Here is a 57,671-nt window from a genome sequence, read left to right as displayed (position 1 = left end):
ATGGATGGAAAGCTGTAACATGGATGCTATTTTAATAACGTGCACGAATTATATTGCATTGTTAGAGAAAGAACAGCTTGAGCTTTCTATTCCCATTATGAAAATAGATGAGCCCTTCTTTGAAACAGTATGTGAAGAAAAACAGCCTCAAACGATTCTTTTTACAAACTCTGAAACCGTTAAAGGTACGATGAACAGACTACAACAATACGCTTTACTACATGATAAAACCATTACTACTAAAATCATAATTATCGACAATACGTTTGAACTGATTATTCAGGGGAAAAAGGATATATATAATAAAATTATTATACAAACCCTTCATGATGTAGCAGGCGAACAGCAATATATTTCAGTTGCACAGCTTTCAATTGTTGAGGCAGCACGGCAATTCGAAAAAGAGACAGCTTTAACAATCACTCATCCACTAAAGTCGTTAGTTAAATTTGTGATGAGATCTATAGAATAAAAGAATGCATAAAATTATCTGAATACTCTGTAACGATTTGCACGATACATTTGTTTAATGAAATAACTATGACTTGTAGGGAGTGTAATAATGAGGCGATGGATACTTATCGTAACAGTGTTGTTAATGTTGGTAGGCTGTACAAGGAATGAGAAAGCGGTTACTCTGCCAAAGGATTTACCTGACTTTGTGCAAGAAAGTGACTTCAAATTAATTGATTGGGACAAAAAGGCTGTAGAGTTTGGAGAGAGAGGTATTATTGGTAACGAGGATAAATCAGGTGTTATCGGGGCCAATATGCCGAGTTTAAACACTCAAAAATGGATGTGGCATCTTTGGGGAATTGCAGAAGATCGTGATACCAAGTTAACAATTGTCGGCTATCATAAAGATTCAAAAACAGTGCACCCTATTTTAGTAGATGGCTGGACTATAGGGCTTGGTGGTCCTGTTAATGGTGCAGATGCCCATAGACCATCAAGTGTAAAAATCCCAAAACCGGGGGAATGGGCAATTTTACTGTATGTAAATGAAAGTTATTTTGATACGTTAATTTACGATATACATGAATAGAGTGTGAATATTTCACATAATGACCCTCGTTTTGTAAGCTGAAATTCTTATAAAATGAGGGTTTTGCTTAGAACAATTAATGCGAATAGCGACAAAATTATAAAATTGGTAAAATGAAAAGTAAGAAAATAGAAATGGAGGATAGTTATTATGACTGATTTACGATATCCAATTGGACAATTTCAATTTCCAGAAGTAGTTACAGCACAGCAGGTACAGGAATGGGTGGAGGATATTCGTCTATTACCGAAACAACTAGCAGAGGCACTTAGTGGAGCCAGTGAGCAAGCATTAGCGAAATCCTACCGAGAAAATGCTTGGACTGTTACACAGCTTGTCCACCATATTGCAGATAGTCATATGAATAGCTACATCCGTTTTAAGCTAGCTTTGACGGAGGATATTCCGACAATTAAACCTTATAACGAAGTGGATTGGGCACAGCTTCCGGATTCGGAAATGCCCGCCTCAACATCTTATAAAATGATTGAGAGCTTACATGAACGCTGGGTTTATTTACTAACAAACTTAACGGCAGAGCAATTACAACGAGCATTTAATCATCCTGATTTAGGATTAATGACACTTGAAAAAGCTGTAGCCTTATATGCTTGGCACGGGAAACATCATCTTGCTCATATTCAGATAGCTTTGGCTAAATAAAGAATTTTCCAAAGTGAAAATAGGCGATTTCCAGATCTTGAAGAAAATCGCCTATTTTTGAAATTGTTTTCAAGTCAATATTGTATGTTAAAAGGATAATGATACTGTTTAGTAGCTTTATCTACTTACGAACATAATTTTTTATACAATATTAATTCCTGCACTTGCGTTACCAGTAACAGTAGCAACAATCCCTGAGGAAGTAATGGAGAACACCATTAATAAGCGATCACCAGCAGCTACTGGCACTGGTGCAACGTTTGCAGTACCAAATGTAATAGTACCTACTGCTATAGTTGAGAGAGCTGGTGCTAAATCAACAAATGCTGTTGTAGGGCTGAAAACATTACTTCCCGCAACCGCGCGGTAAATTTGTGCTCTGACTGTTGCTGTTCCTGTAAGGGTTACAGCAACTGTTGCAGACAATGATGCAGAAATAGATGTAATAGTACCAGCACGTGGAACTGAAAAGGCTTCTGTTCCTGTAGCGGCAGTTAAATCTATATTTGTACCAGTAAGAGTTACCCCTGGAATAGACGTACCGAACCCTACAAGACTAACTGTACCGATCGCGCCACCAAGAACTGATGTTAAAACAACAGGAACTATTCCTGATGCGAATGGGATGATGGAGCCTGTTGCTGGTGGAGTCGTAATACATGCAGCTTCAATAGCTTCAAAAGGACCAAGTGCAGTACACTGATTATTTTGATTTGCGCAGCCGCCGCACGCTGAATTCATACAATTCGTACACATTTTTACACCCCCTTTCTTCATTATTCTATTCAGCTAAGATTATAGGGTTAGGGCAAATATCCGTATTGTAGTTTTTATATGTGGAAATTATGGAGGCCTTTTTTAGAGGTTATTGTCAATGACAAGTATTCTATAATGAAATTGACCTTCTGCTTATGTGGTTAATTAAACAAAAAAGTCCAATATGTATTTTTCATACGCATTGGACAAATTTATCGTATAAATCTAGATTGATCCTAAGCTGTGTACACAACAACTTTAAACTAACTCCATTTTCGAAAGAAATTGAAAAACAAAGAACCCTTCTCTTTTTTCTGGTTTTCCTCAGGTGGTTCGTTTACCTCTTCAATTTGTGTATGGGTTTCATATACTTCCCCTAATGTAGGTTCAAGACTTTCACATTCATCACCTTTTAAAATAGGTGATTTATTTGCGTCCACTTGCTCGTTCATCACTTTATCTGTTTCCAGAATGACAGGCGCACTAACTATTTCAGCCGCTTCCGGAATAACAGGCTCAATAACATTTTCGGCTACTTCCGGAATAACAGGCTCAATAACATTTTTGGCTACTTCCGGAATAACAGGCTCAATAACATTTTCGGCAACCTCTGGAACGACAGGCTCAATAACATTTTCGGCAACCTCTGGAGCGACAGGCTCAATAACGTTTTCGGCTACTTCTGGAACGACAGGCTCAATAACGTTTTCGGCAACCTCTGGAACGACAGGCTCAATAACAGTTTCAAGTACCTCAAGATTGCTTGGCTCACTCGTTATGGCAGCGTTCATTTCAGCTACAGTGACTGCAGTATTTTTTTTTCTGTAATTCTCGGGAGTTGAGGCATCGTCAGGCGCTAAGGCAGGTCCATTGATACTAATTGGGATTTCCTGTATGTTCGTAGCGTGCTTAAAATGGAAGGTCGATTCAGTGTTCGTATTTCTATATAAGCCATTATATATTTGGCTTGGATGAGTATTTATTGATTGAAAGTATTGTTGATTAAAATGGCGTTCCTCGGGTACATCTTTTTGATTTCCGTTGCGAGTAGAAGGCGTACCATTGTTTCCATCTAATTGCGTATTTGTTGCTTTACCTGCCAGATTTTGCAGCATTTTATAGGAGGGCTGTTTAGATGTATTCGCCGACGGGCTTGTTGTCTGTGTAATGATCGAATCCCTCTGAGCACCGTTAGCAAAGAAATTAGATATTTTTTCAGTTTTAGGTGGAGTGGTTGGCGCTTCGGTATTTTCAATCGTAAGTAATTTGTTTAAAACCTTTAGTATATCTCGGTTCATTTCTTCAATTGTTTGATTCAAAGACTCAATTTGTGCTGATAGAAGTTTTATCTGCTCCTCATAGCCTCTGATTTGGGAATTTTTTTGCTTATCATCTATTGTTTCGTTTAGCTCTTCTAACAGTGCCATTTGCGTTTTAATTTCATCAAAATCCATTTTCATAAATAGGTAATCTTCAATTGAATTTCCCATTTTTAATGAAGTTAATGTATCCTTGTAGGCTTCTATTTTTTGCTTCAATTGTTCAATGCCTTGAGTGGAGTACAATTTTGAATCTTCCATTGCATTTCACCCCTTTCAGTCCATTTATATTTTATTAAAAATGTTTACTTTATGTTACAAATATACCGGTCCTTTCAAACATTTTAGTTTCTTCTTAAGAAAGGGCGGTATAAGCAAAAACGATACATACTGATACTTTAGTATTTTAACTTGCAATTATTTTTCGTAACGAAAGTAAAGCACCAGTTACAGAAGACTCCCGCCTTTATAGGTGATACATTGCTGAATTAAGTTACTTTTCGGCAGGTTCAAACACCTGCTAAAAATAGAGGAACTCAGCCACGTCCTGTGGCAATTTATCTGTGCGACAGCGGCAATTTTGCTGAAGCATAATTGATTCATAAAAATCAGAACGAATTACTTTTTAGCCCATGCACTTTTAGTTAGAAAACATAAGATACAAACGAAAGGTAAAAAAAATTATGGAGGTGTCAAAAGGATGCTAGAGAATATGCCATCCCAGGCGCAAGAACTTATTTGTATAAACGTCGATAAGGTATTTGACTGGATTGTAAAGGAAATGTCGTTTGATTTTTCCCCTACTGGACCAATTACTTTTCCAGGAGTAACGCCAACGACGGATTTAACAGGTGCAGTAGTTACATGTAAGGTAGTTCCATCAACAACAAACCCTATTGTTATCTTGAACCGTGAGAATCGCCAATTCTCAATTGATGGTGCAACTGTATGTCTTCAAAATTTAACTATTCAAAAGAACTTTATTCTTACGATAGTTGTTTGTCTACCGAACGGCACTATGTTCACAAGCAATACTATTCCACTTTCTCGTTGCGAACAAGTTACATTATGTGCGCCAACAGGGACAGATGTAGAAATTTTATTCACGGATTTAGATTGTTTCGTGTGTACAACTGGAACATTAACTGCTGGAGCAGGGACAATTACGTTTTCTGCATTAACGATTACTGTATCTGTTTGCCAAAGTATTCAATCTACATTCCCAGTAACTGTGGAATTCTTAGCGACTTTCTGCGAACCAAGAGCAGAATTACCGTTCGCATGTCCGGGTGTAGTACGCCCACAGCAGTGCCCTGCTATCTTCCCAACAGTTGGTTAATGGTACTAACACATAGAAGAAAATCATATTATAAAGAGAGGTTAATCCTCTCTTTTTTTTTATGAAAGATTTAAGACAGTTAAAGTAGGTTGGTTAATTAAATACTATTGGCAAGGGGGTACTAATTATGACTACTCGTATCGATCATGTGGAAGAAAAGATAAATGAACTAAAAAAACAAACAGATTTTTATGTTCATGAAATTAAAAAAACGGTTGAGAAGCTTATTATTCCGGATAGTGTCAACATCATTAGTTATTTCACGTCCTCGTTCAATATTTCTTATAATCCTGATGAGGAAAGCTTATGCTTGGGCTCCTATCATATTCGCAATATAGGGAGTCAGCCTATAACGAATCCGTATCTATGTATAAAACTGCCTGAAGACTCTCCATTCTCTTTCTCAGGAAGGTATGTCTATGAACATTTCGCACCAAATTTAAAAGGCAACAGTAGCTGGGAACGAATCAATGATCAATCGAGCAAGGAGGAATTCTGGCTTAGACCTATAGGCAAAACAACGTTAGAGCCAAACGAAACATTATCATTTCCTAACTTTCAAATTAAGTGGGGTCATAATTTTTCTTATTCAGGAAGTATCATGGGTTTTACATATTGTGATGAGTTCAAAGATGGTGTCGTTGTCTTAAATCCTATTAATCTCAATGGAATTAGTCATAGACAGGAGGATGAAAATGAGTGAGTCTGAAAATATAAATCAAAAAATAGATAGTGTTGTCCATCAACTAATAAAGGAACAGCTTACGAATCTATCTAACTATAATAATACGAAAAATAATAGCTTTGCTTATCTCGAAAAAGGCACATTGAATCTACTTCTTGCCTATTTAATGTCAGGAGAAAAGAGCAAAGCTGAAGAAATTGGTGATGAGGAAATAGACATTAAGATTATTAAGCAGCTTGATGAGATGTTAGAGGATAGTAAGGAGCAATTTGAAGAAGTGATTAGTTTACTTAAAAAAATGTCGTGATTAGGAGGCGCGAGAGTGGATAATGATATTGTTAAAAACAATGATCCTATTCAGTTGCAGCAAATGATCATTTTTTTAAGAGCAGAATTAGCGAAATATAAAAATGAAGTTAAAAGGCTCAGAGATAGTGATTATTATTCACTAGTACTGAGATTAGAGCGGGAAAATGTTCAATTAACAAAGCAGAAAAGGGAGCTTTCGATGGAGCTTTTAAAGCAGAAGAGAGACCATGAAAAAAAACTTAAAACTTACTATGAAGATATACAAGCAAGAGAAACCCAGAAGAAAAAACAACTTTCTTCGATAGAGGGTTTATTAAAGGAATTAGAAGAGCTGCGTGCAGAAAATAAGCTAATGAAGGACACGTTAAAATCTGCTAAAGATAAATTACTTTCTACAAATTCAGATGTTCATGATAAGACTATAGTCGATTGCCTTGAAAAGAAGCTGAACGTTTTTACAAAGGATATAAGCCAACAAATGAATACTATCATTGAAGCCCTTGAAAGATCCCGTTTAGAACAAGCCAGTTCAGACAATCTTAATAAGCATTTAACCAAAGAATTAGAGGAGAAAAGTAGTGAGATAGCAAGATTAACGGAAGAATTGGCGGATATCAAAAAATATAGCCTTTCTCTGAGTGGAAAAACGATAATGAATCCAGGGTTTATTACACATATAGATGCTCAAGTAAATAAGGTATTTGCTCAATCAATGGATTTTGAGAAGCAATTGAATCATAAATTACGCTTACTTGAGGATCTGGAACATAAATTGAACGAGCTTACTATCGACATCAATACTGATAAAATTGTATAAAGTTTGTGTTGCAAGCTGTTTCAAAAGTACGACAGACACTTTTGAAACAGCCATTTTTATGTTACTAGTGAACTCTAGACATAATACATATTATTTCGTTTCTCTGTGTAATGTAACTCTTTTCAAACGTGGTGAATATTTCTTAAGCTCCAGCCTTTCTGGATTAGTTCGTTTATTTTTTGTAGTGATATAGTTTTTATCACCTGTTTCTGTACAGGCTAATGTCACTTGTACACGCATAAAATAACCCCCTTTTAAATCGTAATAATTACGCTTTATACATTATTATTTTTAGTGAAATATGTCAATACCGTATTTCCGTAAAGTTTTTAGCGTTGCGTTTTTTAGGACTCTATGTTTTAATTACGAAATGTAAATAGTAATAATTACGATTTAAGGAGTTGTAAAGATGACAAAGAAAATCCCCGTTACAGTGTTAAGTGGTTATTTAGGTTCTGGTAAGACAACAATGATGAATCACGTTTTACAAAATGAAAAAGATATGCGTGTTGCTGTAATCGTCAATGATATGAGTGAAATTAATATCGATGCAGAACTAATTGCAAATGGAAGCGGCATTTCACGAACAGAGGAAAAATTTGTGGAGCTATCGAATGGTTGTATTTGTTGCACGCTACGTGAGGATTTATTACAGGAGGTGGAGCGTCTCGCGAAGCTCGGTACTATTGATTATATTTTAATTGAATCGACGGGGATTAGTGAACCAATACCTGTTGCCCAAACATTTAGCTATTTAGATGAGGAGCTTGGTATTGATTTAACAATGTTTTGCCAGCTTGATACGATGGTGACAGTTGTAGATGCGAATCGTTTTTGGCATGATTTTCAGTCGGGTGAAAGCCTTTTAGAGCGTAAGGAGGCAGTCGGCGAGTTAGATGAAAGAGATGTTGCCGACTTACTCATTGACCAAATCGAATTTTGTGATGTCCTTGTATTAAACAAATGTGATTTAGTATCAGATGAAGAGCTTGAAAGATTAGAACGTATTTTACGTGCATTACAACCTGAAGCCAAGCTAATTCGTACAGTAAACGGTGTAATAGAGCCCGCTGAGATTTTAAATACTGGACGCTTTGACTTTGAACGGGTATCAGAATCTGCTGGCTGGTTAAAAGAATTAGAGCTTGGTCATGAAAATCATACACCGGAAACGGAGGAGTATGGCATTTCTTCTTTCATTTATAAGCGTAGAAGACCATTTCATCCAATGCGATTTGTAGAATGGTGTGATCATATGCCAGAATCGATTGTCCGAGCAAAGGGTATTATTTGGAGTGCGAAACATCAGAATGTTGCATTATTACTATCACAGGCAGGTTCATCGGCAAAAATAGAACCAGTTTCTTATTGGGTAGCCGCTCTACCAAAGGAACAACAGCAGGATGTTTTCTTGCAAAGTCCTGAGGTAGTAGAAGATTGGGATGAGGAATTTGGAGATCGCATGACACAGCTCGTTATTATTGGTGTTGATTTAGATAAAGAGGCGATTATAAAAGAACTAGACAAGTGTTTATTAACGGAAGATGAGTTTAATAACTCATGGGATGGTTTACAAGATCCGTTCAATTGGGAATGGCATTAAATCTTTTAGCAAGTGTTTAGATAGCGAAAGCGAAACAAAGAAGATTTCGGCTAGGATTCCGAAATCTTCTTTTGAAATACATGATTATAATTAGTCGCATCTCGCAAGGCTTTTTCCTCAAGTGGAATGCGTACGGAGAGCATTGTCACATTTAAAAGTGTAAAGCAAAATGCTGTAAAATATGCTTGAAACATTAAAGGTAGAAGCATAATTTCTAAGCAAACTACAGCGTAATTTGGATGACGCATAAATGTGTAAGGGCCTTTTCGTACAACTTCTGCATTCGGCAATATGAGTATTTTTGTGTTCCAAAAAGACCCCAATGAACGGATACACCAAATGCGTAATACTTGAACGGCAATAAATAATAAAAATAATAACGGAAATAAAGGAGATAAACTTTTATGATTAGTAACGACTTCAATAATTAAAAATAGGAAAAAACCAGCATGCAAAGCAACCATATATGGATAATGAGAAGAACCAACTTCGTATGCCCCTTGTGAAAGCATCCATCTTTCATTGCGTTTTGCAATGAAAACTTCTGTCAATCTTTGTAGAATGACGAGGAACAAAATAATGTAAATAATCATGCTACTCCCTCCATTTAAGTAATACAGCTTCAGCACAGAAGCCAGGGCCGAGAGCGACGAGCAAGCCAGTATCCTCTACTTGTCCTTCGTTTAACATAAATTGCTCCAATACATATAGCACCGTAGGAGATGACATATTTCCGTGAAATTTCAATATTTCCCGAGAAATATCGGTTTTTTTGGAAGCTAGATATAGAGTATCTTCATAAGCTTTTAACACTTTTTTACCGCCGGGATGTGCGATGAAATGGGTAAGCTGTTCATTGTATAGTTCATGTTCCAATAAAAATTGTTCAATGAATGGCCCGAGCCAATTGGTGATGATGGCAGGAATACTTTTCTGAAAAACGACATGTAGACCATTGTTCTTAATATTCCAACCCATAACATTTTCTGAATCGGGCATCCATTTAGAGCCAGTCCCGATAATAGCAGGTATTGGTTTTTTTACTGCGATATTCACGTCATCTCCACAGACGAGTATACATGCGGCTCCATCTGCAAAAAGAGACGCACCGATTAAATTGCTTTTTGAAAAATCATTTGGCTGAAAGGTTAGACTACAAAGCTCGACACAAACGACAAGAACTTTTGCTTCTGGATGGGCACGACAAAAATCATAGGCTCTACTAACACCCGCCGCACCACCAGCACAGCCAAGTCCCCAAAGTGGAATACGTTTAAGTCTGTCTGAAAAAGGAAGTTTATTCATAACTCGTGCATCAATACTTGGTGTGGAAATACCAGTACTACTTACAAAAATAATAGCATCAATGTCTTTAGGAGAAACCGGTGATTGTAAAAACGCTTCATTTTGTAAACAGGCTTGAATGACATCAACGCTATATTGTGTAGCTAGTTCAATATATAAATTGTTTCGTTCCTCAAAGGAATGATCGGTACGATGCCATTCAGGTGGTACACAAAAATGGCGTGTTGCAATACCACCATTCTCAAAAACTTTTAAGTAACGTTCTAACTTAGGGATTTTCGCATGGAAAAGTTCCTTTGTTAGCTCCTCTGCGTTTATTTGTTGTAATGTGTACGGTGGTTGGTATGTACTAATAGAAATGATTTTTGACAATTCAACATCTCCTTCGCCAATAGTGGTCTTGTTTATTGTATGCAGGGGGGGAGGGGATACATGCTTGTTAGAAGATAATTGACAATTTCGGAATATTTAGCTATATTGGAAATAACTAAATCGGAAGTAGGTGATGTGACATGATGAATAGATCCGTTTTTAACGAGCTGCAATTCGGTTTGTTCAGTTTCGCACGCCTAAAATATATAAATTGACCACACCGTGTATTTAAATGATAATTGTGGTAATTTGTATATTCTCTTAAATGTGCCTGTGAACCTTGTAACTGCCGAATTGCGCAGAGACAAGGTTTTTTTGATTAATTTCAATTGATACAAAGGATATTCACATTTAGGAGGAAAACAACTTGAATTTAACAACTTTAGGATTTTCAACATATTTTGAAGAGCAAATGACTGGATTTAAGCAGGAGGCTAAGCTGGCGAATTGTGTGCCGGCTAGGGTTACTTTAGAGCATAAACATTCCTATCGTGTACTAGCTGAAGAAGGTGAGTGGCTGGCAACGATTGCTGGACATTACGCCTATACATCATTAGCACGGGAAGATTTTCCCGCAGTAGGAGATTGGGTGCTAGTCGAGAAAATGCCTGGTGAGGAAAAGGCGATCATTCATAAATTGTTTACACGTAAATCAGTCTTTTCCCGCAAGGCCGCGGGGCTGGAAATACAAGAGCAGATTGTAGCATCGAATGTTGATATCGTACTTCTTGTTATGAGCTTAAATGCAGACTTTAATATTCGTCGTTTAGAACGCTATTTAGTAGCTGCGTGGGATTCGGGTGCAAAGCCGATCGTTGTATTGACGAAGGCAGATCTTTGTGAAGATGTTGCTAGTAAAATACGTGAGGTTGAGTCTGTAGCGTTTGGTGTAGATGTTTTTGTGACTAGTGCACTGTCAGGTGAGGGCTTAGAAGATATTCGTGCGCTATTTACGGAAGGTGTGACGGGCGCATTACTTGGTTCTTCTGGCGCAGGGAAATCCACATTGACAAATGCTCTTAGTGGTGAGGAGCTTATGAAGGTTTCAGGTATTCGTGAAGATGATGCGAGGGGGCGCCATACAACAACACATCGTGAGTTAGTTTTATTGCCAGAAGGCGGCTGTTTAATTGATACACCAGGAATGCGGGAGCTACAATTATGGGATCAGAGTGATAGCTTATCCGCTAGTTTTCAGGATATTGAGGAACTTTCTGCGGCTTGTCGTTACAGGGATTGTACACATCAGAAGGAGCCACACTGTGCTGTACAGCAAGCAATTACAGATGGTGTACTTGAACGATCACGTCTCCAAAGCTACTTTAAATTGCAAAGAGAACTTGCTTTTATCGAACGCAAAACAAATGCTCAGGCTAGACTAAATGAGCAACGCAAATCGAAGCAAATTGCGAAAGGCTTAAAGAAGGGCAAAAAATCAAATTAGTAAGAGTGAGCAGCAATTTCATAGTTGGGGGTACGAAAATGACAATCCAAAACATAAATCATTTATTATTTTCAGTGTCAAATTTAGAGACATCCATCGCATTTTATGAAAAGGTTTTTGACGCAAAATTATTAGTGAAGGGTAGAAGTACAGCCTATTTAGATGTAAATGGGCTGTGGCTTGCCCTGAATGTAGAACAGGATATCCCACGCAATGACATACATCAATCCTATACACATATAGCGTTTTCTATCCAGGAGGCCGATTTTGACAAAATGTATGAAAAGCTAGTCCATCATAATGTCAACATTCTGGAAGGCAGACAAAGAGATGTACGAGATAAAAAATCGATTTACTTCACGGATCCAGATGGTCATAAATTCGAATTTCATACAGGGACTTTACAGGACCGATTGGATTACTATAAGAAGGAAAAAATGCATATGGAGTTTTTTGACGTCTAATGATTGCAACACTCCTTCTAATGAAAACGTAATAATAGTAGAAGGGGTGATTTTATGAAAAAAGCTATTATTTTTGATATGGATGGTACTTTATTTCAAACAAATCTAATATTAGAGCCAGCATTATCGGCGACGTTTAATGTGCTGCGTGCAAAGGGCTTGTGGCAGGGAGAAACACCAATAGAGAAATACCGTGAAATTATGGGTGTTCCATTACCTGTTGTCTGGGAAACGTTATGTCCTATGCACACGCTAGAGACACGTGAAGAAAGCAACGCATTATTCCATGTTAAGCTTATTGAACAAATACGTAATCGCCAGGGCGCATTATATCCAAATGCAGAGCAAACTCTTGCTATATTGGCAGAAAACTATGATTTATTTATCGCCAGTAATGGGCAAACAGAGTATTTACAAGCAATAGTAGAAACCTATCAATTACGGCGTTTTATCAACGGTACATATAGTATTCAGTCCATTTCGAGCGGTCATAAATCTGATTTAGTGAAAAAGGTCATCGAGGAAAATGCCATTGAATGCGGCGCAGTTGTAGGTGATCGTTCTTCTGATATTCAGGCAGCTCGGGATAATCAGTTGCTTTCAGTTGGTGTACGTTTCGACTTTGCGCAGGACACAGAATTACGAAAAGCGGACATTGTCATTAATAATTTAAAAGAGTTGCTTGAAATAAAGCTTGGATAAAATTTTATCGACTACATTTTCTGATTTATCACCCAACTTTTTCGTTTTATCGAAAAGATTGAATGATTTATCGCCTAAGTTTTTCAGTTTATCGAGAACTAAGAGCAATTTATCGACATGCATTGCAATTCAACGGCATAAAGAGTAAAATGGTGGAAATCTATAGTAAAAGCATTGATAAGGAAAAGTAAATTGGAGAAGCATTATATAGAGAGCCTCTGTTGGTGGAAATGAGGTAAATGCCCCCTTTTGAAAATGACCTTTGAGCTTCGTACCGAAAGCAAGTTTGCGAGTAGATTACGACGAGATGGGCACTCGTTACAACAGCGGCAGTATCTTTCATTAAAAATTTGAATGAGACGCACTGATGGAGGCAAATAGTGTGAGCTATTTGTAAATATAGGTGGTAACACGGGTATACTCGTCCTAATCAATTTTGATTAGGGCGTTTTTTTATACACTTTTTTACAATTTTGTTGAGGGGAGCAACTTAGGATGACAATTGTTATTGGAGGCGCGTGGCCATATGCAAATGGTTCTTTGCATTTAGGGCATGTTGCTGCATTATTACCGGGTGATATTTTGGCTAGATATTACCGACAAAAGGGCGAGAAGGTTTTATATGTTTCGGGAAGTGATTGTAATGGTACACCAATCTCAATTCGAGCTGCGCAAGAAAATACGACAACGGAAGCAATTGCTAATCATTATCATGAAGAGTTTTCAAGATGCTTCAATGATTTAGGATTTACTTACGATATGTATACGCGAACAGATGCGCAGCACCACCATGAATCTGTTCAGGCAATTTTTTCACAGCTGCTAGCGAACAAATTTTTATATAAAAAGAAAATTGAACAAGCATACTGTGAAACAGATAAGCAGTTTTTACCGGATCGATTTGTAGAGGGGATTTGTCCAATCTGTGGTGCGAAGGCGCGTGGTGATCAATGTGATCATTGCTCAACGATTTTAGACCCGCTCGATTTAATCGATAAACACTGTAAAATTTGTGGGAATGAGCCAATTATCAAAGGGACAGAGCATTTTTATTTTGCTTTTAGCCAGTTTCAGGGGAGGTTGGAGGCTTATTTAGCGAAGGCAAAGGCGGAAAAACGCTGGCGAGTCAATGCCTTAGGTTTAACAGAACGTTACTTGGCAGAAGGGGTACCGGACCGCGCAGTAACAAGGGATTTACCAAATGGTATCGATGTGCCAGTACCAGGTTTTGAAGGCAAAAAAATATATGTGTGGATTGAAGCAGTAGCAGGTTACTTAACAGCGAGCATTGAATGGGCGAAGCAGCATCAACTAGCGATTGAAGATTTGTGGAATGAAGAAACGATTTCGTATTATGTGCATGGTAAGGATAATATTCCGTTCCATACAGTTATATGGCCAGCTATTCTTATGGGGATAGGAGCAGAGGCCTTACCAACACATATTGTTTCAAACGAATATTTGACATTAGAAAAACGAAAATTATCGACGAGCCAAAACTGGGCGGTATGGGTACCTTATATTTTGAGTCGATACGATGCCGATTCTCTTCGTTATTATTTAACTATAAATGCGCCAGAAAATCGTGATACTGATTTCTCGTGGCGAGAATTTATTTATAGTCACAATGGTGAATTACTCGGTGCTTATGGTAATTTTGTCAATCGAACATTGAAGTTTTTAGAGAAATCGTTCGCTAGCCAAGTGCCTCATGCAGAGGTAGATGACACGATTCGAAAACATACGATTCAGCTATTTAATGATGTTGGGATTCAAATAGAAGCGGGTCATTTTAAACAAGCTTTAGAGGCTATTTTTGAATACATTCGTGCGGCTAATCGCTATTTTGATGAGCGGCAGCCGTGGCTACAGGTGAAAGAGAATGTAGAAGCTGGCAATCAAACACTTGCAACATGTGTTTATATAATTGCTAATCTTGGACAGCTGTTACATCCATTTTTACCGTTTTCAGCTGAAAAGGTGAGAAAGATGTTAAGAATCAACGAAGTAAAGTGGCATGAGCAAGTGGACTTACCAACAAGTATTAGCGAAGTGACGCCACTGTTTGAGCGTCTTGATGTTGAATTAATTGAAGAGGAATATCAAAAGCTAGTGGAGGGCAGCCGCTAGGAATAGTGAAAGCAGTATGACTCAACGTGTCATACTGCTTTCACCTGCGGATGTATGTTAGTTCAGAACAGGCGTTAATTTAGCGACAACAATACTATTGATCGCATTAATATAAGCTAGCGCACTCGCTTTTAAAATATCTGTATCTGCCGCTTTGGCGATATATTTTTCACCTTCATGCTCGATTGTAATTTTTACTTTTCCAAGCGCTTCTTTGCCACGGGAAACGCTATTGATATTATATTCTACAAGTTTTACATCAATGTTTGTAATTTCTGCGATGGCAGAATATAGGGCATCAATCGGACCTGAGCCAACTGCACTTGCTTTAAATATCTCCTCGCCTTTACGTACTTTCACACTTGCTGAAGGGAAGCTTGCGTTGCTGACGACTTGTAAATCATCGAAGTCAAAGAATTGATCACTATAATGAGTGGCATTTGCATTGTTTGCGTCATGTTTTTCATAATAGCTTTCCACAATAACATATAAATCGTGATCGTAAACTTCTTTTTTTGCGTCCGCGAGCTTTAAGAAGCCTTCGAAAATTCCTTCAAACTCATCTGCTGAAAGATTGGAGAAGCCAAGTTTTTCAAGGGCATTTTTCACCGCATGACGCCCAGAGCGAGCTGTCAGGACTAGCTCCATATCGTCTAGGCCTACATCTTCTGGATGGACGATTTCATAAGCATCACGAGATTTTAGAAGGCCGTCTTGATGAATACCTGAGGAATGGGCAAAAGCATTATCCCCAGTTATCGCTTTGTTTACTTGTACGTCTAAGCCCATGAAGCTTGAAACAAGACGAGATGTATTCATAATTTCTCTTGTGTTAATACGTGTCTCAGCATTGTATACAGAGCCACGTGTTTTCAATGCCATGACGACTTCTTCTAATGCGGCATTTCCTGCGCGTTCGCCAATGCCGTTAATTGTACATTCTACTTTATCCGCGCCGTTTTTAATCGCAGCAAGCGTGTTAGCAGTGGCCATACCAAGGTCATTATGGCAATGAACACTCAACAAAACACGATCGTTTAGATTTTTCATACGTTCATTTAGTTTATAAATCATCGCTCCGAATTCTTCGGGCTCTGCAAAGCCGACTGTGTCAGGTACATTAATCATTGTTGCACCAGCCTTCATGACGGCTTCGATCGTTTTCCAAAGATACTCGAAATCTGAACGAGATGCGTCTTCTGTTGAATATTGGACTTGTGGTAGAAGCGTTTTCGCATATTTTACTGCATCAACACCAATCTGTAGAATTTGATCCTTGGATTTGCTAAATTTTTTCTCAACATGAATATCGGAAGTGCCAAGCACCATATGAATCATCGGATTTTCAGCGTATTTTACAGCGTTATAAACAGCATCGATATCTGCCTGTACAGCACGTGCTAAAGCAGTAATCATAATGTCATTTGTATGACCAACTTTTTGTGCGACAGCTTTAACTGCATCAAAATCTCCTTGTGATGAAGCCGGGAAACCAGCCTCGATAATATCGACGCCTAATTTTTTGAGTTGCTGTGCAATCTCTACTTTTTCATATAAATTTAGTTTTGCACCAGGCACTTGCTCGCCGTCACGTAAAGTTGTATCAAACACCCAAATTTTTCTTCCCATTTTCAAACACTCCTTTTGTAGTAGTCATTATATTGATAAAGTCTCAGCCTTGCACAATAGAGACGAAATCCACACTTAGGCCAAATTTCAATAAAAATAAAAAAACCCGCCTCTATATAAAAATATAGAGACGAGTTTATGCTCGCGGTACCACTCTAATTGACCTTCTCTTTACAGAAAAAGTCCCCTTATCGACAGCTGTCACTGTCTATCCCGTTAACGGAGGAAACCGACGTCCCTTACTCAAAGTTCAGGGAGTGGCTCATGGACGAGTTCAAAATGTGCGCCTATCGGTTTGCACCAACCACCGACTCTCTACAAGTGCACTTGCATTTCTACTATTTCCAATCATGGCCTACAATAATGTGTTGTTGAAAGCAATGATACTTGGGTATTTTTAATTTGTCAATAAAATTCTAAAAATTATATTTTTTCTGTCTTATGTAAAAGCCTTAATTTGTTATCTTATTACCTAAAAGCGGAGGTTTTATTTGTTAAAATAAATGCCACGTAAATTGGAGGCTGGGTACCTCAAAAATGGCGAATTCTAGATTTCAAAGACATAGTAATCTCCCGAATCGTATTTAATGAATAAATATAATTCGGGAGATTGAATACCTTTAATAACACAAGCTACTTTTTACTCCACTTTAAAACGCGAAACCTGTGTTTGTAATTCCTCGGCCATGTTGGATAGTGTGGCAGCAGAAGCGGCAACTTCTTCAATCGTTGCTAGTTGTTCTTCAGAAGCAGAAGCTACATTTTGTAGATTTGAAGAAGACATCTGTGCGATTGTTGCAATTTCATCGAAGGATGCGTAAATTTGCTCAGCACTCGATGACATTTCCTCTGAAACTGTTGTTGCTTCTTGAATTTGTTGGGATACTTGTTCAATCAGTTTAACGATTGTTGAGAAGCCTTCCTCAGCTACTTTTACCACTTGCATACCGACTTTTACCTCTTGTGTTCCTGTTTCCATAACAGTTACGGCACGGTTTGTATCCTGTTGTATTTCTGAAATAAGACTTGCTATTTGTTTAGCTGATTGCTTGGATTGATCGGCTAATTTCTTCACTTCATCTGCAACTACTGCAAAGCCGCGACCATGATCCCCTGCACGTGCTGCCTCAATTGCAGCATTTAATGCTAGTAAATTTGTTTGCTCTGCAATATCCGTGATGAGACCAATAATATTTCCGATTTCAAAGGAATGATTTCCTAAATTTTTCACAACGCTAGCAGATTCTAAAACCGCAGAATTAATTGTGTCCATCTGTGTAATCACACGGTGTAGCGATTCATTTCCTTTATTAGCTTCAGTATTTGTTTCTATAGCAAGCTCTGAAACGGCAGCCGTTGTCGTAGCCAATTGCTGAATGCCTTTTGTCATAGTTTTCATAGCTGCTGAACTTTCAGTAGCATTTTTCCCTTGGGCCTCTGAGCCACTTGCCACTTCTTGTATAGAGGAAGTAATTTGTTCTGTCGCTTGGATTGTTTGTTCAGCACTTGCGGTTAATTCAGCGGCAGAACCACTTACTTGTACAGTATTATGACGTACATTTGTAATAAGGTCCTTTAAATTTACTGCCATTTGATTAAAGGCAATTGCTAAATCACCTACCTCATCACGATTCTTAATATGAATTTGCTCAGCTGTTAAATAGCCATTAGCAATCTTTTTAGCGGTTTTTGCCATACCTTTAATAGGGCGAGAGATAAGGCTTCCCATGACCATAGCAATGATGAGACTAGTGACAACAGCGAAGATGCCAAGAATGATCATTTGGAATTTAATAGCTTGAATTTCTTTAGCTGTAGCAGCGATTTTTCCTTTTATATAATCATCTTGGTAGTTAGCAAGATTAGTTACACGGTTATCGAATTGTTTAATAAGTAGGCGACCTTGTGTACTATCGAGCTTTTCGTATTGCTCTGTTTCTCCTGCATCCTTTAATGAAAACATACGATCTGCGAACCGTTGGACATCTTGCTCGCTTTTATTGATTGCCTCTAATAAATCACTAGATTTTTGAGAATCGAATGAAGCCTTTAATTCATCATATTTCTTTTTAAACTCTTCACGTGAAGCCGTATTACTTTGCAAATTTTGTTCGTCCCCAAGCAATAGATAACCTCTGATATTTACAATTTCTTGTTTAGCAATTGCGCGTAGCTCTTGAATACTAATAGATTTAGTTGTTTGTTCTTCGAGTAACACACGATATGTTTTGTTTACTGAATTAAGCTGTTTGAAATTTAATCCGATTGTGCCGACTAATACTAAAATAACAATAAAAAAACCGAGTACTAACTTCTTGTAGATAGTAAATCGCATAAGTTGTCGTTTCCTTTCTCAGTAATTTAGTAGAAATGTTACAAAAAAATGAAATATGTTTATACCATTTATATCAGATTATATAAATTTTACAAAGTATTGAGAGTATTCCTACAATATATATTAGGAATAATAAGGTAAATAATTGTAGGTAGAATGATAAAAAAGCTGAATAATTTGCTTTTTTACAGTAAGTGAAGGCGGATAGTTACCTGTATACCTCGAAAATTATGACAATTTGCATAAATTTGAAACTAATTAAACTGTAGTAACGTAAAATAGAAAAAGGAATAAGCAAGGAAGTGGGAAGATGTATAGGCCAATTTTAAAATTGCCGAAAACAAGATATGAAAAGATATTGGACTGTATCGGTGGCGGGTTATTTATACTGTCCATCCTTTATATTGTTGGAATGTGGGGCCAACTACCCGAAAAGATTCCAGGGCATTTTAATGGTGCAGGAGAAGTTAATCGGTGGGGTTCAAAAATAGAGTTACTGATTCTTCCATTTATCGGAATATTGCTGTGGATATTGCTAGGATTACTTGAAAAAATTCCGCATATTCATAATTACCCAGCACGCTTAAACGAAAGTAATGTAAAGGCATTTTATTTAAATAGCCGAAAAATATTGAATGAAATAAAAAACCTTTGTCTACTTATATTTACAGCTATATCATTCCAAATGGTACGTATTGCACTTGGGGAGGCAGAGAGTCTTGGTTGGTGGTTCCTACCATTAGTGCTCATTGTAACGGCCATTCCGATTATTAGAGGAATAGTTGTGGCTGCAAAAATTAAATAAGCTTATCTCATTCTTAAACGCTCGAGAATATTCGAGCGTTTTTTTGTACGAAAATTGCACTAAATCAGCTATACTATCAAAACTAAGAGAAAATTGTAATTAGAAGAGGTGTCAAAACTATGCTAAAGAAATTTAAAATAAAGGATGGACTGTCTATCGCCATTCATAATCAACCAGAGGAGATGCAATTAGAGGGAATAACCCAAATAGGGAATGCACCTTATGATCGAATAATTGCCTTTGTGTTGACGATTGATGAAATGGTAACGTATTTACAAAGTGTACGAAAGTTAAACACGCTTACGGAACAAGGTTATTTATTTTTTGTTTATCCGAAAAAGGGGAATAAGAAGTATGAACAGTTTATCCATCGCGATGACATCTTCCCAGCAATTCAAGTGGACGAGGAAAAATACATTGTTGACAGTGATTATAAATTTGCAAGTCTTATGTCGTTAGATGAGACATTTTCTATAGTAAGTATAAAGAAAGATGGCAAGGGACGCGGCAAGAAGAAGACAGCGAGTAGTCAATGCGTTAGTGACTATGAAGGTATGATTCCTCAATTGCGTGATTCCCTTGCGGAAAATCCGGATGATTTACTATTTTATGATGGATTAACACCGGGTTATCAAAAGGATTGGGCCCGATATATTTATAGTGCGAAAAAGGAAGAGACGCAAGTAGCACGTTTAGAGGAGATGCATGAAATTATTAGATTGGGCTACAAAACAAAGGAACTATACCGAAAAGCAAAGGCAGAGGGTAAAGCATAATTTACAAAGAGGCTTTATGGATTCCTTTAAATGATGCTATATTTATTGTAATTAGCAAAATAAGACAGATGGTTAGCAACTAGAATTTATTATGTAGCGCAGCATTAGATATGAAGTCAGAACGGAGATCAATTTTACGTTATGGACTGAATGAGTCTTCTGATACACACATAGCAATTGAAAAGAGGGAAGGGCATGAAAAGCACATATATTGAGCAAGTGGATGAAAAATGGCGGGAGAGTTTTGGCAAACTTGTAGACGTGGTAGAAAGCAATTTACCAGAGGGTTTTGAAGAAAGCATGTACTATGACATGGTGAGCTATGTGGTCCCACTAACTACCTATCCGAAAGGCTATCATGTTACACCCAATACTCCTTTGCCCTTTATAAGTCTTGCTGCACAGAAACGTCATATTGCAGTTTATCATATGGGCATTTATGCAGATCGAGCGCTACTCTCGTGGTTCCAAGAGGAATATGCGAAACGAGTACCGACGAAACTCAATATGGGGAAAAGTTGTATTCGTTTTACAAGCGCTAAAAATATTCCGTTTGAATTGATAGGAGAGCTTGTTGCGAAAATGACACCAGCACAATGGATTTCAAAATATGAAGGGGCGTTAACTAAATGAAAAGTGCGACTACATTTTTAATGTTTCAGGGACAAGCCAATGAAGCTATCCAGCAATATCAACAGTGGTTTTCAGAATTACAGGTGGAAAGCTTAACCTATATGGAAAACTCCCAACAGATTGCGATGGCTGTCCTACATTTAAAAGGTTTGAAAATGATGGTGAATGATAGTGTGATACAACATAACTTTACATTTACACCATCAACTTCCATTTTTATGGAATGTGAGTCTGAAGAAGAAATCGAAAGTCTAGTTGCTCAAATTTTAGAGGGTGGACAAGCTTTAATGCCACTTAATAATTATGGATTTTCTAAAAAATTTGCCTGGATTCAGGATCGTTTTGGTGTATCATGGCAACTAACGTATAATTGATTTTCAGAAGCAATATATATAAATAAATAGATGAAATAATTTCATTATGTTAGTAGAGGACGATACAAAGTCTGTTGTTAATCATGTTAAAAGGAGAATAGCATATGGTAGTAACTTTAGTGAGACACGATATAAAATATGCTGAAGCGATGCATGCACTATCTTCTATGCCACAGGTTCGAGATGCACTAGGGTTACCTGCTGGTAAAGTGGAAGATACGATTAATTTTATAAAACGTGAATGTGTGGACGAAGAGGCTGGAAAAACAGTCCCTCGTGTTGTACTGGATGAGGAAGGACAACTGATTGGTGTCACGGCATTAATGTTTATTGATCACAATAAAAAGAGCTGTCACATTGGCTCATGGCTGGGCTATGAATTTTGGGGAAAAGGCTATAATCTTCAATCGAAAGTTGCGATTTTAGATATTGCATTTTTTGAGTTAGGGCTAAAGCGTGTTTTTGCAGGAGCTAGAAAGGTTAATATACGCTCACAAAAGGCGCAGGAAAAGTTGCCTTTTATTCGATTAGGAGTTGAGAATGATTTTCCGCAGGAACATTCATGGCTAGAGATTAAAGAGAAGCAGCCGTGTGTTTTAAATGTTTTTGAGCGCGAAGATTTTGTTCGATATCGTACATCTTTAAAGAAAGTGGAAGGTGCTCGGGAAGACTATTTACCTCAACTATTATTAGCTGATGAAAGTGAAGTCGCTGTTCGAGAATATTTAGATGACGGTGAGTTATACGAAATAAAATGTGGTGAGCAGTTAGCGGGTGTAGCGTTACTTCTTGAACAGTCCGATTCGACAGTTGAGTTAAAAAATATTGCGATTGTACCGAACTATCAAGGTAAAGGGCTTGGGAAAGAAGCGCTGCGACAAATAACAAACATTTGTCAATCACAAGGATATCAAACGATAATAGTCGGAACTGCAAATTCTAGTATTGATAATATTGCCTTCTATCAAAAAGCAGGCTTTCGTATGGAAGCCATTGAAAAAGATTTTTTCAGTAATTACCCTGAGCCAATCTATGAAAATGGAATTCGTGCACTCGATATGATTTTCTTTTCAAAGGCATTGTAAAATAAACATAAAAAATACCCGTCCAACTTGAGTTGTGCGGGTATTTTTATTCGCCAAACAACAGTGCCATCAACTTTTCTTTTGAATGTAAAAAGTCATCTAAAGTATAGCGATCTAAGACGGTTAAGTAAGCCTGCAATGCTTCGTATAATACGCCTTTTAGCTGGCATTCTGGAGCGATCTTACAAAGGTTATTTTCTTTGTCAAAGCATTCGACAAGATGAAAATCCTCTTCTGTATGACGTACTATTTCACCAATTGTAATGGTCCTTGGATCAATTGCTAGGCGAATTCCGCCACCACGCCCTCGAATCGTTTCAATATAGCCCAATAATCCAAGCTGGTGTGTCACCTTCATTAAATGGTTTTTCGATATATTATAAGCATCTGAAATTTCTTGGATAGTTGATAGTTGGCCATCTTCCTTCGCACCCAAATATATGAGTGTCCGGAGAGAATAATCTGTGTATAAAGTTAAGCGCATAAGAACACCCTACTTTCTATAGTTCAAAATAATTATAGCATTTTTACCTTGAAGTATAATAAATTCAATACTTTTTTAAAGATGTATTTAAAATACATTAATTATGTCCATTTTGTTAAAGATGTATTTTATATATTGCTTTTAAAAAATGAGAGCGTTATATTGTAACCATGAAAGGGTGGTAAGCGATATGTTAAAACAAGAAACAGTACAAATTATTAAAGCAACAGTTCCTGTATTAGAAGTTCATGGCGTGGAGATTACTAAAACGTTTTACAAAAATATGTTCCAAGCTCATCCCGAATTATTAAATATTTTTAACCATACAAATCAAGAAAAAGGTCGTCAGCAAACAGCATTAGCAAACACAGTCTATGCTGCGGCAGTTCATATTGAAAATTTAGAAGCTATTTTACCAGCGGTGATGTTAATTGCTCATAAGCACCGTAGTCTAGGTATTTTACCTGAGCATTATCCAATAGTAGGAGAATACTTACTAAAAGCGATTAAAGAAGTGCTTGGTGATGCAGCAACAGATGATATTATTAATGCATGGGCTGAAGCATATGGCATGATTGCAGATATCTTCATTCAAGTAGAAGAAGAGCTATATCAAAAAGCTGAGGGTAATGGCGGATGGCGCTTATTTAAACCATTGAAAGTTGCGAAAAAAGTAGTAGAAAGTGATCTTGTTACATCTATCTACTTTGAAAATGAAGATGGTTCTCCTCTACCAGCTTATGAGCCAGGTCAATATATCAGTATCCGCGTGAAAGTACCAGGTGAAGAGTATTTAATGAACCGTCAATATACACTTTCACAAGCAAGTACAGAAAATGGCTATCGTATTTCTGTAAAACGTGAAAGTGATCATACGCCAAATGGTAAAGTATCTAACTTTATTCACGACGTATTAGAAGTCGGAGATTTAGTGGATGTAAGTGTTCCTGCAGGACTATTTGTCTTAGAAGAAAGTGCTGCTCCAATTACATTTATAAGCGGTGGTATCGGTGTAACACCATTAAACAGTATGCTGCAATCATTAAAAGATAATGCGGCAAATAAAGTGAGCTTTATCCAATGTGCGCGCAATGAAAAAGTTGTAGCATTCAGCGATGACATTCAAAAGAAAGTAAATATGCTTCCAAATGCAACATATACAGCGTTATATTCGGATGAAAATAAGAAAATCACAAAAGAATTTTTAGCTGAAAAAGTAGCCAACAATGCAGATGTTTACGTATGTGGACCTGCAGGCTTTATGGAAGCGGTCATTAAAAATTTACATGAGATTGGCGTGAAAGACGAAAAAATTCATTATGAATTCTTTGGTCCTGCCATGCAATTAGTAAAATAAAATTCAAAATTGTGAATGGCGTGCTCTTATTTAAAAAGCACGTCATTTTTTTAGTTTCATAATAATCTGGGCTATTTTAGATGCAATAAATTTTTGAAAATCCGCTGAATGATATGCTTCAATATCTTTATCCTCAGTCGAACTGCTAATAGGTTTTGGTATTTCGAAGGTTGGATTCTCTAATGGTTTTCTTCCAGAGGACAAAATAAAGTTATCGTTTACAAGTGCAAAATCTACGTCAGACAGTGAACAAGCAATTGTGCTTGTTCCATTTCAACGAAAGCAATAGTGTATACGTATTTCGTGGTAGCGAAAAGTAACAACAGGAATGCGACGGATGCAATTCGAGGCATAATGGATTAATTGATTTTTCAAAATATACTTGACTTATCGGTTTTGTTTGGTTTAATATGTAAATTAATTTATAGAATGTGGCGACTGAAAAAATCGGAGCTTTGGTTTTAGAACTAAAAGCTCCGATTTTGTTTTTTAGCCATAAAAAATACTCATAGTGACCATAAAAATGGAGCTCTCATTGATGTCTTAAGCGAAGATTTGCGCAGGAGATTTGGTGGGAGTTTTTTGTGTTCATGAAAAGGAGTTGGGGATAATAAATGTCTTTTAGTGGAAGTTTGAAAGATGGAAGAAGTGTGTGGCTGGACGGAGTAAAAGTGGATGTAACAACTCATCCAGCCTTTACGGGAACATTAGAGACTATCACAAATTTATTAGCACTTCTAGATGATGAGAACAATCAAAGCATTGCAGGTTTTAAAAGTCCAAAAAGTAATCGATTTGTTCATAGTGCATTTTATATTCCGCATAGCTATGAGGGTTTAATAAAGCGTAAAAAAGCATTTGCTCTATGGTCGAATAAAACCTATGGAGTAATGAGTCGTTTATCAGATTATGCTAATTCTCTAATTACCGGATACTATTTGGATCGTCAACAGTTTGCGCAATATGATGTTGGATTCGTTGAAAAAATAACGAAATATTATGAGCTAGCTAGAGATGAACGGCGAATTGTTACTACTGCCATTTTGGATCCTCAAATGGATCGTTCGAAACCAGCTGAAGAGCAAGATGAAGATGCATTATTGCGTATTATACGGGAGACCAAGGAAGGGGTAGTTGTACGAGGGGCAAAAATGATTGCGACTGGTGCTCCTTATGCACATGATGTCATTGTCACCTCTCCGCAAAAATTATCATCAAATCAAATCGCACAAGCAAATATGTTTATTGTGCCATTGAATTTACCTGGGCTACAAATTGTTTGTCGAGAATCATTTGCTTCAAATAAAGAGCATCATAAATTAAGTTCAAGATTTGATGAAATGGACGCTGTTTTATTGTTTGACGATGTTTTAATCCCGTGGGATAGGGTGCTTATTAAGGGTTCACCTGAGGGCGTGTTGAAAGCACATCGGCATCAGCAACTCGATGCACTAGCGCAGCATCAAACGGTCGTTCGTTTACTATCAAAATTAGAATTTGCTGCTGGGGTGACAACGGCAATAGCTCAATCAATTGGTGCAGATTACTTTTTACATGTTCAGGAAAAAATAGGGGAGCTTTATACACAAATTGATAGTATTGAAGCCTTATTAATTTCATCAGAAAAAGAAGGGCATCTAAATGAGCAGAATGTTTATGTACCTAATATTACGCCACTACAAACAGCAAGAAATTTAGGCACACATTTCTATGGCCGTGCTCTAGATATTTTAAAGCAGATTGGTGCAGGAGGCTTTATTCAATTATCGTCATCTCCGATTCTAGAAAATCACGAATTATTCCCATTATTTTCTAAATACTATAAAGGGGCAAAGGTAGATGCACGAACAAAAGAAAAGCTATTTAGAATGGGGTGGGAACTTATTGGCAGTCAACTCGGCTCACGTCATGATTTATACGAACGGTTTTATACAGGTGATCCAATTCGTGTTCAGGCCTTGCAGTATGAAACTTATGATAAATCCTATTTGAAAAATAGGTTAAACCATTTTTTGAATAATTTAATTGAAAGGGAGGGAAATGAAGATGAATACGCAGATTCCATATTTGCGGAGGTTGAATAATGGGCGAACAGTTTGGTTAGATGGAGGGATTGTTACTAATTTAGAAAACCATCAATCCTTTAAAGGGACTGTTCGTACAATCCAGCATTTATTATATTTACAAACCGTGGAGCCGACAAAATCGATTTTAACGTATGAAACGGAAGAAGGTACAAATGCCCACCTATCTTTTTTAGTGCCAACATCAATCAATGATTTAAAAAGGAAAAGTTTAGCTTATAAATGCTGGGCAGATGAAACGTTTGGAGTAATGAGCCGCTTATCCGAATATTCTCGTTCGCAGTTAGTAGGTTGGTATGCAAGTAGACAACAATTAGATGTTTTGTCACCGGGCATTGCAACAAAGCTTGACAAACTATACACAGCGGCACGTGATTTAGATTTATTATCAACGGTAGCAGCTCATGACCCGCAAAAGAACCGTTCTAAATCTGCTGAAGAGATAGAGCATGGGAAATTACGTGTAGTGACTAAAAATGAAGAAGGTATTTTTGTGAGCGGTGCCAAAACAATTGCTACAGCAGCACCATATGTAGATGAACTGCTCATAACCTCTTATCATAAGCGAGGGTTAGAGGAAGCACCAATGGCAAATGTATTTTATGTTCCAACATCAGCTCAAGGGTTACATATGGTATGTCGAGAATCGTTTGCCTCCACTGATACTAGCAACCACCCTTTAAGCTCTCGTTTTGATGAAATGGATGCTGTCTTAATTTTTGATAATGTTCTAATCCCTTGGGAAAGAGTGTTGGTAGCAGAAGACCCTGAATTAGCTTGGAAGCTACGAACTGAAACGGCATCATCTTTGTTAAGTCAGCATCAAACGGTTGTACGCCTAATTAGTAAATTAGAATCGGTAGTAGCCATTGGCAACGAACTAGCGGAAACAGCTGGAGCGACGGAGTTTTTACATGTAAAAGAGAAGTTAAGTGAGTTAATCATACAGTTAGAAACTATAAAGGGTTTATTAAATGCGGCTGAATATGAAGCTAGCGAACATAATGGCATTTATCTACCTCAACAACGATTTTTAACGACTGCCCGAAATTTAGGTACACGTTATTATCCACGTGCTTTGGAAATATTACAGCAAATTGGAGCAAGCGGATTATTGCAAGTGCCGTCTACTATTGAAGAAATCAATGGGCCAATAGGTGACAAGTTACAGGCGTATTATGGAGGTACACATACAAGTGCATTTGCAAGAACCCAATTTATTAAACTAGCTTGGGATTTAATAGGTAGTCAGCTTGGAGCGCGTCACGAATTATATGAACGTTTTTATTCAGGTGATCCTGTTCGTACCTTTGCAGCGCAATATCAAAACTATAGTGAAAAGGATCGATTGTTAAAACTAGTTGAAGAATTTAATTAGGGAAGGAGAGACAATGGTGAAACCACATTTTTATTGGTTTGCTCCTACAAGTGGAGACGGAAGGTATTTAGGGTTAAAGCAGCCTGAAAGAGAGCCAACCTTGGAGTATTTAGTAGATGTGGCTCAAACGGCAGAAAAAGCAGGATTTGAAGGGATTTTGATTCCTACTGGTATTCCTTATTTAGATTCATGGCTCGTAGGGTCTGCTATCATTCATCAGACAAAGCATATAAAGCCGTTAATTGCATTTAGACCCGGTTTTGTTTCCCCGACAGTTGCATCTAAAATGGCAGCGACTTTAGATCAATTTTCGAAGGGAAGAGTGTTGGTCAATGTTGTAACGGGCGGTTCAGAAAAAGAGCTAGCACAAGACGGTGACTACTTATCACATCAACAGCGCTATGAACGTACAGATGAATTTTTAACTGTAGTGAAAGAAACCTGGCAAGAAGAATCATTTCATTATGATGGCGAGTTTTTTAAAGTAACTGAAGGAAAGTTGATTCCTACTCTTTATCAAGAAAGAGGTATTCCTATTTATTTTGGAGGTTCTTCCGAGGTGGCTAAGGAAATAGCTGCAAAAGCTGCAGATGTTTATTTGCAATGGGGAGAGCCAGTAGCAAGCATTCAGGAGCAAATTCAACATGTTGAAAGTCGAGCTAAAAAGTATAATCGTCGATTAGAGTACGGTATTCGAATTCATATAGTTGTACGTGATACAGAGCAAGAGGCTTGGGATGCTGCCTATAACATTATTAGTAAAATAGAAAACCCTGTACAATCGAATCTGAATCGATATTATGAAACGGTAGATTCAGTCGCTCAAAAAAGAATGAACGTCCTTACTGCTGAAAACGAGCGATTTGATCAATACAGTTGGGCTGGTATAGGTAAAATTCGAAAAGGTGCGGGGACGGCTATTGTTGGTACGCCAGAGCAAGTTAAAGCAGGATTGCAAGCGTATATTGATATCGGTGTAACGCACTTTATTTTATCAGGCTTCCCACATAAAGAGGAAGCAGAAATTTTCGGAGAAAAGGTATTGCCATTATTTAAATAAATGGGGTGATCTTTGCATGGAATTTGTTATTTGGGGTTCAAATTTAGCAGGTGGATTTTTACGTTCTAGAATAGAGCAAAATACAGAAGGAAGCTTTGAGTACAATAAAACATTGATAAAATTAGCTGAAAAGTTAGAGATAAATGCTGTTTTATTTCCGATTCGCTATATGGGCAATATTGGCGGTAATGGTAGTGCTGAAGAAGGACAACTTGATGCCCTAACGCTTGCGGCAGCATTAATTGCTGAAACGGAAAATATTCACTTTATAGCAGCTGTTTTGCCTGGGTTCATCCATCCAGCAACTTTAGCCAAAATAGGTTCAACAATAGACGTCATTTCAAATGGTAGATTTCATATAAATTTAGTAAGTGGCTGGTTTAAAAAAGAACAAGAAACCTTTGGTATTGAGTGGATCAACCATGAAGATCGCTATCGACGTTCAACTGAATATTTAGAGGTATTGAAAGGTCTTTGGTCACAAGACAACTTTAGCTATGAGGGCGATTTCTATACACTAAAAAATGCTACGCTTACACCAAAACCAATTCAAAAGCCATATCCTTCGATTTATCAAGGTGGTAATTCAGAGGACGCTCAAGTTATGGCAGGCGTGCACAGTGATGTTTATTTTATGAACGGAGCTCCGATTGTAGAGTTGCAAAAACAAATTGAAAATGTAAATGAAATTGCGAGAAGAAAGGGGCGGACGATAAAATTTGCTGTTAATGCATTTGTCATTGCCCGTAAAACTTCTGAAGAAGCGTTCCAAGAATTTCAATCAATTATTGATCATGCCGATGAAGAAGCAATCTTGCAGTTCCGGAATCGCAAAGAAACGTTAGGGATGTGGAAAAATGCCACTCAGTTAAGTGATTTTGTAGCTAATAATGAGGGTTTTCGTACAGGGTTAATCGGTAGTTATGATGAGGTAGTTACTAAATTACAAGAATTAAGTAGCATTGGTATAGAAAAAGTGCTAATTACTTTTAAAGAACCATTAAAAGAATTACCTGAATTTCATAAACATATTAGCACTAAACTAAATCACAGTATTTTTAATCCTTAAAACAATGTAAATCTATAGGTTAAATACAAAAAAGGGGGTATAAATAGAGCAAACTTTTATTTGTGCAGAGCGTACAATTCCTTGGTAATCATGCTGCAAAATGAAACCTGTGCTGAAAGAAGTTAAAAAATTTACATGAGATTGGTGTGAAAGACGAAAAAATTCATTATGAATTCTTTCGTTCAGCCATGATAATTATAAACCCTTGTTATAACAAGCAGCTATCCGCACTTGTAGCAAGGGTTTTTGTGTGAATAAGCATAAAAAATTTATTGAATTTTCCATAGTTGTGGAAAAAAGTGATTGAATTCATAGTAAAACAAGTGGTAATATACCTTATAAGAATACTCGGTATTGAAAGGGGAATGGTAGATGGGTCAAATGATTATTACAGGACTTATTTGTGGAGCTTTGCTTGGTTTTGTTATGCAACGTGGTCGTTTTTGCTTAACTGGCGGCTTCCGCGATATGTATTTAACAAAAGATAATCGGATGTTTTACGCATTACTTATTGCGATAGCAATTCAAAGTGTAGGTGTATATACCTTAATTAGTTTGAAGGTATTTGAATTTAGTGCTGGTTCTTTACCGATCGTAGCAGTTATAGTTGGTTCATTTATTTTTGGAATTGGCATTATTTTTGCTGGTGGTTGTGCAACAGGGACCTGGTATCGGGCAGGAGAAGGTTTAATTGGCAGTTGGATTGCATTAGCTGGCTATATGCTTGTAGCAGCAATGGTGAAATCAGGCGTATTGTTGCCGTTGGATAAGACTATTAAAGAAACGAGCATTGAAAGTAATTCTATTGCCGAGACAATTGGCGTAAACAACTGGTTGATTATCACGATTTTTGTAATAGTTGTAGCATATATCGTATACCGTGAGCTCAAGAAGCCTCGATTGAAAATCCCGGGGTTAAAGCCGAAAAAAACGGGATTAGCACATATTTTATTTGAAAAACGGTGGCATCCATTTATAACTGCAACAATTATAGGCGTGATTGCAACTTTAGCATGGCCATTAAGTGTTGCTACTGGTCGCATAGGAGGGTTAGGCATTACAACACCTTCTGCTAATATTTTGCAATTTTTGGTCACAGGACAAATTAATTTCATCAACTGGGGCGTTTTCCTAGTACTAGGGATTTTCTTAGGATCATTATTCGCAGCAAAAATGAGTGGTGAATTTAGATTCCGTATTCCAGATACGAAAACAGCGATTAACAGCTTCTGTGGTGGACTTTTGATGGGATTCGGCGCTGGTTTAGCAGGAGGTTGCTCAATTGGTAATGGATTGGTGATGACGGCGATGATGACTTGGCAAGGCTGGATTTCATTAGGGTTTATGATTTTAGGTACATGGACAGCATCTTACTTTGTATTCGTTCGACCAAGGAAAAAAGCTAAGCGAGCTGCGCAAGTAATAACAGCGTAAAAAAAGGAGTGTATATTCATATGAAAAAAACATTAGAAGTAATGGGAATGGTTTGTCCATTTCCTTTAGTAGAAGCAAAAGAAGCTATAAAAGACTTACATTCAGGCGATGAATTAGAAGTGCAATTTGATTGTACACAAGGTACCGAATCCATTCCTCGTTGGGCTGCTGAAGAAGGGCACGAGGTAACGGAATATGAACAAGTTGGCGAAGCTGCTTGGACAATAACTATTAAAAAGAAGTAAGTCTTCATAGCAATGCGCTATTAAGCGAGAAATTCGATGATAGAATCGTCGGATTTCTCGCTTTTTTTGATAAGAAAATGAGGGTAACAACCTGAAAGGGATCGATAAAGTGTTGATACAAGAGGGAACTGATATTGTAACGATGATTAAGAAAAATTAAGCTTGCATGTTGACAATATACCTAACGGGGTATATTATGAATCACGTAAGCAAGTTCAATCGATCGTTTTGAAAGGAGGCGTGATAGTATGGCTTACGGTACAAAAACGGCTAATCGGGTGAAGCGAATAGAAGGTCAATTGCGTGGTGTTTTACGCATGATGGAAGAAGAAAAAAACTGTAAGGATGTAATTACGCAGCTATCTGCCGTGCGTTCTGCGGTTGATCGGACTATTGGAGTAATTGTTAGTGAAAATTTATTGGAATGTGTAACGACTGCTGAAGGGGATGCGGGAAAAGTGAATACAGCCATCCAAGAGGCGATGGATTTAGTCGTGAAAAGCAGATAAATTTATATACCCTAAATAGTATGCGGAAGGAGGTAATGTTACTTGGGAACATGGATTTTACTTGCTGTTGTTATAGCGTTTTTCGTTTGGCGAATGAGGCCAACGAAAGGGGTGCAGTCAATTTCGGTGGCGCAATTGAAAAGTATGTTGAATGATAGGGATAAAGTTTTTATCGATGTGCGTACACCAGCTGAATATAAGGGGCGAAATATCCCACAATTTAAAAATATTCCACTTGGTTCGAGTTTCGATAAATTACCAAAAGATAAAGAGATAGTGGTCATTTGTCAAAGTGGGATGCGTAGTAGTCAGGCGTGTAAGCAATTAAAAAAACAAGGATTTGAACGTGTCACAAATGTCCGTGGAGGCATGAGCGCATATTAGGAGGAGAATGGCATGAAGGAAATTTCAACAAAGGAAGTTCAACAAGCTTTAGAACAAGGTCAGGCAATAAAGTTAATTGATGTACGTGAAGTGGATGAAGTGGAGTCGGGGCACATTCCGGGAATGATTCATATCCCACTCGGCTTACTCGAATTTCGTATGCATGAGTTAAATAAAAATGAATCATATGTTATCGTTTGTCGATCAGGTGGTCGTAGTGGTCGTGCTACGCAATTTTTAGAAAGTCAAGGCTTCGATGTATCCAATATGGTTGGAGGCATGCTTGCTTGGGATGGTGAAGTGCAGTAAAGAGATGCTGTAGCACTTGCTATATTTTTTTAACAAAAATAATACCCATACAGGTATTAGGGAGGGAGGTATGAGTATGAAGGTAGATTTTCGGCTAGATGCCAAGGGGCTTTCTTGCCCCATGCCAATTGTTAAAACAAAAAAGGCGATGGCTGATTTAGTGGATGGTCAAATTTTAGAAGTCTTAGCAACAGATAAGGGTTCGAAAGCAGATATTGCTGCATGGGCTGAATCTGTAGGCCATCAATATATCGGGACTGTGGAAGAAGAAAATGTGCTTAAACATTACATTCGCAAATGCTCAGATGACACAATGGATGAGAAATCATTTGAACATACAATTGCGTTAGAAGTAGCGGTGGAGAGGGAAGGGCTTATTCTCGATGTTCGCGAAGAGGCAGAGTTTGCTTTTGGACACATCGAGGGAGCGAAGTCTATTCCGATGGGTGAACTTGAAGTACGTCTTTCAGAACTTAATAAAGAGCAAGAGGTTTATGTCGTATGTCGAACAGGGAAGCGTAGTGATTTAGCTGCTCAAAAGCTTGTGGCACATGGCTTTACAAAGGTATTTAACGTTCTGCCAGGTATGACATCCTGGACGGGACATTTAATAAAACATATTTAGGAGGAATTTATTATGTCAAATAAAGTAGCGATAATTGCAAGTAACGGTGGTCTTTTCGATGCGTATAAAGTATTCAATATTGCGACGGCAGCGGCGGCTACAGAGAAAGAAGTAGCGATTTTCTTTACGTTCGAAGGATTAAATTTAATTCATAAACAAGGGATGCATGCATTACCTATGCCTGCTGGAGCGGAGCATTTGGCAGAAGGGTTTGCTAAAGCTAATGTACCAGCAATTCCACAATTGGTGGAAATGGCACAAGAATTAGGTGTGAAATTGATTGCGTGTCAAATGACGATGGATGTAATGGGTTTAACGATAGCTGATTTTATTGAAGGTATCGAGGTTGGGGGAGCTGTGACATTTTTAGAGTTTGCTAAAGATGCAGCACCGTCATTAACATTTTAATTTATTTGTAACTATACGAGCGGAGAGGATAGTCCTTTCCGCTAAAAAAATTGATAAAATAATACCTCAGGGGGTAACGACAGTGTCAGTTTTAAAATGGAGTGCAGCGCAAGTAGCGAAAAAAGTAATGAACAATGAAGAACTATTTATTTTAGATGTTCGAAATGCGGATGCGTTCGAAGATTGGAAAATTGATGGCCATAAATTTGAATACCTCAATATTCCGTATTTTGAGCTATTAGATGGCGTCGAGGATATTTTACCGAACATTCCAACTGATAAAGATGTATTAGTTGTTTGTGCGAAAGAAGGATCATCACTAATGATAGCTGAGATGTTATCAGAAGCAGGACGTACGGTCGCTTATTTAGAAGGTGGAATGAAAACGTGGAGTGAATATTTAGAACCGCTTAAAGTTGGAGATTTAACTGATGGGGGTGAGCTTTATCAGTTTGTACGTTTAGGGAAGGGTTGCCTTTCTTATATGGTCATCTCTGAGGGTGAAGCAGCGATTATCGATGCTGTGCGTTTTACTGACGCATTCACAAGCTTTGCGGAAGAGAAAAATGTAAAAATTAAATATGTGTTCGATACACACTTACATGCGGATCATATTTCTGGTGGACGACATATAGCAGCTACTACTGGTGCGACGTATTATTTACCACCAAAAGATGCAGAGGAGGTTGTGTTTGACTATACACCTTTACTTGATGGAACAACTGTACGAGTTGGTGCCTCTCAAGTTGATGTAGGAGCGATTTATTCACCCGGTCATACAATTGGTTCAACGTCCTTTGTTGTGGACAACAAGTATTTATTAACTGGAGATATTTTGTTTATTGATTCAATTGGACGCCCTGATTTAGCGGGTCTAGCAGAAGATTGGGTGGGTGATTTACGTGAAACACTTTACAAACGATACAGAGAATTATCGGATGATTTAATTGTTTTACCAGCTCACTTTATGATTATTGATGAACTAAATGAAGATGGAACTGTAGCAAAACACCTTGGACAATTATTTGCGGAAAATCACGGCTTAAATATTAAAGATGAAGCAAAATTCCGAAGCGTCGTAACAGAGCATTTGCCTCCACAGCCAAATGCATATCAAGAAATTCGTCAAGTAAATATGGGTAAGATTACCCCAACGCAGGATGAGCAAACAGAGATGGAAATTGGTCCAAATCGCTGCGCAGTTCGATAGTTCGTTTATAAAAAATGGTTAAATGCAATGAGTACGCATGCATGGTTATAGCATGTAAATACCGCGAAGCGAAGGCGCTCATCCTTCGTAAATTCGTGAAAAAACAAATAGAACCGGCAAAATCGCTTACAACGTTTGCTGTTCCAAAGGAGAAAAATATGAAATCAAACTTACAACTAGATGCAAAGGGTTTATCTTGTCCGATGCCTATAGTGAAAACAAAAAAAGCGATAGATACATTAGCTTCAGGGGAAGTTTTAGAGATTCAAGTAACAGATAAGGGAGCTTTAGCGGACATCCCTGCTTGGGCAAAAGCTGGCGGTCATATAATTTTAGACAAATATGAGGATGCTGGCGTTATTACATTTTTTATTCAGAAAGCTTAAGTCTGGTGGGGGTTGTCTATTTGAGGGTAGCACAGCCCTCCTTTCGTTATTGGTCCTTAGTGAGTTAACTAGAAAGAAGGAAAACTATGGATTTAACATGGATCATTACAATATTTTTAATTGGCTTTGTCGGTTCGTTTGTATCAGGAATGCTAGGAATTGGCGGAGCGATTATAAAATATCCGATGTTATTATACGTCCCACCTTTACTAGGTTTTGCTGCTTTTTCAGCACATGAGGTATCAGGTATTAGTGCAGTAGAAGTGTTTTTTGCCTCGGCAGCTGGAGTGTGGACGTATCGAAAAGGTGGTTTTTTAAATAAAGCACTAATGCTATATATGGGGGGTGCCGTATTAGCAGGAAGTTTCATTGGTAGTTATGGCTCCAAATTTTTATCTGAAGACGGCGTTAACATCGTTTATGGTGTATTGGCGTTGATTGCTGCAGTGATGATGTTTATTCCTAAAAAGCAAATTGACGACAAACCTTTCGGTGAAGTAACGTTTAATAAACCAATCGCAGCTGTTTTAGCGTTTATTGTTGGTATTGGATCAGGGATTGTTGGGGCGGCTGGTGGTTTCTTGTTAGTACCTATCATGCTAGTAGTATTGGGCATACCGACACGTATGACAATTGCTACAAGCCTCGCTATTACTTTAATATCCTCAATAGGCGGGACAATTGGAAAATTGATGACGGGGCAAGTTAATTATTACCCCGCTTTCATTATGATTATAGCTAGCCTAGTAGCCGCTCCACTAGGTGCAAAAGCTGGGAAAAAATTAAATACGAAAATTTTACAAGCTATGTTAGCGGTCCTTATATTGGCGACTGCTATTAAAATTTGGGTGGATATATTGTAGGAGGCGGTAATGAATGAAAATTGAGGTTTTTTCGGATTTTACATGTCCGTTCTGCTATATTGGCAAACGAGAATTGGAACGTGCTATTGACTTAGCGGGTTATTCAGGGCAGGTAGAAATTGAATATAAAGCATACCAAATTGGGCCAAATACGCCTAAGGAAGATGCACCAACTTTATATGATGGGATGGCCGCGAAATTTAACTCCACGTTAAAAGAAGTAAAGGAAATAACAAAGGGTATAGCAAGACGTGCTGAAGAGATTGGCTTGCATTACAATTTTGAAGAAATGAAAACAGCCCATACTGAAAAAGCTCATCGATTAGCAAAATGGACAAGGAAGTTCGGTAAAGAGTCGGTTTATACGGAAGAGCTTATGAGTGGTTATTTTACAAAAGGAAAAGACTTAAACGATGAGAGGTTCTTGTTAAAAGTCATTGAAAATTTAAACTTAGATGTTGGAGCTGCAAAGGACGTGCTAGCATCAAACGACTTCAGTGAATCTTTAGATAAAGATCGATATGATGCCCAACAACTAGGTGTACAAAGTGTTCCGTTCTTCGTTTTTGAAAATCGTTACGGTATTAAAGGTGCGGAGCCAACTGATGTTTTTGTGCGGACGTTACATCAAGCGGCAGAGCAAGCGGGTATTCAGCCAGTATTAAAGATGATAGGCGATGGTGAAGCTATTTGTGCTGATGGTGAATGTCAATTATAATGCCAGGTAAAATGTACTCAGCAATTTTATCTTCATTTAGCGATCTTTACTGTGCGAAAGCCGCAATTACGTAAGGCGAAAATGAGTAGGAATAAGTGCATACTGCAAGAGGTATTAAGTCTCGTCTGATGTGTTATAGAACAAAAGAATTCATAATTTTATGCTCTAAATGGTTCTATTTACGTAAGGTGTGAGGAAAGTCACATCGAAAAACATGCTGCTTTGCTAAAATATAGGTGATTATACAAAGGGGGGTATTGTAGATGAAACCTATAGTAGCAGGAGTAGCGGGGACAGTACTGTTAGCAGGTACACTTTTTGTGGGGGCAGTCATTAGCGACAAAATTTTAGGGGATGCTAAAGGAGAAAGTAATGAAACTGCTGTACAAACAAAAATACCAACGACAGCGGCTGCTCAGTCAGTTGTCTATGCGCCACCAAGTATTGAAGAAGTACCAGATGGACCTATGAAGGAAGCAATATTATATGGCTATGAGCTTGTAAATAATACACATGTTGCTGCAGAAGAATATGTGGGGAATCAGTTGTCTTGCACGAGCTGTCATGCGGGGGCAGGTTATGATGAGCAAGTTTCGTCATTGGTAGGTGTTATGGCGAATTATCCTCAATATATTGCACGCTCAGGTGATATTGTAACGATTGAGGAGCGTATTAACGGTTGTATGGTTCGCAGTATGAACGGTAAGAAATTTGACATGAATAGTAAAGAGTTAGAAGCAATGGTCTCATACTTCGCTTATATTTCAGAGGGTGTACCTATTGGGGCAAAGCGTGAATGGGTAGGTACAAGTACTATGAAGAACATTCCTATACCGGATGTTACGAATGGTGAAGAAGTATATGCCCAGTCTTGTATTACTTGTCACGCAGCTGATGGCTCAGGTACTGGTGCTAATACAGGTCCGGCATTATGGGGTAAAAACTCATTCAATGATGGAGCGGGTATGGCGAGAATGTCGAAAATGGCTGGCTACATCAAACATAATATGCCGGTTGGTGCAGCAGGTACTTTGACAGATCAAAATGCCGCTGACTTAGCAGCCTTTATTTTATCGCAGGATCGACCTGAATGGAAAAATCACGATAAAGATTGGCCAAAAGGCGAACGTCCTAATGATATTATGAATAAAGAAAAACGGGAACAAGTTAAAAATGGCACAATAAATTGGGAGCAAGTACTTTCTACCAACTAAAATGAAGAGAGAGCATCCCTAGCGAATAGAAATAATATTCGTTTCATCTACCTTTAGATAATTTATATCTAAAGGTATTTTTTTATCTAAAGATGGAAATCTACATCTGAGGTCGTATAGGCACGGTATCCTTCGATTGCTATATTTGGTAATGGTAATTATTATTCAAATTTTAGATAGTAGGAGGAAGTTTTTTATTAAAAAAATGTTGCGAAAGTATGGTTACACAAATGGTGCGTTAACAGGATTCGTTTTATTGTTATGGATCAGTGTTCATTTTAGTAGTGGGATATATGGAGCGTATTCATGGGCAATACTTAAATTAGTTTTACCAATCTTAGGGGCGTTAGGATTGATGGTAAATTTGATTATGTTGATTATATGTATGGTTAAAAAGCAAAAAAGTGTCAAGTTGTTTATTAATATAGTCGTAAACATACTATTAATCTTTCCAATACTAATGACCATGAATATTATTCCTTATGCTTACCCGAACACTATTGAACGTGCTCAACCATCTATAACTGTAAGCTGGCCTTTAACTGCAGAAACTGTAGTTGGGTGGGGCGGTAATGCTGTTAAAGATAATTTGCCTCATGCAGTATGGGCATCGGAGAGGTGGGCCTACGATTTAGTAATGGAACCGTATAGTATTAATAGTGAAAGCAATGAGGATTATGGAATATGGAATAAAGAAGTTTACTCACCTGTTTCTGGAGTTGTTATTGCTGTTTCAAATAATGAAGCTGACATTACACCAGGGACAGAAGATTTTAAGTCGATAGAAGGAAATTTTGTGTACATAAAAATAAAAGAAACAGGTACGTATCTTTTACTTAATCATTTAAAAAAAGGTAGCGTATCTGTTGAAGTTGGAGATACTGTAGAACCCGGGGATTCCATTGGCCGTGTTGGAAATAGCGGTTCATCCTCGGAACCCCATTTGCATATTCACCATCAAAGACAAAATCCAACGAAAGTTATACATCCTATCTTAGCGGAAGGACTGCCCCTATTTTTTCGTGATATAGATGGTGACCTCATGCCCAAAAAAGATACTAGTATAAAGCCACACCCTTTATTAAAGTAACTAATTCTCTGGTCTCTGGTTCTAGATATTAAAAGAAGTACAGGTCTTAATTTGTTATACTAGCAGTATTAGGAAGTAGCATCGGAGGTGACGCTGTTGATTTATTTGAAATTTTTAATCGAACTCATTGTTGTATCAGTACTTATTTATTTTGTAAGTGGTCGATTAATTGGTTCAAATATTAATTTTATACGTAGGGTTCTTTCTGTAGTTATTAGTGTGACGCTTACGTCCTTTGTTTATTGGTATACCTATTTACGGCATACAGATTTTTTGTACGAGTCAATGATGCAAACAGTGACAGAGGTCAGTACGCTTGTTTGGATTGGCTGCATGCTCCTAATTTCGATGCTGCTCTATCTCGTTTTTGAGCTTTTTGATCCAAGTGGTATGACAGCTAGAGATCGTCGGAATGGCAAAAAAAATTTATTATTGCGCCTTCGTAGCTACTGGCGACAGCAAAAGCGTTTGCGTCAGGTGTTAAAAATAGCAGTGACAAATGGCGTTGTTCAAACGATTAAATACGCAAGACAACGAGAAAATGAAAAGGAGCTTGCTATTGCTTTAAGGATAACTTTGGAGCAATGTGGTGGGATATTTATTAAATTTGGTCAGGTACTTTCTACTCGTAAGGAACTGTTTTCGCCTATTTTTATTGACGAGTTACAGAAGCTACAACATAATGTGAAGCCTTTATCGTCAGAGCAAGTAACTCAAATTTTAGAAGATTCACTTCCTAAGCCTATGAATGAAATATTTGCAAGCTTTCAAATGGAGCCTATTGCGGCAGCATCTATTGGACAAGTACATAAGGCACGATTGAAAAATTTTGATGAAGTCGTGGTGAAGCTACTACGTCCAGAAGTAAAGGGAATCATGCGAGACGATCTCGATATTTTAGAGGAGTTTGCTAATTGGCTTTCAAACAAATCTACATGGGCTGAGTCGCTTGGTTTTCGAGAGCTAGCTAAAGGATTTGGCGATGGGTTGCGTGAGGAAATTCATTTAGATATTGAAGCTCGTAATACATTGCAGGTGACGAATGCTCTTGCAAAAAGCGATTATAAGGTGAAGATTCCTAAAATCTATACAGAATATTGTAATGAAAATATTATTGTCATGGAATACGTACGGGGAAAAAGCGTTGCAAATGCTGCGGCTGAATTTAATCGATTAGAAAATGATCGTAGGAAGTTTGCAAGGACTGTTTTATGTTCTTTCATTGAACAAATGCTTGTTTCGGGTATATTTCATGCAGATCCACATCCGGGAAATATTCAGATTGATGAGATGGATGGTACACCGATCCTTCTTGATTTTGGGGCTGTTGGTCGTTTGGGACCTACACAACAAGAGGGCTTAAAGCTAATTTTAATGGGAATTCATCTAAGTGATTCAAATACTTTATTTGACGGCATAACGTTATTGGTAGAAAATGCAGATCATGCAGATCGTGCAAAGATAGAGCAAGCAATTGATCAAATTCTCTTGAAAATTTCTTACGTGGATCGAATTCCGACAGAAGAATTAATACATGCATTATTTACGGTTGTTCGTGATTTCGGTCTTACTTTCTATCCAGCAGTAGGTTTAGCGCTGCGTTCATTAGTAACATTAGAGGGGACATTACGGGTAATTGACCCGGATTTTGATATTTTCACGGAAGCGAAAGAGTTTTCATCTGCATATATGCGAGCATCCTTCCTTAAGCCATTTAAAGAACCGATGGCAACGAAGGAACGTTTACAAGAAGAATTAGCAATGCTTATTCCGGCATTGCACAAAATGCCTAGACGAGTTAATCAGCTCATTCAACGGGTGGAGAGCGGGAAAATTACGTTACATCACGATGTTTTTTCGGATGAGGATAATGCTCGTTTTATTACAAATTTGTTTTCCCGTTTAGTCTTACTTCTCGTTGGTATTACCTTTGGGATTATTTCTGTAGCACTTTTAGCAATCTCGCAATTTATTCGTGACGCGTACGCTGTTTACTTAAATACAGCTGCATACTTGGGCTTGTTTTTATGTGCCATTCTTTTAGTACGCCTTTCTATCCAAGCGCTACGTTCTATGAGGCAATAGGAAGCACCAGCTTGGAAACATATTATTTGCGACAAGATGAGGTAGGGGAAATGCTCCCTTACCTTTTTTTTTAAATTCTTTTAGTCGATTACAGATGTCATTATCGAGCCATAATGGGCAAATGTTCTTGTGAAATATTACAAAAACATTACAAAACAGAATTTGGGTCTAATGGTAAAGCAGTTAAAAACGTTGTTATGTAGAATAAAATGTAGTTTTGTAGAATTTAATAGAATTTACATGAATATTACAAGAATGTTGCGAGTTTTACTAAACGATTAAAAAGCCGTGAAATAGTATAAAAGTTATGCTAATAATGCTAAACTTTAAAAGGCTAATAAAATATAAGAGAAAATAAAAAAATCGTTCCAGTGATGACATTAAAATACTAAGAGCGAAATTGACTAATGAAGGGAAAGAATAACGTGGGTAAGCGCAATAAATGGCGTAAGTCGATGGTGCTAGCATTAGCACTAGCTGGCGGCTTATTATTTAATACAGTTCAACCAACCGTAGTGCATGCAGAAGAAACATCTCAACAAATGATTGATAAGAAAGCTAAGATAGATACAGAGGTTAAAAAGCTACAAGAAGAATTAACTAAACTACAAAAAGAGATCGATGAAAAAGTAAAAGTATTTAACAAAGTACAAGCAGATATTAAAGAAGTTGATGCAGATATTGTAGATACTAAAAAACGTATTGAGCAACGTTCAGCGATTTTAAATGATCGTATGGCTGCATACCAAGCTCAAGATAATACTGTGGGCGTTTATTTAAATGCTGTTCTGGAAGCAAAAAGCTTTGCAGATTTAATGGACCGTGTCGTAGCGGTAAAAACATTAATGGATGCTGACCAAGAGTTAGTAGATCAACAAGAAGCGGATAAAGCTAACTTAGAGAAACAAAAAACAACATTAGATGAAAAACAAAAAGAGCTTCAAAAGCAATTCCAAGAGCTTCAACAAAAGGAAAGCGAAATGGAAGTAAAAAAAGCTGAAAATGAAGCGAAATCTCTTGCATTAAAGGCACAAATTGCAACGAAACAAGAAGAAGAACGTTTAGAAGCAGAACGTAAAGCAGCAGAGGAAGAAGCAGCTCGTTTACGTGCACTTCAAGCAGCTACTCCAGTAGTACAAGCAACAAATAACAACGTTAACAATAATACTAGTAACAGTAATACTAGCAACGCTAACAATAGTGGTAAAGCGAACAATGAAAAAGCACCACAAAAAGTCGTTGTTGGTTCTGGTTCAGGTACTGCATCTTCAGGTGATGCCATTTCAACTGCAAAGCAATTCTTAGGCCGTAGCTATGTTTGGGGCGGTAGCAACCCATCAACAGGATTTGACTGTTCAGGTCTTGTACAATGGTCTTACAAACAAGCAGGCGTATCTTTACCACGTACAGCATCACAGCAATATTTAGCAACACAACGTATTTCAGCAAGTGAAGCACGTGTAGGTGACCTAGTATTCTTCAGCTATGGATCAGGCATAGCGCATGTAGGTATTTACTTAGGAAATAACACGATGATCGATGCTCAAAATAAAGGTGTTGTCATTGAATCACTTGATTGGTGGAATCAATATTTAGTAGGCTTCGGTCGTATTCAATAAGCCCTACTATTATATAGACGATTTAAATAGCGAAAAGGTCATCCTTGTAAAAAAAATTACAAAGATGACCTTTTTTATTATTTGACGGTATTTAAGGTCCTCCGAGTAAAAATCATATAGTCGGATATAAATCCATTAATTTAAAGCTCGACTACGCGATGAATAATGAGTAAAATAACATCTAAGATGAATAAATTTACATAAGTAGATATATTTACTACTATATTACCTGTTACTAAAATGAAAATAGAGCCGATGTAAGGTATAGCATCAATTATCCATATAAATGATTGTCATCTTTATAGCCGAAAGAAATGTTTTCTTGCATATTGATACTCATTTCTGATAATTTTGAAATATAATTAGAAATCTCACTTTGAAATTAAACTGTTTGTGACTTTAGTTTCGTAGTAGTAAAGTAACGAATGATGGAAATTAATACAACAAGTTTGCCATTTTTGCGTTCATAAAGGTAGGGATGAATCATGGAAAAAGAGATTTTGCAACTTTTTAGTAATTTAACAGAGCGTGACCTTGATATTCAATACAAATCATACGAAGAATTAATGAAAATTATGCAGGAACCAGTTGATTGGACATATTCAGTTTGGGAACAACTTGTTCAGGCTCTTACATATAGAAATGGACATGTACGTGCAAGTGCTGCACAATTTTTATGCGCATTGGCGGCAAAAAGTGATCCTGAAGAAAGAGTATTAGAGGACTTCTTAAAGATTTGGGCAGTAACGTATGATGAAAGAACAGAAACTGCGAGGAAAACTTTGCAGGCGATTTGGAGAATAGGCTTAGCAGGGCAGGTACAAAGAGATTTAGTCGTGTCATATTTGGCTAAAAGATTTCAAATATGCTTAGACGAAAAGCACCCGACATCGATACGCTATGATATTATTGTATCTTTTAAAAAGCTATTCGATGAAACGAAAGACCCGAAATTACTAGAGATTGCACAGCGATTAATTGAAGAAGAAGAAGATGGTAAATACAAAAAGAAATATAAGAATGCCATCGGTTAAAAGCTGTAAAATAGCTGTTTTTGCGCAAATGCTTTCGTTGAGAGCTAGCTTTTATACCATCTATCTATGAAATATAATACCTGCACGAGCATATGAAATGCCCGTGGGGTAATGAAAACACCCGCGTGCATATGGTGATACCTGCATGATCTTTACCCATCGTATTTGTTTATTCTAATTCCACATCTATTTTTTCCTATTAATCTATGATAAACTGCATAACAAGTGAATAATTCTTGCAGAATAAGGGTGCTGAACTATAGCATAATCGGGAATTCGGTGAAAAACCGAAGCTGTTTCCGCAACTGTAAGTACAGTGAATCATAAAGATATACCACTGTCGAATGAGCTGATGGGAAGGTTTTTTATGACGCACAACATGATTGAATGTAGTGAACTGTACAAGCCAGGAGACCGACCTTTGTTTGAACGTATGATAACTCTTCGGAAGCTAGGAGAATATGCGGCAAATACATAGGCTATGCTGTGTCTATATGACACTATTTATGTTATTTTCGTTGTTTCCTTAGGAATGGGAACAACGTTTTTTTATGTACACTATCTTTCACCGGAAGAAATCCTAAGAAGGTGTGAATAAAGTAGAATTTTCCACGAAGGAAAGCGGGGACTTAGATTTGAAAAAAGATGCACGTTACTCTTGTTATCCATTTATGCGTGAAAAGGCATCAACGGTAGATTTTGAAATTCGAACAGATAGCCTGACAACACATATTGGCGTCGCTTTAGCGGCGGTAAAAAAGGAAACAGTGGAGGTAGTAGCAGATGATTTACTAGCCATTTTACCAATGGCTTACCATGTAAATGGGTCAGTACGAGGTAAATTGGCTGTAACCGAAGATAATTTGACTTGGCTAAGTGATCGCTATGATTTCTATGTTAGTCATGTAAAGGATGAAATACAAAACTTTGTATTACCTCAAGGGACAGGGGCTGCTACTGCATTACATGTATGCCGTAGTGAGGCGAAAAAATCCTACCGTGTTTTGCACAAAGTATCTGAAGAACGGGAAGTACCTGCTATTCTCTTTGACTATTTAGGATTGCTAGCCAATGTGTTTTTCGTAATGGCTGTCTATATGAATCAGCATGCTAGTATTGCTGAAATACCGTTTATTAGTAAGTCATACCCGATGAAAAAGAAAAAGGAGAATCAATGAAATGAAGAAAATGTTTAAGCTACAATGGCTTTCTGTGTTGATGCTGGCCCTTGTATTAGTTGGCTGCGGCACGAAAGAGGATACAAAAAAAGAAACGGTTTCTAAGGAAGATCAACAAGTTGAGAAAACTACTAGCTATAAAGTTAAGGATGACCGTGGTGTAGAAGTAGAGTTTAATGCAGTTCCTAAAACTATTGTTTCATTACAACCGAGTAATACAGAGATTTTATTTGCGCTAGGTGTGGGAGATAAAATCGTAGGTGCAACGGAGTATGATACGTATCCAGAAGAAGCGCAAAAAATTGAGCGTGTTTCTGATTCTGTAAAATTCAACAGTGAGCGTATTTTAGCACTAAAGCCAGACGTCGTAATTGCCTATACGACTGGTGGAGATGAAGAAAATTTAAATGCATTAAAAGGCCTTGAGGATGCAGGTATTAAAGTGTTTGCCATTCAATCAGCTAAATCATTTGATGATGTTTATGGGGATATCGAACAAGTCGCAACGGTTATGGGCATCAAAGATAAAGGCGACAAGTTAAATGAAGATATTAAAGGTAAAATTGCCGATGTCCAAGCGAAAGTTAAAGATGTGAAAGAACCGAAAAATATCTATTTAGAAATTAGTCCAAAGCCAGACATCTATACAGCTGGTTCTGGTACATTCCAACAAGAGATTTTAAATGCTGCAAATGTTAACAACGTTTTTGCTGACCTTAAAAGCTGGGTCAAAGTATCTGAGGAAGATATTATTGCGAAAAATCCAGATGTTATTTTAACAACAGTAAACTATGTGAAAGACCCAGCGGCAGAAATTCTTTCCCGTGATGGATGGAATTCAATCACTGCTATTCAAAATAAAGCGGTTTATTCAATAGATACTGATATTTCAAATCGTCCAGGTCCACGAATTGGCGAAGCAGTTGAGTTAATCGCAAAAGCAGTATACCCTGAGTTATTTAAATAGTTTTATTGAAAAAGCGTATGTTGAAGCTGTCCTATATGGGCAGCTTTTTTGCTGATCGGATAAGGTGGATAACTGCTCCGCTTTGATGAAGAAGTGAACGGATGAAGTGGATAACTGCTCTGCTATGATGAAGAAGTGATCGGGTGAAGTGGATAACTTCTCCGCTTTGATGAAATAGTGAACAAGTAGGGGTGGATAACTGCTCTGCTAGATGAAGAAGTGATCGGGTGAAGTGGATAACTGCTCCGCTTTGATGAAGAAGTGAATGGGTAGAGTGGATAATTGCTCAGCTATGATGAAAAATGACCAGGTGAAGTGGATAACTGCTCCGCTATGATGAAAAATGAACGGGTGAAGTGGATAACTGCTCAGCTATGATGAAAAAGTGACTAGGTAGGGTGGATAACTGCTTAGCTAGGATGAAGAAGTGATCAGGTATAAGGCCACATTCTCCTCCTCAATAAAGCACTCAAATCCCTCTTATCGCTCGAAGTAGTATATGACATTTCCTAGTGTGAAAATTGGTATTATATCGGATTGTTTTATAATATAGAAGTAAGAATGCTTGCTAACAGAGAGAGGTGCAGTGAGTGAAACAGTTTGATATGAAGATTGTTCCGTTTGAAGCAGTTTATAATTTTCGTGATATGGGTGGTTATAAGTCGAGAGATGGACGTGCTGTTAAGAATGGTTTGATATATCGTTCAGCAGCACTTGGTAAAATGACGAAAGCAGATAAGGAGCTATTTAAAACGCTTGGTGTGAAAACGATTTTTGATTATCGAGACAACCATGAGGCTCAAAATAATCCTAATCCGGTATTTCCGTATGCCCAGTATATTCAAATGCCAGCAAAGGGAAATCATGCGTTTGAGATGCCTACAAACACTGGTGGAAAAGATTTTTATAAGGTTGTAAGCCCAGAGATGTTCCGAGAATTTTATGCGCAAATGCCTTTTAATAATGCTTCGTTTAAAAAGTTAATAGCAACGATTCAGCATCCTGAAAATTTAGGGCTTGTTCATCATTGTGCGGTCGGAAAGGATCGAACAGGTATTGGCAGCGCACTTATTTTACTTGCTTTAGATGTACCTGAGGAAACAATCATGGAGGACTATTTAGATACAAATGTACATTTAAGTCCCTTAGTAGAACGAATGGCTCAGACAATTCAGCTAGGTTATAGCGATCAAGAATTGCAGCAATTTTATGCTTTAATGTCGGCCCGTGAGGACTATTTACAAGCGGCATTTGATGCAATGGATAATCGATATGGCTCTAAGACTACTTTTTTAGAGCAAGAGTTTGGTTTAACAACAGAAAAACGTAAGCAATTGCAGGATCATTACTTAATATGATAAGAAACCCTTTCGCATAAAATTGTGAGAGGGGTTTTTACGTATTCTACTAACTTCATAATGTTTCATTATAAAAACTCTTTACACCTTAAAAATCTATGATAAGATACTATATATTTTTATCACGCTGTAACGGGTAGTCATTTAACTGTACCGAAATAACCGCACGTAATTTTTATGAAGTGTATAGGAGAAGTTGAAATTGTCAGACATAGTAAGAGAAAGTGATTTAAAAGAGACAAATAAGTTAAGCTTGTTCCATTTAACGTGGCCGATATTTTTAGAAGTATTTTTATTTATGTTAATGGGACTAGCAGATACTTTTATGCTCAGTGCTTTATCAGATAATGCAGTATCAGGGGTTGGTGCAGCCAATCAGTATATTCATATTGCCATTTTAATACTTGAAGTAGTTGGTAATGGTGCTTCCATTGTTGTATCTCAATACCTAGGTTCAAGGCGCTTTTTTGAAGCTGCGAAAATTTCCGCTTTAGCAGTAACGATGAATTTGATCGTTGGACTAATGATGAGTGTCTTATTTTTCTTCTTTTCGAGTCATTTAATGACCATGATGAACTTGCAGGGAGAAGTGCTTAAATATGCCCAAAGCTATTTAGTAATCATAGGAAGCTTTATTTTTTTACAGGCAATTATAAATGCGTTAGCAGCGATTATCCGTGTACATGGATGGACAAAGCAAACGATGTATGTATCACTAGGTATGAATGTGTTACACGTTGTATTAAACTACGGTTTAATCTTTGGTAACCTAGGATTACCGGAGTTAGGTGTAAAAGGAGCGGCAATTTCCTCAGTTGTAAGTCGGGGATTAGCGGTTCTTGTGTTTTTCTGGCTGTTGTATCAAGTGATGGAAGTAAGAGTAAAGCTAGCGTATTATTTCGAGTATTCAAAGGAATATGTTCGAAAAATATTAAATATAGGCTTACCGTCAGCATTTGAGCAGGTGCTTTATCAGTTTTGTCAGATTGTCTTCCTTTATTATGCAACGTATTTAGGTTCAGAGACACTTGCTGCAAGACAATATGCTATGAATATTTCGATGTTTACATACTTATTTGCGATTGCAATCGGGACGGGCACAGCTATAATTATTGGTCGAAATGTCGGTGCTGGTAAAAAAGATCAAGCTTATCATCAGCTTTGGTTAAGTGTACGAGCAGCTTTTGCCTTTACGATAACTATGGTTGTAGTTGTGACGATATTTCGTAAACAACTAATGCACGTTTTCACTGATAATTCAGAGGTAATAGCTATCGGAGCATCTGTCTTAGCATTAAGCATTCTACTCGAAACAGGGCGTACAATGAATATTGTTGTTATTAACTCGTTGCGTGCCTCAGGGGATGCAAGATTTCCGGTGAAAATCGGTTTCTTATCAATGGTATGTATGAGCCTTCCACTCGGGTACTTGTTCGTATTCGTTTTACATTGGGGTTTAGTAGGTATTTGGTTAGCGATTTCAGCAGATGAATGGATGCGAGCCATTATTGTATACTTTAGATGGAGAAGTCGTAAGTGGGAGCGTTTTGCACTTGTTTCACCTACAGAACAACAGGAGGCGAATTAATGGGAGCACTTTCTAAAAGAGCTGCAGGGGCAGCCTTAATGGATAAAAATATAACACTTTTTGCTTGTCCAATTTGTCAGGAGTCAATGAGTGTATTTGAGCAAGGGAGATTAGTATGTTCCTCAAATCATTCTTTTGATATTGCCAAGCAGGGCTACGTCAATATGCTGACACATGGTGCGATTTCTAAGTACAGTAAAGACCTCTTTGAATCTCGAAAAGCGGTTATTGATAGTGGCATCTATGATTTAATAGAAGATAAAATCAGAGCGCTAATTGCAAGTGCAGAAACCGTGCTTGATACAGGGTGTGGTGAGGGTTCACATTTAGCCCGTATTATGAAAGATAAAAAAGGTAACAGTATTGGCATAGGTATTGATATAGCGAAAGAAGGCATACTTGCTGCATCCCGACACTATCCAGAGCAAATTTGGTCTGTTGGTGATTTAGCGAAAAGTCCATTTGCAAAATCAAGCTTCGATGCCATATTAAATATTTTATCGCCTGCCAATTACGAAGAGTTTAAACGTTTATTAACCGAGAATGGTTGTGTTGTTAAGGTTGTACCTCAAAGCGGGTACTTACATGAGCTTCGATCACAATTATATGCGGATTCTACTAAAGAGTCCTATTCGAATGAACAAATCGTTGCACGCTTTAAAGAAAGCTTTGCCGATGTTAGTGTAGAACGTATTACGTATACGGTACCACTAGCTACAGAGCTTGTACCAGCACTGCTTGAAATGACACCGATGGGCTGGCATAAAAAAGAAGGAGTCAATATCCAGTTAACTGAAATTACGATTGATGTTGATGTATTAGTGGGAAGAGTCTAGTTATTTCACATGCAATTGCGATATACTGGTCTTTTCGATTACAATGGGAATAACTATTGAATAAGGTAGGAATGAAACAGTGTATAAATTTATAGCAAATGTTGTCAAAGTGATATTAAAATTAACGGGTTCAAAGGCGCGTGTATATGAGGAGCACAACTTACCGAAAGAAGGTGGGTTTATTATTGCATGTACACACACAGGCTATGTTGATATTTTAAACCTTGGAGTTTCAATGGCTCCTCGAGAAATTCACTTTATGGCTAAAAAGCAATTGTTTGATATAAAAGGCCTTGGCTGGCTTATAGAGCGTTTGAATGCCTTTCCCGTTGACCGTGACAATCCAGGACCAAGTGTTATTAAAATCCCTTCACAGTTATTGAAAGAGGGTAAAATCGTAGGTATTTTCCCATCAGGTACTCGAAATGCTGAGGGTTCGGATTTAAAGCAAGGTGCGATTACAATTGCACAGCTATCTAAAGCTCAAATTGTACCAGCCGCTTACATTGGTGCTCGTAATGCTGGAGATGTTTTTAAGCGTGGAAAAGGTTATCTAATTTATGGAGAGCCGTTTTATGTAACTGGAAAAGGTAAAGAGGGACGCGAGGAATTTACTCATCGTCTTGAACATGAATTAGTAGCGTTAACTAAAGAATTAGAGAAGCGAGTTGCGGCAGAGAAGAGATAAAGTAAAACCTATTTAGAAGGCACTCAGAATCATTGATTTTGAGTGCTTTATCTTCATTTAGCAAATGTTTTCTGCGCGAAAGCGAAGCGACAGTTACGCGAGTGCGAAATTGATTGAGGAGGATATAAAAATGATTCGAGTACTTTTTGTATGTTTGGGGAATATATGCAGATCACCAATGGCTGAAGCGGTCATGCGTGATTTAGTAGAAAAAGAGCATTTAAGTCATAAAGTCGAAGTAGACTCGGCTGCAACAAGCTCTTGGCATATTGGTGAACCTCCTCACAGAGGAACACAAGAAAAGCTAAAAGAGTATGGCATCTCAACGAAAGGGATGCAGGGCCGACAATTACAAAAGGCTGATTTTGAAAATTTTGATTACATTATTGGCATGGATGAAAGCAATATACGTAACATCCGAACGATGCTTGGTAATCCTGATTCTCCAAAGATTTTCCGCTTTTTAGATTTAACTGACCATCAAAAAGACGTACCGGATCCATACTATACAGGAGATTTTCAAGAAACCTATGATTTAGTCTTAGAAGGCTGTCATGCACTTTTAGAAAAAATCAAAGTAGAAAACCAATTATAAAGTGACACAATTTTTGACAATTAATGCTTAATAAAGTCACCTTAAACATTGGGATATCTAGCTTTGCAAGCGTCTTTTGTGTTATTATTTGCAGAGTAAAGATACATTAAGTATTGAATCACCATTTACAGATGTGCTAGTGTGCATCTATTATTTTGATAAACTTATAATTTGAAAGAGAGTGGAAACGATGGGTCGTAAGTGGAACAATATTAAAGAAAAGAAAGCGTCTAAAGACCAAAGCACAAGCCGTATCAATGCAAAATTTGGACGTGAAATTTATGTAGCAGCTAAATCAGGTGAGCCAGATCCTGAATCAAACCGTGCCCTTAAAGTTGTTCTTGAACGAGCAAAAACATACAGTGTTCCTAAACATATTATTGAAAAAGCAATTGATAAAGCGAAGGGTGGCGGCGATGAAAACTTCGACGAATTACGTTATGAAGGTTTCGGACCAGCTGGTACTATGTTAATCGTTGATGCTTTAACGAATAATGTTAACCGTACTGCTTCAGATGTACGTGCTGCATTTGGTAAAAATAATGGGAATATGGGTGTCAGTGGATCTGTTGCCTACATGTTTGATTCAACAGCAGTAGTCGGTTTAGAAGGTAAATCAGCAGATGAAGTTCTTGAAATTTTAATGGAAGCAGATATTGATGCTCGTGACATTCTAGAAGAAGATGAGGCTGTCATTATTTATGCAGAACCAGATCAGTTCTTTGCTACACAAGAAGCTTTAAAAGCAGCTGGTGTTCAAGAGTTTACAGTAGCAGAGCTTTCAATGCTTCCACAAACAGAAGTAGCATTAACTGGTGACGATATTGCGAAATTTGAAAAATTAATTGATGCATTAGAAGATTTAGAGGATGTCCAAAACGTTTACCATAATGCTGATTTAGGCGAATAATATAAACAATAAAACCAGTAGCAAATTAAAGCTACTGGTTTTCAACTTCTTTCAGCGGGTGTCCAAAGTCGCTGCGCTTTCGCGCAAAAAATATCTGATGACCTAAGTACAAAGCATAATTGATTTAGGGAGGAAAACGGTGCAAGCTTTATTAGCGATTGCTATATTTTTAGTAACTTTATTTTTTGTAATAGTGCAGCCACGAAAAATATCGATCGGCTGGTCTGCTTGTATTGGTGCTGCCATCGCATTGGTGCTCGGGGTTGTTACTTGGCAAGATGTTGTTGAGGTAACAGGGATCGTTTGGAATGCAACGTTATCGTTTATAGGGATTATTTTTATTTCACTTATTTTAGACGAAATAGGATTTTTTGAATGGGCTGCCCTCCATATGGCACGCATCGCAAAGGGGAATGGTATCCGCTTATTCATTTATCTTTCCTGTCTAGGTGCTATTGTTTCAGCATTATTTGCAAATGATGGTGCAGCTCTAATACTAACACCAATCGTTTTAGCGATGATCCGTAAGTTACATTTAACCGAAAAAATGGTCTTTCCATTTATTATTGCAAGTGGCTTTATAGCAGATACAACATCATTACCGTTAATCATTAGTAATTTAACAAATATTGTGTCTGCAGATTATTTCGGTATTGGTTTTATGGAATATTTCTTACATATGCTGATACCGAACTTAGTTTCTTTACTGGCAAGCATTGCTGTACTTTATATAGTCTTTCGTCGTTCGATTCCAAAAGATTATTCACTTGAGGCAGTTGATAATCCGAAGCTGGCAATTCGTGATACGAAATTATTTTTATTATCATGGTATGTAATAGCGATATTATTAGTTGGTTTCTTGACGAGTGAGTTTTTCGAAATTCCTGTGTCATTTATTTTATGTGGTGTAGCAGCTATCTTTTTCTTGCTTGCGCGACGTAGTCATATTGTAGATACAAAGAGAGTTGTGAAAGGGGCACCGTGGAATATTGTGTTCTTTTCTATCGGTATGTACGTGGTTGTTTACGGCTTGAAAAATGTAGGAATGACAGGTTTGTTAGCAAGTTTATTAGAGCACGCGATACAGCAAGGGTTGATGGTATCGACAATAACGATGGGCTTTGTAGCAGCGATTTTGTCAGCTATTATGAATAACCTACCAACTGTCATGATCGATGCATTAGCTATTGCTGAAACTAGTGCAACTGGCGTTATTAAAGAGGGGCTTATTTATGCAAACGTCATTGGAACTAATTTAGGTCCTAAAATGACACCGATTGGCTCACTCGCAACATTGTTATGGCTCCATATATTGGCGCAAAAAGGAATAAAAATCGGCTGGGTTCAGTATTTAAAGATAGGTATTATTTTAACAATCCCAACTCTTTCAGCTACTTTAATAGCTTTAGTGGCTTGGATAATCGTCCTATCATAGGATAAAATCAAAAAACTATTTTTCTATAAGGCATATCGCTGTAGAAAGATAGTTTTTTCTATGTTCCCAGCTCATCGGTTGGCCTCAGGAAAGTGCCATCTGGGTAAAAGGGCGAATAATCCATACATAAATTACGTTTTACCCATTGTGAAAAAATTCAAATCATAACATAATATAGATTAATAGTCATGGTGACAAAGAGGAAAAGGGGGGCTAAAGCATGAAGATTTCACGTTCGATACAGGGGAAACTAATTATCATTTCATTAGCACTATTAATTATCCCTAGCCTAGTTATAGGTTTAGCTAGCTATAATAAAGCCAAAAAAGGTATGGATGATATTGGTGAACAAGTTATTAAAAATAGTGTTGAATCTTCTTTGCAATTAATTGAGCTTGCGAATGAGAGTGTTAAGAGGGGCGACATTCCTATAGAAGTTGCTCAGGAGCAAGTGCGTGAGGCGATTCTAGGACCAAAGGATAGTGAAGGGAAGAGGCCAAGTAACTATCCTGGAGACTTAGGGGAGTATGGTTATATATATGCTTTAGATGAAAAAGGGACATTTCTAGCCCATCCGACTCGAGAAGGGGAAAACCTATGGGACGGTAAAGATAGTAATGGCCATTATTTTATTCAGGAAGTAACTGAAAAAGCACTTGCTGGTGGAGGATTTACACAATATGAGTTTGAGCTACCGGGTCAAGATGTATTAGCTGATAAAATAATTTATTCTGCAAAGGATCCTAATTGGGGCTGGATCATTGCATCGGGTACATATATGCAAGACTTTAATAAAGAGGCTAATTCATTATTACTCGTTATTGGTATTACTTTATTAGGTGCCATCATTATAGGTACTGCTGTTGTCATATTGGTTTCAAGACATTTAGCTTTACCAGTGCGAAAATTATCTAAACGTGTACGTGAGGTAGCTAAGGGGAATTTAACTGTAGAAATTGAAAACCTACAACGTTCAGATGAGATTGGTCAATTAAATGAAGGATTTAATGAAATGGTTGATCAACTGAAAACATTAATTACAGATGTAGAAGAAGCTATTGTAGAAATTCAAACGACATCGTCAAATTTAACATCTGTAGCAGAGGAAACAAACGCTTATGGAGATGAAATAGTAAAAGCGATAAATGAGGTTTCGGACGGTGCGGTAAAGCAGGCTTCAGATGCTGAGGATACGAATAGAACTGCCATTGATTTTGCTCAGCAGATTGAAGTATTGCATGACAAAAATGAAGTAATGCTTGAGGCATCTCAACATATGAAGCGATCAAATCAAGAGGGGCTCTTAAATTTAAATAATTTAAAAGAGAAGTCACACGAGTCTTCGGAATTGATCAATAATGTTTATGCTGTATTTAATAGCTTAATTGTGAAAGTAAGAGAAATTGAAGGTATTGTCGGCACCATTACCGAGATTTCTGATCAGACGAACCTACTTGCATTGAATGCATCAATAGAGGCGGCTAGAGCTGGTGAGCATGGCAAGGGCTTTGCGGTAGTTGCTGAGGAGGTACGTAAGCTAGCGGACCAAACATCTGTAGCAACTGAGCTAGTGCGTACAACTTTAAAGGGAATTGAAAGTGAAACTAATTTAGTGAACAATGAGATGAAGAAAACAAATGTCATTGTTCATCAGCAAAATGATTCGGTTGCCATCACAGAATCGTCCTTTAAGGAAATTGAATTGGCCGTAGAGAAAATTATTTCTGTCATTGGAGAAATGACTGCGGGAGTAGAATATTTGAATGGCTCAAAGGATAACATGATGCAATCTATCGAAAGTATTGCAATGATTAGTGAGAAAAATGCTGCTGCATCTGAGGAAGTAACAGCATCTGTTGACGAACAACAGCGTGCCATTCAGCTTGTTAGTGAATCTTCCAGTGACTTAACAGATGAAATAACGGCGTTACAGGAATCTATTAAGCGCTTTATATTAAGATAATTAAACAGGATGTTTGTACAGCAATTCTAGTACAAGCATCCTTTGTCTTTGTTTAAACGTTAGTAAAAGGTAAGGGAGGGGATAAATGTGAAAAAATGGGTAATTAGATTAGGGGTTGTACTGTTTGCTATTTGTATAGCTGTTTATATTTGGCTCGGCGAGGAGATGAAACAAGGTTTCCGGCCTGCTGCAAACGGAACAGCTACATACATGATTGTCCTGGGAGCGAAAGTAAAAACGGGTGGAATCCCATCGCTTTCATTGAAAAATAGATTAGAAGAGGCTGTAAAGTATTTAAACAAATATCCTCATGTAAAAGTAATTGTTTCAGGTGGGCAAGGGGCGGATGAAGATAGGACAGAGGCTTCAGTAATGTTTAAATATTTACAGGACAAGGGTATAGAAACTAACAGAATATTAATAGAAGACCAATCTACTTCAACCTATGAGAATTTACTATTTTCTAAAGAACTGTTGCCTAAAGGGACTAAGAACATCACGATTCTCTCTAATGATTTTCATTTACAGCGTGCAAAATATTTAGCTGAGTCTTTAGGTTTTGAAGTAGATGTTGTTGCGGCAAAAACACCAAAATCAGTGGAAATAAAGTTAAATTTGCGTGAAAGGGCAGCATTATTAAAAACCTATATAATTGGCTATTAATTTGTTTCTTAATAGTATAGATTTGGCATATAATAGAAATATCACGGGGTAAATGACAGAAAGAGGGGACTTCTATGAAAACGTTTAAAGACTACGAATACAGCCGTCCAAATATCGAGGCTATGAAAGAGCAACAATTATCCTTAATAGATGAATTTAAAAATGCTCAAACGATGGACGAGCAAAGTGAAATAATTGAGAAATTAAATGGATTGAGCAATGACTACGCTACAATGGCAAACCTAGTGTACATTCGTGCTTCGATTGATACAAATGATGAATTTTATCATGCAGAACGCGATTATTTTGATGAGGTTGGACCAGAGTTGGAAGAGGTAACAACAGAATATTATAAAGCGCTAATCGTGTCACCATTCCGTGAGCAGTTAGAAGAAAAATGGGGTCAGCAATTATTTGATTTAGCAACTTATCAAATTAAAGGCTTTTCACCAGCAGTCATTGATTTAATGCAAAAGGAGAACAAACTCGTTTCAGAATACAATAAACTTGTTGCCTCTGCGCAAATTGACTTTAATGGTGAAACATTAACGCTTGCTCAGCTTGGACCATATGCAGAGTCTACAGATCGTGCAGTGCGTAAGGCTGCAACGGATGCACGCTTTGGCTTTTTTGCGGATCATGAAGAGGAATTCGATCGACTTTATGATGAGCTTGTTAAGGTGCGCCATGAAATCGCTGTTAAATTAGGCTATAAAAACTATGTCGAGCTAGGCTATATTCGAATGAATCGCATTGATTACAATGCAGATATGGTAAAGAAATTCCGTGATCAAGTTCGTGATTTAATCGTACCTATTGCCACAAAATTATATGAACGTCAGGCAAAGCGTATTGGTATTTCTGATTTTAAGTTCTATGATGAAGCATTCAACTTTGTATCAGGAAATGCTACACCAAAAGGCGATCCTGAATGGATTGTGGCGAACGGTAAAAAAATGTATGAAGAGCTATCACCAGAGACTGGTGAATTTTTTAACTTTATGATTGACCATGAATTAATGGACTTAGTGGCGAAGAAAGGCAAAGAGAGTGGCGGTTATTGTACATTTATCGAAAACTATCACTCACCATTTATCTTCTCGAACTTTAATGGTACTTCAGGCGATATCGATGTGTTAACACATGAAGCTGGACATGCTTTCCAAGTCTATTCAAGTCGTAACATCGGAATTCCAGAATATTTATGGCCAACATATGAATCTTGTGAAATTCATTCGATGAGTATGGAATTTTTCACATGGCCATGGATGGAGCTATTCTTTAAGGAAGACACAGAAAAATATAAGTTCACACACTTAAGTAGTGGCTTATTAT

At 37.5% G+C, this 57,671-nt stretch carries 58 protein-coding genes, 1 riboswitch and 2 other annotated features (2 of these 61 running past the window's edge); of the genes, 50 read left to right on the top strand and 8 right to left on the bottom strand.

Translation table 11 applies throughout. The features are described 5' to 3' along the window. From MY533_RS20450 to MY533_RS20440, 3 genes are all read left to right on the top strand, one after another. A protein-coding gene (locus tag MY533_RS20450) for a hypothetical protein (RefSeq protein ID WP_248717377.1) crosses the window boundary here: on the top strand, window positions 1-472 show its 3' portion. 173 nt of this gene lie to the left of the window's left edge; 472 of the gene's 645 nt are visible here — the last part of the coding sequence; its start codon lies beyond the left edge, outside the window; the stop codon is at window positions 470-472. A 90-nt stretch (window positions 473-562) separates the two neighbouring features. Next, window positions 563-1,045 (top strand): DUF4871 domain-containing protein, encoded by a 483-nt coding sequence (locus MY533_RS20445; RefSeq protein WP_248717376.1) that lies wholly within the window; start codon window positions 563-565, stop codon window positions 1,043-1,045. Window positions 1,046-1,195: 150 nt separating this feature from the next. Then, window positions 1,196-1,708 (top strand): YfiT family bacillithiol transferase, encoded by a 513-nt coding sequence (locus MY533_RS20440; protein ID WP_248717375.1) that lies wholly within the window; start codon window positions 1,196-1,198, stop codon window positions 1,706-1,708. 141 nt (window positions 1,709-1,849) lie between these two features. Here MY533_RS20440 and MY533_RS20435 read toward each other — a convergent pair whose 3' ends face one another. Together MY533_RS20435 and MY533_RS20430 are read right to left on the bottom strand one after the other, a co-directional pair. Then, entirely contained in the window at window positions 1,850-2,464 is a 615-nt protein-coding gene (locus tag MY533_RS20435; RefSeq protein WP_248717374.1) for an exosporium glycoprotein BclB-related protein, read from the bottom strand. Window positions 2,465-2,727: 263 nt separating this feature from the next. Then, window positions 2,728-4,044: a ring-infected erythrocyte surface antigen domain-containing protein gene (locus MY533_RS20430; RefSeq protein WP_248717373.1), complete on the bottom strand. Its 1,317-nt coding sequence runs from the start codon at window positions 4,042-4,044 to the stop codon at window positions 2,728-2,730. A gap of 439 nt (window positions 4,045-4,483) precedes the next feature. On the opposite strand from MY533_RS20430, the gene MY533_RS20425 reads away from it, so the two are divergent. The 4 genes from MY533_RS20425 to MY533_RS20410 all read left to right on the top strand — a co-directional run bounded on the left by MY533_RS20425 (window position 4,484) and on the right by MY533_RS20410 (window position 6,933). Continuing rightward, window positions 4,484-5,122, top strand: coding sequence for a BMQ_0737 family morphogenetic spore coat protein (locus tag MY533_RS20425; RefSeq protein WP_132361363.1), 639 nt, complete (start codon window positions 4,484-4,486; stop codon window positions 5,120-5,122). A 127-nt stretch (window positions 5,123-5,249) separates the two neighbouring features. Continuing rightward, on the top strand, window positions 5,250-5,825 hold the full coding sequence (locus MY533_RS20420) for a hypothetical protein (RefSeq protein ID WP_248717372.1): 576 nt from the start codon (window positions 5,250-5,252) through the stop codon (window positions 5,823-5,825). Next, entirely contained in the window at window positions 5,818-6,114 is a 297-nt protein-coding gene (locus MY533_RS20415) for a hypothetical protein (RefSeq protein ID WP_142508614.1), read from the top strand. Before MY533_RS20420 ends, MY533_RS20415 begins: the two co-directional genes overlap by 8 nt. Before the next feature lie 15 nt (window positions 6,115-6,129). Next, complete coding sequence (locus MY533_RS20410; protein ID WP_248717371.1) at window positions 6,130-6,933, top strand: hypothetical protein; 804 nt, start codon at window positions 6,130-6,132, stop codon at window positions 6,931-6,933. A gap of 90 nt (window positions 6,934-7,023) precedes the next feature. Here MY533_RS20410 and rpmG read toward each other — a convergent pair whose 3' ends face one another. Continuing rightward, the gene (rpmG, locus tag MY533_RS20405) at window positions 7,024-7,173 is read right to left on the bottom strand and encodes a 50S ribosomal protein L33 (protein WP_053481849.1); all 150 of its coding nucleotides are present in this window, start codon (window positions 7,171-7,173) and stop codon (window positions 7,024-7,026) included. A gap of 169 nt (window positions 7,174-7,342) precedes the next feature. Between rpmG and MY533_RS20400 the strand changes: the two genes are divergently transcribed. Then, window positions 7,343-8,536 (top strand): GTP-binding protein, encoded by a 1,194-nt coding sequence (locus MY533_RS20400; RefSeq protein ID WP_248717370.1) that lies wholly within the window; start codon window positions 7,343-7,345, stop codon window positions 8,534-8,536. 50 nt (window positions 8,537-8,586) lie between these two features. On the opposite strand, the gene MY533_RS20395 is transcribed toward MY533_RS20400, so the two are convergent. Next, complete coding sequence (locus tag MY533_RS20395) at window positions 8,587-9,129, bottom strand: isoprenylcysteine carboxyl methyltransferase family protein (RefSeq protein WP_248717369.1); 543 nt, start codon at window positions 9,127-9,129, stop codon at window positions 8,587-8,589. A 1-nt stretch (window position 9,130) separates the two neighbouring features. After that, the gene (locus tag MY533_RS20390) at window positions 9,131-10,213 is read right to left on the bottom strand and encodes a type III polyketide synthase (protein WP_248717368.1); all 1,083 of its coding nucleotides are present in this window, start codon (window positions 10,211-10,213) and stop codon (window positions 9,131-9,133) included. A gap of 367 nt (window positions 10,214-10,580) precedes the next feature. Here MY533_RS20390 and rsgA point away from each other — a divergent pair, with 367 nt between their 5' ends. From rsgA to metG, 4 genes are all read left to right on the top strand, one after another. Next, a complete protein-coding gene (rsgA, locus tag MY533_RS20385; RefSeq protein ID WP_248717367.1) occupies window positions 10,581-11,657 on the top strand; it encodes a ribosome small subunit-dependent GTPase A in 1,077 nt (358 codons plus the stop codon). Window positions 11,658-11,695: 38 nt separating this feature from the next. After that, complete coding sequence (gene fosM, locus MY533_RS20380) at window positions 11,696-12,121, top strand: FosM family fosfomycin resistance protein (RefSeq protein WP_248717366.1); 426 nt, start codon at window positions 11,696-11,698, stop codon at window positions 12,119-12,121. A gap of 54 nt (window positions 12,122-12,175) precedes the next feature. Next, a complete protein-coding gene (locus tag MY533_RS20375; protein WP_248717365.1) occupies window positions 12,176-12,823 on the top strand; it encodes an HAD hydrolase-like protein in 648 nt (215 codons plus the stop codon). 165 nt (window positions 12,824-12,988) lie between these two features. Beyond that, window positions 12,989-13,255: a binding site (T-box leader), on the top strand. Window positions 13,256-13,318: 63 nt separating this feature from the next. Beyond that, window positions 13,319-14,953, top strand: coding sequence for a methionine--tRNA ligase (metG, locus tag MY533_RS20370; RefSeq protein WP_248717364.1), 1,635 nt, complete (start codon window positions 13,319-13,321; stop codon window positions 14,951-14,953). Window positions 14,954-15,010: 57 nt separating this feature from the next. On the opposite strand, the gene MY533_RS20365 is transcribed toward metG, so the two are convergent. Then, window positions 15,011-16,582: a 2-isopropylmalate synthase gene (locus tag MY533_RS20365; RefSeq protein ID WP_248717363.1), complete on the bottom strand. Its 1,572-nt coding sequence runs from the start codon at window positions 16,580-16,582 to the stop codon at window positions 15,011-15,013. A gap of 123 nt (window positions 16,583-16,705) precedes the next feature. Then, window positions 16,706-16,943 (bottom strand) — a binding site (T-box leader). 279 nt (window positions 16,944-17,222) lie between these two features. After that, the gene (locus tag MY533_RS20360) at window positions 17,223-18,917 is read right to left on the bottom strand and encodes a methyl-accepting chemotaxis protein (protein ID WP_248717362.1); all 1,695 of its coding nucleotides are present in this window, start codon (window positions 18,915-18,917) and stop codon (window positions 17,223-17,225) included. 310 nt (window positions 18,918-19,227) lie between these two features. Between MY533_RS20360 and MY533_RS20355 the strand changes: the two genes are divergently transcribed. The 5 genes from MY533_RS20355 to MY533_RS20335 all read left to right on the top strand — a co-directional run bounded on the left by MY533_RS20355 (window position 19,228) and on the right by MY533_RS20335 (window position 22,590). Next, window positions 19,228-19,722: a DUF1648 domain-containing protein gene (locus MY533_RS20355; RefSeq protein ID WP_248717361.1), complete on the top strand. Its 495-nt coding sequence runs from the start codon at window positions 19,228-19,230 to the stop codon at window positions 19,720-19,722. A 119-nt stretch (window positions 19,723-19,841) separates the two neighbouring features. Continuing rightward, complete coding sequence (locus tag MY533_RS20350; protein ID WP_248717360.1) at window positions 19,842-20,498, top strand: YdeI/OmpD-associated family protein; 657 nt, start codon at window positions 19,842-19,844, stop codon at window positions 20,496-20,498. A gap of 195 nt (window positions 20,499-20,693) precedes the next feature. Then, window positions 20,694-21,131 carry a DUF1801 domain-containing protein gene (locus tag MY533_RS20345; protein WP_132361397.1) on the top strand — a complete coding sequence of 146 codons (438 nt, stop codon included), beginning with the start codon at window positions 20,694-20,696 and terminating at the stop codon, window positions 21,129-21,131. Continuing rightward, on the top strand, window positions 21,128-21,505 hold the full coding sequence (locus tag MY533_RS20340; RefSeq protein ID WP_132361399.1) for a VOC family protein: 378 nt from the start codon (window positions 21,128-21,130) through the stop codon (window positions 21,503-21,505). The genes MY533_RS20345 and MY533_RS20340 overlap by 4 nt, the downstream gene beginning before the upstream one ends. Window positions 21,506-21,609: 104 nt before the next feature. Next, window positions 21,610-22,590: a GNAT family N-acetyltransferase gene (locus tag MY533_RS20335; RefSeq protein ID WP_132361402.1), complete on the top strand. Its 981-nt coding sequence runs from the start codon at window positions 21,610-21,612 to the stop codon at window positions 22,588-22,590. Window positions 22,591-22,636: 46 nt separating this feature from the next. Here the strand turns inward: MY533_RS20335 and MY533_RS20330 are convergent, their stop codons facing one another. Next, window positions 22,637-23,074 carry an Rrf2 family transcriptional regulator gene (locus tag MY533_RS20330; protein WP_132361404.1) on the bottom strand — a complete coding sequence of 146 codons (438 nt, stop codon included), beginning with the start codon at window positions 23,072-23,074 and terminating at the stop codon, window positions 22,637-22,639. Between the two features lie 190 nt (window positions 23,075-23,264). Between MY533_RS20330 and hmpA the strand changes: the two genes are divergently transcribed. The 33 genes from hmpA to MY533_RS20165 form a co-directional block, all read left to right on the top strand. Continuing rightward, a complete protein-coding gene (gene hmpA / locus MY533_RS20325; protein ID WP_248717359.1) occupies window positions 23,265-24,431 on the top strand; it encodes an NO-inducible flavohemoprotein in 1,167 nt (388 codons plus the stop codon). Between the two features lie 614 nt (window positions 24,432-25,045). Further along, window positions 25,046-26,515, top strand: coding sequence for a 4-hydroxyphenylacetate 3-hydroxylase family protein (locus MY533_RS20320; RefSeq protein ID WP_248717358.1), 1,470 nt, complete (start codon window positions 25,046-25,048; stop codon window positions 26,513-26,515). Then, window positions 26,478-27,893: a 4-hydroxyphenylacetate 3-hydroxylase N-terminal domain-containing protein gene (locus MY533_RS20315; RefSeq protein ID WP_248717357.1), complete on the top strand. Its 1,416-nt coding sequence runs from the start codon at window positions 26,478-26,480 to the stop codon at window positions 27,891-27,893. The genes MY533_RS20320 and MY533_RS20315 overlap by 38 nt, the downstream gene beginning before the upstream one ends. 13 nt (window positions 27,894-27,906) lie before the next feature. Continuing rightward, the gene (locus tag MY533_RS20310; protein WP_248717356.1) at window positions 27,907-28,953 is read left to right on the top strand and encodes an LLM class flavin-dependent oxidoreductase; all 1,047 of its coding nucleotides are present in this window, start codon (window positions 27,907-27,909) and stop codon (window positions 28,951-28,953) included. A 16-nt stretch (window positions 28,954-28,969) separates the two neighbouring features. After that, window positions 28,970-30,022 (top strand): LLM class flavin-dependent oxidoreductase, encoded by a 1,053-nt coding sequence (locus tag MY533_RS20305; RefSeq protein WP_248717355.1) that lies wholly within the window; start codon window positions 28,970-28,972, stop codon window positions 30,020-30,022. Between the two features lie 372 nt (window positions 30,023-30,394). Further along, the gene (locus MY533_RS20300; RefSeq protein WP_132361419.1) at window positions 30,395-31,456 is read left to right on the top strand and encodes a YeeE/YedE family protein; all 1,062 of its coding nucleotides are present in this window, start codon (window positions 30,395-30,397) and stop codon (window positions 31,454-31,456) included. Between the two features lie 20 nt (window positions 31,457-31,476). Then, window positions 31,477-31,701 (top strand): sulfurtransferase TusA family protein, encoded by a 225-nt coding sequence (locus MY533_RS20295; protein ID WP_132361421.1) that lies wholly within the window; start codon window positions 31,477-31,479, stop codon window positions 31,699-31,701. A 248-nt stretch (window positions 31,702-31,949) separates the two neighbouring features. After that, window positions 31,950-32,210: a metal-sensitive transcriptional regulator gene (locus tag MY533_RS20290; protein ID WP_132361424.1), complete on the top strand. Its 261-nt coding sequence runs from the start codon at window positions 31,950-31,952 to the stop codon at window positions 32,208-32,210. 93 nt (window positions 32,211-32,303) lie between these two features. Continuing rightward, entirely contained in the window at window positions 32,304-32,594 is a 291-nt protein-coding gene (locus MY533_RS20285) for a rhodanese-like domain-containing protein (protein ID WP_371873369.1), read from the top strand. Between the two features lie 12 nt (window positions 32,595-32,606). After that, the gene (locus MY533_RS20280) at window positions 32,607-32,903 is read left to right on the top strand and encodes a rhodanese-like domain-containing protein (protein WP_132361429.1); all 297 of its coding nucleotides are present in this window, start codon (window positions 32,607-32,609) and stop codon (window positions 32,901-32,903) included. Between the two features lie 76 nt (window positions 32,904-32,979). Beyond that, a complete protein-coding gene (locus tag MY533_RS20275) occupies window positions 32,980-33,528 on the top strand; it encodes a sulfurtransferase TusA family protein (protein ID WP_248717353.1) in 549 nt (182 codons plus the stop codon). A gap of 12 nt (window positions 33,529-33,540) precedes the next feature. Next, window positions 33,541-33,936 carry a DsrE/DsrF/DrsH-like family protein gene (locus tag MY533_RS20270; protein ID WP_132361434.1) on the top strand — a complete coding sequence of 132 codons (396 nt, stop codon included), beginning with the start codon at window positions 33,541-33,543 and terminating at the stop codon, window positions 33,934-33,936. A gap of 82 nt (window positions 33,937-34,018) precedes the next feature. Continuing rightward, window positions 34,019-35,146, top strand: coding sequence for an MBL fold metallo-hydrolase (locus MY533_RS20265; protein ID WP_248717352.1), 1,128 nt, complete (start codon window positions 34,019-34,021; stop codon window positions 35,144-35,146). 158 nt (window positions 35,147-35,304) lie between these two features. Next, window positions 35,305-35,532, top strand: a complete 228-nt coding sequence (locus MY533_RS20260) for a sulfurtransferase TusA family protein (protein ID WP_248719265.1) — start codon at window positions 35,305-35,307, stop codon at window positions 35,530-35,532. Window positions 35,533-35,618: 86 nt separating this feature from the next. Beyond that, window positions 35,619-36,395: a sulfite exporter TauE/SafE family protein gene (locus tag MY533_RS20255; RefSeq protein WP_248717351.1), complete on the top strand. Its 777-nt coding sequence runs from the start codon at window positions 35,619-35,621 to the stop codon at window positions 36,393-36,395. Window positions 36,396-36,408: 13 nt separating this feature from the next. Next, window positions 36,409-37,113: a DsbA family oxidoreductase gene (locus tag MY533_RS20250; RefSeq protein ID WP_248717350.1), complete on the top strand. Its 705-nt coding sequence runs from the start codon at window positions 36,409-36,411 to the stop codon at window positions 37,111-37,113. Window positions 37,114-37,376: 263 nt separating this feature from the next. After that, the gene (locus MY533_RS20245) at window positions 37,377-38,327 is read left to right on the top strand and encodes a c-type cytochrome (protein ID WP_248717349.1); all 951 of its coding nucleotides are present in this window, start codon (window positions 37,377-37,379) and stop codon (window positions 38,325-38,327) included. A gap of 136 nt (window positions 38,328-38,463) precedes the next feature. Further along, entirely contained in the window at window positions 38,464-39,417 is a 954-nt protein-coding gene (locus tag MY533_RS20240) for a M23 family metallopeptidase (protein ID WP_248717348.1), read from the top strand. A gap of 96 nt (window positions 39,418-39,513) precedes the next feature. Then, a complete protein-coding gene (locus MY533_RS20235; RefSeq protein WP_248717347.1) occupies window positions 39,514-41,502 on the top strand; it encodes an ABC1 kinase family protein in 1,989 nt (662 codons plus the stop codon). A 407-nt stretch (window positions 41,503-41,909) separates the two neighbouring features. Continuing rightward, window positions 41,910-43,121, top strand: coding sequence for a C40 family peptidase (locus MY533_RS20230; protein ID WP_248717346.1), 1,212 nt, complete (start codon window positions 41,910-41,912; stop codon window positions 43,119-43,121). A gap of 485 nt (window positions 43,122-43,606) precedes the next feature. Next, complete coding sequence (locus MY533_RS20225; protein ID WP_248717345.1) at window positions 43,607-44,155, top strand: hypothetical protein; 549 nt, start codon at window positions 43,607-43,609, stop codon at window positions 44,153-44,155. 230 nt (window positions 44,156-44,385) lie between these two features. Continuing rightward, a riboswitch (cobalamin riboswitch) is annotated at window positions 44,386-44,593 on the top strand. A 197-nt stretch (window positions 44,594-44,790) separates the two neighbouring features. Continuing rightward, the gene (locus MY533_RS20220) at window positions 44,791-45,333 is read left to right on the top strand and encodes a hypothetical protein (RefSeq protein WP_248719264.1); all 543 of its coding nucleotides are present in this window, start codon (window positions 44,791-44,793) and stop codon (window positions 45,331-45,333) included. Window position 45,334: 1 nt separating this feature from the next. Continuing rightward, window positions 45,335-46,300 carry an ABC transporter substrate-binding protein gene (locus tag MY533_RS20215; RefSeq protein ID WP_132361458.1) on the top strand — a complete coding sequence of 322 codons (966 nt, stop codon included), beginning with the start codon at window positions 45,335-45,337 and terminating at the stop codon, window positions 46,298-46,300. A gap of 590 nt (window positions 46,301-46,890) precedes the next feature. Further along, complete coding sequence (locus MY533_RS20210) at window positions 46,891-47,658, top strand: tyrosine-protein phosphatase (RefSeq protein WP_248717344.1); 768 nt, start codon at window positions 46,891-46,893, stop codon at window positions 47,656-47,658. A gap of 211 nt (window positions 47,659-47,869) precedes the next feature. After that, complete coding sequence (locus MY533_RS20205; protein WP_248719263.1) at window positions 47,870-49,246, top strand: MATE family efflux transporter; 1,377 nt, start codon at window positions 47,870-47,872, stop codon at window positions 49,244-49,246. Then, complete coding sequence (locus MY533_RS20200; RefSeq protein ID WP_248717343.1) at window positions 49,246-50,082, top strand: putative RNA methyltransferase; 837 nt, start codon at window positions 49,246-49,248, stop codon at window positions 50,080-50,082. The genes MY533_RS20205 and MY533_RS20200 overlap by 1 nt, the downstream gene beginning before the upstream one ends. Before the next feature lie 79 nt (window positions 50,083-50,161). After that, complete coding sequence (locus MY533_RS20195; protein ID WP_248717342.1) at window positions 50,162-50,770, top strand: lysophospholipid acyltransferase family protein; 609 nt, start codon at window positions 50,162-50,164, stop codon at window positions 50,768-50,770. Between the two features lie 130 nt (window positions 50,771-50,900). Continuing rightward, window positions 50,901-51,365 carry a low molecular weight protein-tyrosine-phosphatase gene (locus tag MY533_RS20190; protein ID WP_248717341.1) on the top strand — a complete coding sequence of 155 codons (465 nt, stop codon included), beginning with the start codon at window positions 50,901-50,903 and terminating at the stop codon, window positions 51,363-51,365. Between the two features lie 190 nt (window positions 51,366-51,555). Beyond that, the gene (locus MY533_RS20185; protein WP_132361468.1) at window positions 51,556-52,275 is read left to right on the top strand and encodes a YebC/PmpR family DNA-binding transcriptional regulator; all 720 of its coding nucleotides are present in this window, start codon (window positions 51,556-51,558) and stop codon (window positions 52,273-52,275) included. Between the two features lie 139 nt (window positions 52,276-52,414). Further along, a complete protein-coding gene (locus MY533_RS20180) occupies window positions 52,415-53,710 on the top strand; it encodes an arsenic transporter (RefSeq protein ID WP_248717340.1) in 1,296 nt (431 codons plus the stop codon). Between the two features lie 220 nt (window positions 53,711-53,930). Continuing rightward, window positions 53,931-55,673 carry a methyl-accepting chemotaxis protein gene (locus tag MY533_RS20175; protein ID WP_248717339.1) on the top strand — a complete coding sequence of 581 codons (1,743 nt, stop codon included), beginning with the start codon at window positions 53,931-53,933 and terminating at the stop codon, window positions 55,671-55,673. An 87-nt stretch (window positions 55,674-55,760) separates the two neighbouring features. Further along, window positions 55,761-56,336, top strand: coding sequence for a YdcF family protein (locus MY533_RS20170; RefSeq protein WP_248717338.1), 576 nt, complete (start codon window positions 55,761-55,763; stop codon window positions 56,334-56,336). Between the two features lie 74 nt (window positions 56,337-56,410). Beyond that, window positions 56,411-57,671, top strand: the 5' portion of a protein-coding gene (locus tag MY533_RS20165) for a M3 family oligoendopeptidase (RefSeq protein WP_248717337.1). 437 nt of this gene lie beyond the right edge of the window; 1,261 of the gene's 1,698 nt are visible here — the first part of the coding sequence; the start codon lies at window positions 56,411-56,413; its stop codon lies off the right edge, out of view.

This window comes from Lysinibacillus sp. Ag94 (assembly GCF_023242215.1).
GTDB lineage: Bacteria > Bacillota > Bacilli > Bacillales_A > Planococcaceae > Lysinibacillus.
This window is presented reverse-complemented; position numbering and strand designations above follow the sequence as displayed.

Bases quoted from the DNA above. Each gene is read 5' to 3' on its own strand.
- MY533_RS20445 (WP_248717376.1), top strand. From the start codon at position 563: ATGAGGCGATGGATACTTATCGTAACAGTGTTGTTAATGTTGGTAGGC.
- MY533_RS20440 (WP_248717375.1), top strand. From the start codon at position 1,196: ATGACTGATTTACGATATCCAATTGGACAATTTCAATTTCCAGAAGTA.
- MY533_RS20435 (WP_248717374.1), bottom strand. From the start codon at position 2,464: ATGTGTACGAATTGTATGAATTCAGCGTGCGGCGGCTGCGCAAATCAA.
- MY533_RS20430 (WP_248717373.1), bottom strand. From the start codon at position 4,044: ATGGAAGATTCAAAATTGTACTCCACTCAAGGCATTGAACAATTGAAG.
- MY533_RS20425 (WP_132361363.1), top strand. From the start codon at position 4,484: ATGCTAGAGAATATGCCATCCCAGGCGCAAGAACTTATTTGTATAAAC.
- MY533_RS20420 (WP_248717372.1), top strand. From the start codon at position 5,250: ATGACTACTCGTATCGATCATGTGGAAGAAAAGATAAATGAACTAAAA.
- MY533_RS20415 (WP_142508614.1), top strand. From the start codon at position 5,818: ATGAGTGAGTCTGAAAATATAAATCAAAAAATAGATAGTGTTGTCCAT.
- rpmG (WP_053481849.1), bottom strand. From the start codon at position 7,173: ATGCGTGTACAAGTGACATTAGCCTGTACAGAAACAGGTGATAAAAAC.
- MY533_RS20400 (WP_248717370.1), top strand. From the start codon at position 7,343: ATGACAAAGAAAATCCCCGTTACAGTGTTAAGTGGTTATTTAGGTTCT.
- MY533_RS20395 (WP_248717369.1), bottom strand. From the start codon at position 9,129: ATGATTATTTACATTATTTTGTTCCTCGTCATTCTACAAAGATTGACA.
- fosM (WP_248717366.1), top strand. From the start codon at position 11,696: ATGACAATCCAAAACATAAATCATTTATTATTTTCAGTGTCAAATTTA.
- MY533_RS20375 (WP_248717365.1), top strand. From the start codon at position 12,176: ATGAAAAAAGCTATTATTTTTGATATGGATGGTACTTTATTTCAAACA.
- metG (WP_248717364.1), top strand. From the start codon at position 13,319: ATGACAATTGTTATTGGAGGCGCGTGGCCATATGCAAATGGTTCTTTG.
- MY533_RS20365 (WP_248717363.1), bottom strand. From the start codon at position 16,582: ATGGGAAGAAAAATTTGGGTGTTTGATACAACTTTACGTGACGGCGAG.
- MY533_RS20360 (WP_248717362.1), bottom strand. From the start codon at position 18,917: ATGCGATTTACTATCTACAAGAAGTTAGTACTCGGTTTTTTTATTGTT.
- MY533_RS20355 (WP_248717361.1), top strand. From the start codon at position 19,228: ATGTATAGGCCAATTTTAAAATTGCCGAAAACAAGATATGAAAAGATA.
- MY533_RS20350 (WP_248717360.1), top strand. From the start codon at position 19,842: ATGCTAAAGAAATTTAAAATAAAGGATGGACTGTCTATCGCCATTCAT.
- MY533_RS20345 (WP_132361397.1), top strand. From the start codon at position 20,694: ATGAAAAGCACATATATTGAGCAAGTGGATGAAAAATGGCGGGAGAGT.
- MY533_RS20340 (WP_132361399.1), top strand. From the start codon at position 21,128: ATGAAAAGTGCGACTACATTTTTAATGTTTCAGGGACAAGCCAATGAA.
- MY533_RS20335 (WP_132361402.1), top strand. From the start codon at position 21,610: ATGGTAGTAACTTTAGTGAGACACGATATAAAATATGCTGAAGCGATG.
- MY533_RS20330 (WP_132361404.1), bottom strand. From the start codon at position 23,074: ATGCGCTTAACTTTATACACAGATTATTCTCTCCGGACACTCATATAT.
- hmpA (WP_248717359.1), top strand. From the start codon at position 23,265: ATGTTAAAACAAGAAACAGTACAAATTATTAAAGCAACAGTTCCTGTA.
- MY533_RS20320 (WP_248717358.1), top strand. From the start codon at position 25,046: ATGTCTTTTAGTGGAAGTTTGAAAGATGGAAGAAGTGTGTGGCTGGAC.
- MY533_RS20315 (WP_248717357.1), top strand. From the start codon at position 26,478: ATGAATACGCAGATTCCATATTTGCGGAGGTTGAATAATGGGCGAACA.
- MY533_RS20310 (WP_248717356.1), top strand. From the start codon at position 27,907: ATGGTGAAACCACATTTTTATTGGTTTGCTCCTACAAGTGGAGACGGA.
- MY533_RS20305 (WP_248717355.1), top strand. From the start codon at position 28,970: ATGGAATTTGTTATTTGGGGTTCAAATTTAGCAGGTGGATTTTTACGT.
- MY533_RS20300 (WP_132361419.1), top strand. From the start codon at position 30,395: ATGGGTCAAATGATTATTACAGGACTTATTTGTGGAGCTTTGCTTGGT.
- MY533_RS20295 (WP_132361421.1), top strand. From the start codon at position 31,477: ATGAAAAAAACATTAGAAGTAATGGGAATGGTTTGTCCATTTCCTTTA.
- MY533_RS20290 (WP_132361424.1), top strand. From the start codon at position 31,950: ATGGCTTACGGTACAAAAACGGCTAATCGGGTGAAGCGAATAGAAGGT.
- MY533_RS20285 (WP_371873369.1), top strand. From the start codon at position 32,304: ATGAGGCCAACGAAAGGGGTGCAGTCAATTTCGGTGGCGCAATTGAAA.
- MY533_RS20280 (WP_132361429.1), top strand. From the start codon at position 32,607: ATGAAGGAAATTTCAACAAAGGAAGTTCAACAAGCTTTAGAACAAGGT.
- MY533_RS20275 (WP_248717353.1), top strand. From the start codon at position 32,980: ATGAAGGTAGATTTTCGGCTAGATGCCAAGGGGCTTTCTTGCCCCATG.
- MY533_RS20270 (WP_132361434.1), top strand. From the start codon at position 33,541: ATGTCAAATAAAGTAGCGATAATTGCAAGTAACGGTGGTCTTTTCGAT.
- MY533_RS20260 (WP_248719265.1), top strand. From the start codon at position 35,305: ATGAAATCAAACTTACAACTAGATGCAAAGGGTTTATCTTGTCCGATG.
- MY533_RS20255 (WP_248717351.1), top strand. From the start codon at position 35,619: ATGGATTTAACATGGATCATTACAATATTTTTAATTGGCTTTGTCGGT.
- MY533_RS20250 (WP_248717350.1), top strand. From the start codon at position 36,409: ATGAAAATTGAGGTTTTTTCGGATTTTACATGTCCGTTCTGCTATATT.
- MY533_RS20245 (WP_248717349.1), top strand. From the start codon at position 37,377: ATGAAACCTATAGTAGCAGGAGTAGCGGGGACAGTACTGTTAGCAGGT.
- MY533_RS20230 (WP_248717346.1), top strand. From the start codon at position 41,910: ATGAAGGGAAAGAATAACGTGGGTAAGCGCAATAAATGGCGTAAGTCG.
- MY533_RS20225 (WP_248717345.1), top strand. From the start codon at position 43,607: ATGGAAAAAGAGATTTTGCAACTTTTTAGTAATTTAACAGAGCGTGAC.
- MY533_RS20215 (WP_132361458.1), top strand. From the start codon at position 45,335: ATGAAGAAAATGTTTAAGCTACAATGGCTTTCTGTGTTGATGCTGGCC.
- MY533_RS20200 (WP_248717343.1), top strand. From the start codon at position 49,246: ATGGGAGCACTTTCTAAAAGAGCTGCAGGGGCAGCCTTAATGGATAAA.
- MY533_RS20190 (WP_248717341.1), top strand. From the start codon at position 50,901: ATGATTCGAGTACTTTTTGTATGTTTGGGGAATATATGCAGATCACCA.
- MY533_RS20185 (WP_132361468.1), top strand. From the start codon at position 51,556: ATGGGTCGTAAGTGGAACAATATTAAAGAAAAGAAAGCGTCTAAAGAC.
- MY533_RS20175 (WP_248717339.1), top strand. From the start codon at position 53,931: ATGAAGATTTCACGTTCGATACAGGGGAAACTAATTATCATTTCATTA.